The 57,671-nt window shown below is 54.2% G+C and carries 49 protein-coding genes, 1 other RNA gene and 2 pseudogenes (1 of these 52 running past the window's edge); 27 read left to right on the top strand and 25 right to left on the bottom strand.

Annotated features, from left to right (window positions below; translation table 11 throughout):
* The 3 genes from dnaJ to grpE form a co-directional block, all read right to left on the bottom strand.
* A protein-coding gene (dnaJ, locus tag AAEZ06_RS22300) for a molecular chaperone DnaJ (protein WP_350616287.1) crosses the window boundary here: on the bottom strand, positions 1–551 show its beginning. It extends 574 nt beyond the left edge of the window; only the first 551 of its 1,125 coding nucleotides appear in the window; it begins with the start codon at positions 549–551; the stop codon falls past the left edge of the window.
* 324 nt (positions 552–875) lie between these two features.
* On the bottom strand, positions 876–2,792 hold the full coding sequence (dnaK, locus tag AAEZ06_RS22295; protein WP_350616285.1) for a molecular chaperone DnaK: 1,917 nt from the start codon (positions 2,790–2,792) through the stop codon (positions 876–878).
* A gap of 103 nt (positions 2,793–2,895) precedes the next feature.
* Complete coding sequence (grpE, locus tag AAEZ06_RS22290; RefSeq protein WP_149413235.1) at positions 2,896–3,465, bottom strand: nucleotide exchange factor GrpE; 570 nt, start codon at positions 3,463–3,465, stop codon at positions 2,896–2,898.
* A 243-nt stretch (positions 3,466–3,708) separates the two neighbouring features.
* On the opposite strand from grpE, the gene recN reads away from it, so the two are divergent.
* Entirely contained in the window at positions 3,709–5,382 is a 1,674-nt protein-coding gene (gene recN / locus AAEZ06_RS22285; protein ID WP_350616283.1) for a DNA repair protein RecN, read from the top strand.
* A 97-nt stretch (positions 5,383–5,479) separates the two neighbouring features.
* Here the strand turns inward: recN and fur are convergent, their stop codons facing one another.
* Positions 5,480–5,884 carry a ferric iron uptake transcriptional regulator gene (gene fur, locus AAEZ06_RS22280; protein ID WP_133103545.1) on the bottom strand — a complete coding sequence of 135 codons (405 nt, stop codon included), beginning with the start codon at positions 5,882–5,884 and terminating at the stop codon, positions 5,480–5,482.
* Between the two features lie 98 nt (positions 5,885–5,982).
* Between fur and AAEZ06_RS22275 the strand changes: the two genes are divergently transcribed.
* Positions 5,983–6,510 carry an outer membrane protein assembly factor BamE gene (locus AAEZ06_RS22275; RefSeq protein WP_133103492.1) on the top strand — a complete coding sequence of 176 codons (528 nt, stop codon included), beginning with the start codon at positions 5,983–5,985 and terminating at the stop codon, positions 6,508–6,510.
* 61 nt (positions 6,511–6,571) lie between these two features.
* Here the strand turns inward: AAEZ06_RS22275 and AAEZ06_RS22270 are convergent, their stop codons facing one another.
* Both AAEZ06_RS22270 and AAEZ06_RS22265 read right to left on the bottom strand, forming a co-directional pair.
* Positions 6,572–6,886, bottom strand: coding sequence for an RnfH family protein (locus AAEZ06_RS22270; RefSeq protein WP_149413237.1), 315 nt, complete (start codon positions 6,884–6,886; stop codon positions 6,572–6,574).
* Complete coding sequence (locus tag AAEZ06_RS22265; RefSeq protein WP_149413238.1) at positions 6,879–7,313, bottom strand: type II toxin-antitoxin system RatA family toxin; 435 nt, start codon at positions 7,311–7,313, stop codon at positions 6,879–6,881. Before AAEZ06_RS22265 ends, AAEZ06_RS22270 begins: the two co-directional genes overlap by 8 nt.
* Positions 7,314–7,482: 169 nt before the next feature.
* On the opposite strand from AAEZ06_RS22265, the gene smpB reads away from it, so the two are divergent.
* Positions 7,483–7,965 (top strand): SsrA-binding protein SmpB, encoded by a 483-nt coding sequence (gene smpB, locus AAEZ06_RS22260; protein WP_133103657.1) that lies wholly within the window; start codon positions 7,483–7,485, stop codon positions 7,963–7,965.
* Positions 7,966–8,061: 96 nt separating this feature from the next.
* Here the strand turns inward: smpB and AAEZ06_RS22255 are convergent, their stop codons facing one another.
* The gene (locus tag AAEZ06_RS22255; RefSeq protein WP_149413239.1) at positions 8,062–8,829 is read right to left on the bottom strand and encodes an FCD domain-containing protein; all 768 of its coding nucleotides are present in this window, start codon (positions 8,827–8,829) and stop codon (positions 8,062–8,064) included.
* Between the two features lie 263 nt (positions 8,830–9,092).
* Between AAEZ06_RS22255 and AAEZ06_RS22250 the strand changes: the two genes are divergently transcribed.
* The 9 genes from AAEZ06_RS22250 (at position 9,093) to AAEZ06_RS22210 (ending at position 20,177) form a co-directional block, all read left to right on the top strand.
* Positions 9,093–10,787: a lactate permease LctP family transporter gene (locus tag AAEZ06_RS22250; protein ID WP_149413240.1), complete on the top strand. Its 1,695-nt coding sequence runs from the start codon at positions 9,093–9,095 to the stop codon at positions 10,785–10,787.
* Positions 10,788–10,925: 138 nt separating this feature from the next.
* Positions 10,926–11,750 (top strand): (Fe-S)-binding protein, encoded by an 825-nt coding sequence (locus AAEZ06_RS22245; protein ID WP_149413241.1) that lies wholly within the window; start codon positions 10,926–10,928, stop codon positions 11,748–11,750.
* A complete protein-coding gene (locus AAEZ06_RS22240; protein ID WP_149413242.1) occupies positions 11,747–13,201 on the top strand; it encodes a LutB/LldF family L-lactate oxidation iron-sulfur protein in 1,455 nt (484 codons plus the stop codon). The genes AAEZ06_RS22245 and AAEZ06_RS22240 overlap by 4 nt, the downstream gene beginning before the upstream one ends.
* A complete protein-coding gene (locus AAEZ06_RS22235) occupies positions 13,201–13,872 on the top strand; it encodes a LutC/YkgG family protein (protein ID WP_133103662.1) in 672 nt (223 codons plus the stop codon). Before AAEZ06_RS22240 ends, AAEZ06_RS22235 begins: the two co-directional genes overlap by 1 nt.
* Positions 13,869–16,679 carry an FAD-binding and (Fe-S)-binding domain-containing protein gene (locus tag AAEZ06_RS22230; RefSeq protein ID WP_350616278.1) on the top strand — a complete coding sequence of 937 codons (2,811 nt, stop codon included), beginning with the start codon at positions 13,869–13,871 and terminating at the stop codon, positions 16,677–16,679. The genes AAEZ06_RS22235 and AAEZ06_RS22230 overlap by 4 nt, the downstream gene beginning before the upstream one ends.
* A 135-nt stretch (positions 16,680–16,814) precedes the next feature.
* On the top strand, positions 16,815–17,096 hold the full coding sequence (locus AAEZ06_RS22225; protein ID WP_149413244.1) for a PA2433 domain-containing protein: 282 nt from the start codon (positions 16,815–16,817) through the stop codon (positions 17,094–17,096).
* Between the two features lie 103 nt (positions 17,097–17,199).
* Positions 17,200–17,593: a transfer-messenger RNA gene (ssrA, locus tag AAEZ06_RS22220) on the top strand.
* A 185-nt stretch (positions 17,594–17,778) separates the two neighbouring features.
* On the top strand, positions 17,779–19,035 hold the full coding sequence (locus AAEZ06_RS22215) for an integrase domain-containing protein (protein ID WP_350616275.1): 1,257 nt from the start codon (positions 17,779–17,781) through the stop codon (positions 19,033–19,035).
* Between the two features lie 197 nt (positions 19,036–19,232).
* A complete protein-coding gene (locus AAEZ06_RS22210; protein ID WP_350616273.1) occupies positions 19,233–20,177 on the top strand; it encodes a hypothetical protein in 945 nt (314 codons plus the stop codon).
* Between the two features lie 225 nt (positions 20,178–20,402).
* On the opposite strand, the gene AAEZ06_RS22205 is transcribed toward AAEZ06_RS22210, so the two are convergent.
* The 7 genes from AAEZ06_RS22205 to AAEZ06_RS22175 form a co-directional block, all read right to left on the bottom strand.
* Positions 20,403–22,124: an ABC-three component system protein gene (locus tag AAEZ06_RS22205; RefSeq protein WP_350616271.1), complete on the bottom strand. Its 1,722-nt coding sequence runs from the start codon at positions 22,122–22,124 to the stop codon at positions 20,403–20,405.
* Positions 22,121–22,372, bottom strand: coding sequence for an ABC-three component system middle component 6 (locus tag AAEZ06_RS22200; protein WP_350616269.1), 252 nt, complete (start codon positions 22,370–22,372; stop codon positions 22,121–22,123). Before AAEZ06_RS22200 ends, AAEZ06_RS22205 begins: the two co-directional genes overlap by 4 nt.
* On the bottom strand, positions 22,369–23,289 hold the full coding sequence (locus AAEZ06_RS22195) for an ABC-three component system protein (protein WP_350616267.1): 921 nt from the start codon (positions 23,287–23,289) through the stop codon (positions 22,369–22,371). The genes AAEZ06_RS22200 and AAEZ06_RS22195 overlap by 4 nt, the downstream gene beginning before the upstream one ends.
* Positions 23,290–23,336: 47 nt before the next feature.
* Positions 23,337–23,465 carry a type II toxin-antitoxin system RelB/DinJ family antitoxin gene (locus AAEZ06_RS22190; RefSeq protein WP_350616265.1) on the bottom strand — a complete coding sequence of 43 codons (129 nt, stop codon included), beginning with the start codon at positions 23,463–23,465 and terminating at the stop codon, positions 23,337–23,339.
* A 360-nt stretch (positions 23,466–23,825) separates the two neighbouring features.
* A complete protein-coding gene (locus AAEZ06_RS22185; protein WP_350616263.1) occupies positions 23,826–25,247 on the bottom strand; it encodes a UvrD-helicase domain-containing protein in 1,422 nt (473 codons plus the stop codon).
* Positions 25,240–26,970 (bottom strand): ATP-dependent nuclease, encoded by a 1,731-nt coding sequence (locus tag AAEZ06_RS22180; protein WP_350616261.1) that lies wholly within the window; start codon positions 26,968–26,970, stop codon positions 25,240–25,242. The genes AAEZ06_RS22185 and AAEZ06_RS22180 overlap by 8 nt, the downstream gene beginning before the upstream one ends.
* A 205-nt stretch (positions 26,971–27,175) precedes the next feature.
* A complete protein-coding gene (locus AAEZ06_RS22175; RefSeq protein ID WP_350616259.1) occupies positions 27,176–27,439 on the bottom strand; it encodes a hypothetical protein in 264 nt (87 codons plus the stop codon).
* 501 nt (positions 27,440–27,940) lie between these two features.
* On the opposite strand from AAEZ06_RS22175, the gene AAEZ06_RS22170 reads away from it, so the two are divergent.
* The 6 genes from AAEZ06_RS22170 (at position 27,941) to AAEZ06_RS22145 (ending at position 32,263) form a co-directional block, all read left to right on the top strand.
* The gene (locus tag AAEZ06_RS22170) at positions 27,941–28,213 is read left to right on the top strand and encodes a hypothetical protein (protein WP_350616321.1); all 273 of its coding nucleotides are present in this window, start codon (positions 27,941–27,943) and stop codon (positions 28,211–28,213) included.
* Between the two features lie 91 nt (positions 28,214–28,304).
* Positions 28,305–29,273 (top strand): DUF932 domain-containing protein, encoded by a 969-nt coding sequence (locus AAEZ06_RS22165; protein WP_350616257.1) that lies wholly within the window; start codon positions 28,305–28,307, stop codon positions 29,271–29,273.
* Between the two features lie 114 nt (positions 29,274–29,387).
* A complete protein-coding gene (locus AAEZ06_RS22160) occupies positions 29,388–30,392 on the top strand; it encodes a YqaJ viral recombinase family nuclease (RefSeq protein ID WP_350616255.1) in 1,005 nt (334 codons plus the stop codon).
* 108 nt (positions 30,393–30,500) lie between these two features.
* Complete coding sequence (locus AAEZ06_RS22155; RefSeq protein WP_350616253.1) at positions 30,501–31,424, top strand: recombination directionality factor; 924 nt, start codon at positions 30,501–30,503, stop codon at positions 31,422–31,424.
* Between the two features lie 50 nt (positions 31,425–31,474).
* A complete protein-coding gene (radC, locus tag AAEZ06_RS22150; protein WP_350616251.1) occupies positions 31,475–31,972 on the top strand; it encodes a RadC family protein in 498 nt (165 codons plus the stop codon).
* 84 nt (positions 31,973–32,056) lie between these two features.
* Complete coding sequence (locus tag AAEZ06_RS22145) at positions 32,057–32,263, top strand: hypothetical protein (RefSeq protein ID WP_350616249.1); 207 nt, start codon at positions 32,057–32,059, stop codon at positions 32,261–32,263.
* A 97-nt stretch (positions 32,264–32,360) separates the two neighbouring features.
* Here the strand turns inward: AAEZ06_RS22145 and AAEZ06_RS22140 are convergent, their stop codons facing one another.
* Positions 32,361–32,708 (bottom strand): helix-turn-helix domain-containing protein, encoded by a 348-nt coding sequence (locus tag AAEZ06_RS22140; RefSeq protein ID WP_350616247.1) that lies wholly within the window; start codon positions 32,706–32,708, stop codon positions 32,361–32,363.
* Between the two features lie 130 nt (positions 32,709–32,838).
* Here AAEZ06_RS22140 and AAEZ06_RS22135 point away from each other — a divergent pair, with 130 nt between their 5' ends.
* The 5 genes from AAEZ06_RS22135 to AAEZ06_RS22115 all read left to right on the top strand — a co-directional run bounded on the left by AAEZ06_RS22135 (position 32,839) and on the right by AAEZ06_RS22115 (position 38,466).
* Complete coding sequence (locus tag AAEZ06_RS22135) at positions 32,839–33,201, top strand: hypothetical protein (RefSeq protein ID WP_350616245.1); 363 nt, start codon at positions 32,839–32,841, stop codon at positions 33,199–33,201.
* Positions 33,202–33,289: 88 nt separating this feature from the next.
* Entirely contained in the window at positions 33,290–34,069 is a 780-nt protein-coding gene (locus AAEZ06_RS22130) for a hypothetical protein (RefSeq protein ID WP_350616243.1), read from the top strand.
* A gap of 438 nt (positions 34,070–34,507) precedes the next feature.
* Positions 34,508–35,917 carry a protein kinase domain-containing protein gene (locus AAEZ06_RS22125; RefSeq protein ID WP_350616241.1) on the top strand — a complete coding sequence of 470 codons (1,410 nt, stop codon included), beginning with the start codon at positions 34,508–34,510 and terminating at the stop codon, positions 35,915–35,917.
* A gap of 12 nt (positions 35,918–35,929) precedes the next feature.
* Complete coding sequence (locus tag AAEZ06_RS22120; RefSeq protein WP_350616239.1) at positions 35,930–37,081, top strand: ATP-binding domain-containing protein; 1,152 nt, start codon at positions 35,930–35,932, stop codon at positions 37,079–37,081.
* A 2-nt stretch (positions 37,082–37,083) separates the two neighbouring features.
* Positions 37,084–38,466, top strand: a complete 1,383-nt coding sequence (locus AAEZ06_RS22115) for a hypothetical protein (RefSeq protein ID WP_350616237.1) — start codon at positions 37,084–37,086, stop codon at positions 38,464–38,466.
* A 735-nt stretch (positions 38,467–39,201) separates the two neighbouring features.
* Here the strand turns inward: AAEZ06_RS22115 and AAEZ06_RS22110 are convergent.
* The 3 genes from AAEZ06_RS22110 to AAEZ06_RS22100 all read right to left on the bottom strand — a co-directional run bounded on the left by AAEZ06_RS22110 (position 39,202) and on the right by AAEZ06_RS22100 (position 44,558).
* Positions 39,202–41,820, bottom strand: coding sequence for a DEAD/DEAH box helicase (locus AAEZ06_RS22110; RefSeq protein WP_350616235.1), 2,619 nt, complete (start codon positions 41,818–41,820; stop codon positions 39,202–39,204).
* A gap of 9 nt (positions 41,821–41,829) precedes the next feature.
* Positions 41,830–43,416, bottom strand: a complete 1,587-nt coding sequence (locus AAEZ06_RS22105; protein ID WP_350616233.1) for a site-specific DNA-methyltransferase — start codon at positions 43,414–43,416, stop codon at positions 41,830–41,832.
* A 179-nt stretch (positions 43,417–43,595) separates the two neighbouring features.
* Positions 43,596–44,558 carry a YagK/YfjJ domain-containing protein gene (locus AAEZ06_RS22100; RefSeq protein WP_350616231.1) on the bottom strand — a complete coding sequence of 321 codons (963 nt, stop codon included), beginning with the start codon at positions 44,556–44,558 and terminating at the stop codon, positions 43,596–43,598.
* A gap of 123 nt (positions 44,559–44,681) precedes the next feature.
* Between AAEZ06_RS22100 and AAEZ06_RS22095 the strand changes: the two genes are divergently transcribed.
* Positions 44,682–45,695 carry an IS30 family transposase gene (locus AAEZ06_RS22095; RefSeq protein ID WP_350616229.1) on the top strand — a complete coding sequence of 338 codons (1,014 nt, stop codon included), beginning with the start codon at positions 44,682–44,684 and terminating at the stop codon, positions 45,693–45,695.
* A gap of 348 nt (positions 45,696–46,043) precedes the next feature.
* Here the strand turns inward: AAEZ06_RS22095 and AAEZ06_RS22090 are convergent, their stop codons facing one another.
* Positions 46,044–46,238: an AlpA family transcriptional regulator gene (locus AAEZ06_RS22090; RefSeq protein WP_350616227.1), complete on the bottom strand. Its 195-nt coding sequence runs from the start codon at positions 46,236–46,238 to the stop codon at positions 46,044–46,046.
* A gap of 484 nt (positions 46,239–46,722) precedes the next feature.
* On the opposite strand from AAEZ06_RS22090, the gene AAEZ06_RS22085 reads away from it, so the two are divergent.
* A complete protein-coding gene (locus tag AAEZ06_RS22085; RefSeq protein WP_350616225.1) occupies positions 46,723–47,583 on the top strand; it encodes a hypothetical protein in 861 nt (286 codons plus the stop codon).
* A gap of 387 nt (positions 47,584–47,970) precedes the next feature.
* Entirely contained in the window at positions 47,971–48,303 is a 333-nt protein-coding gene (locus AAEZ06_RS22080; protein WP_256666210.1) for a hypothetical protein, read from the top strand.
* Between the two features lie 156 nt (positions 48,304–48,459).
* Here the strand turns inward: AAEZ06_RS22080 and AAEZ06_RS22075 are convergent, their stop codons facing one another.
* The 5 genes and pseudogenes from AAEZ06_RS22075 to AAEZ06_RS22055 form a co-directional block, all read right to left on the bottom strand.
* The gene (locus tag AAEZ06_RS22075; protein WP_149413254.1) at positions 48,460–48,903 is read right to left on the bottom strand and encodes a hypothetical protein; all 444 of its coding nucleotides are present in this window, start codon (positions 48,901–48,903) and stop codon (positions 48,460–48,462) included.
* A 114-nt stretch (positions 48,904–49,017) separates the two neighbouring features.
* Positions 49,018–49,959, bottom strand: coding sequence for a hypothetical protein (locus AAEZ06_RS22070; protein WP_350616319.1), 942 nt, complete (start codon positions 49,957–49,959; stop codon positions 49,018–49,020).
* A complete protein-coding gene (locus tag AAEZ06_RS22065; RefSeq protein ID WP_350616222.1) occupies positions 49,956–52,649 on the bottom strand; it encodes a toxin VasX in 2,694 nt (897 codons plus the stop codon). Before AAEZ06_RS22065 ends, AAEZ06_RS22070 begins: the two co-directional genes overlap by 4 nt.
* Complete coding sequence (locus AAEZ06_RS22060; protein WP_350616220.1) at positions 52,646–53,203, bottom strand: DUF4123 domain-containing protein; 558 nt, start codon at positions 53,201–53,203, stop codon at positions 52,646–52,648. Before AAEZ06_RS22060 ends, AAEZ06_RS22065 begins: the two co-directional genes overlap by 4 nt.
* 5 nt (positions 53,204–53,208) lie before the next feature.
* Positions 53,209–55,301: pseudogene (locus tag AAEZ06_RS22055) on the bottom strand (type VI secretion system Vgr family protein).
* 175 nt (positions 55,302–55,476) lie between these two features.
* Between AAEZ06_RS22055 and AAEZ06_RS22050 the strand changes: the two are divergent.
* Positions 55,477–55,683 (top strand): annotated as a pseudogene (locus tag AAEZ06_RS22050) (ATP-binding protein); the annotation flags it as partial.
* 535 nt (positions 55,684–56,218) lie between these two features.
* Here AAEZ06_RS22050 and AAEZ06_RS22045 read toward each other — a convergent pair.
* Positions 56,219–57,490, bottom strand: a complete 1,272-nt coding sequence (locus AAEZ06_RS22045) for a Rid family detoxifying hydrolase (RefSeq protein ID WP_149413257.1) — start codon at positions 57,488–57,490, stop codon at positions 56,219–56,221.
* Between the last annotated feature and the right edge of the window lie 181 nt (positions 57,491–57,671).

The following is a 57,671-nucleotide window of genomic DNA, read 5'->3' as shown; positions in this document are numbered from 1 at the left end:
GTTTGCTGCACCGAGAAGAAGCCTTGCTGCATGCGAACCTGACCGATACCACCACAGGTCGGGCAAGTGATCGGCGAGGAGCCTTTCTTGGCGCCCGCACCGTCGCACGACTTGCAGTTGACCAGTGTCGGCACACGGATATTGACGCTGGTGCCACGCACTGCTTCTTCGAGGTTCAGCTCAAGGGTGTAGCGCAGGTCGCTACCACGCTGGGCACCGCCACGCTGACCGCCACGACCACCACCAAAGAAGTCACTGAACACGTCGCCGAAAATATCGGAGAAGTTCTGGCCGCCAAAACCGGCACCGCCGCCACCCATGCTTGGATCAACGCCAGCGTGGCCATACTGATCGTAGGCCGCCCGCTTGTTTGGATCACACAGGCACTCGTAGGCCTCGTTGGCCTCTTTGAACAAATCTTCGGATTCTTTGTTATCCGGATTACGGTCCGGGTGGTGCTTCATCGCCAGGCGACGGTAAGCCTTTTTCAGGTCCGCCTCGCTGGAACCGCGCTCCACACCCAACACTATGTAATAGTCACGCTTTGCCATAAGTCTTTGCACTCTTAAGGACGTTCGGCAAACCCCTCCTGAGCCTCGCCAAACTCGTTGAGCCCCAATACAGGCCCGGACCCAACTCACGTCAATTCAACGATCCTGGTCTTAAATGTTTTCAGCCAGGAACCCAGCCAAAAAAGCGGCGACTGTCGCTCGGAAAGCAGGAGCATCCCCGATCACACCGCCAGCATCCGAACGCTGTCGCATGCTGTAAAAATTCGCGTGCCCCAGACACGCCAACGCGGGAGCAAGCTCCCGCGCGGCGACATCCTACCAGTCACCGCCTGAAAGCGGTCAACCGGCCGACCAACTTACTGCTTACTTGTTTTCTTTGACTTCTTCGAACTCGGCATCGACAACATCGTCGTGCTTGGCTTCAGGCTCTGCTTGCTGCGCAGCGCCATCAGCCGGCTGGCCTTGCTCGGCATACATCTTCTGAGCCACTGGCGCGGAGACCTTTGACAGTTCCTCAACCTTGGCTTCGATAGCTGCCTTGTCGTCGCCTTTTACGGCGGCTTCCAGGGCAACTACAGCAGCTTCGATCGCAGTTTTCTCTTCGCCAGTCACTTTGTCGCCAGCATCAGCGACCATTTTGCGAGTCGAGTGAACCAGTGCATCACCCTGGTTACGGGCAGCTGCCAGCTCTTCGAACTTGCGATCTTCCTCGGCGTTGGTTTCAGCATCGCGAATCATCTGCTGAATTTCTTCCTCGGACAGACCGGAGTTGGCCTTGATCACGATCGACTGAGTCTTGCCGGTGGCCTTGTCTTTGGCGCCTACGTGCAGAATGCCGTTAGCGTCGATATCGAAGGTCACTTCAATTTGTGGCACGCCACGTGGTGCTGGTGGAATCTCGGCCAGGTCGAACTTGCCCAGGGATTTGTTCTGACCAGCTTGCTTACGCTCGCCTTGCAGCACGTGAATGGTCACAGCGCCCTGGTTGTCGTCGGCAGTCGAGAACACTTGCGATTTTTTGGTAGGAATCGTGGTGTTTTTCTCGATCAGCGCAGTCATCACGCCGCCCATGGTTTCGATACCCAGGGTCAACGGGCTTACGTCCAGCAGCAGAACGTCTTTCACGTCGCCGGCCAATACCGCGCCCTGGATGGCAGCACCCATGGCAACCGCTTCGTCCGGGTTGACGTCTTTACGCGCTTCTTTACCGAAGAACTCAGTCACCAGCTTCTGAACCAGTGGCATACGGGTCTGACCGCCGACCAGGATCACATCGTCGATCTTGCCAACTTCGATACCCGAGTCTTTCAGAGCAATGCGGCAAGGCTCGATGGTGCGTTGAACCAGGTCTTCAACCAGCGATTCCAGCTTGGCGCGGGAAATCTTCACGTTCAAGTGCTTAGGACCGGTGGCGTCTGCAGTGATGTACGGCAGGTTCACGTCAGTCTGCAGGCTCGAAGACAGTTCGATCTTGGCCTTCTCAGCAGCTTCCTTCAGGCGCTGCATCGCCAGCGGGTCACCCTTGAGGTTCATGCCGCTTTCTTTCTTGAATTCGTCAACGAGGTAGTCGATCAGACGAATGTCGAAGTCTTCACCACCCAGGAACGTGTCACCGTTGGTGGCCAACACTTCGAACTGGTGCTCGCCGTCGACTTCAGCGATTTCGATCACGGAAACGTCGAAAGTACCGCCACCCAGGTCATAAACGATCACAGTATGGTCGCCCCGAGCCTTGTCCATACCGTAAGCCAGAGCGGCCGCGGTTGGTTCGTTGATGATACGTTTTACGTCCAGACCAGCAATACGGCCGGCATCTTTGGTCGCCTGACGCTGACTGTCATTGAAGTAGGCCGGAACGGTAATGACCGCTTCAGTCACTGCTTCACCGAGGTAGTCTTCGGCGGTCTTTTTCATCTTTTTCAAGATTTCAGCCGAGATTTGTGGCGGCGACATTTTCTGGCCGTTTACTTCAACCCAGGCGTCACCGTTGTCAGCCTTGGCGATTTTGTAAGGGACCATCTTGATGTCTTTCTGTACGACTTCTTCGTCGAACTTACGACCGATCAGACGCTTCACCGCGTACAGGGTGTTATGCGGATTGGTCACAGCCTGACGCTTGGCAGACTGGCCCACCAGGATTTCGCCGTCGCTGGCATAGGCCACGATGGACGGAGTGGTGCGCGCGCCTTCGGCGTTTTCAATAACTTTGGATACGCCGTTTTCCAGCACGGAGACGCAGGAGTTGGTAGTCCCCAGGTCGATACCGATAATTTTGCCCATGATTTACTCTCCCGAAACTTTGGATTTGGTTGCCGCAGCAGTGGTGGCTAACTGCGGTAGCACTTAAACGCTTGACTTATAAATGGGGGCCTTGCGGCTAATTTCAAGCTTGCTCATCAATCGAAGGTGCAACCGGTGCAGGAGCCTTGCTCACCACCACCATCGCCGGACGCAACAAGCGACCGTTGAGCTGATAACCCTTCTGAAACACCTTCAATACGCTGCCAGGCTCAACATCTGCGCTTTCCTGCATCGCCATTGCCTGGTGATGCTCAGCGTTGAACGGCTCACCGCCTTGCGGATCGATGGCTTCCAACTGATAACGCTTCAGGGTGTCCTGGAACATTTTCAGGGTCAGTTCGATCCCTTCACGCATGGGGCGGATGTTTTCATCGTCCGGGCTGGACAACTCCAGGCCACGCTCCAGGCTGTCGATGATCGGCAACAGATCCCCGGCAAATTTTTCCAGAGCAAACTTGTGGGCTTTTTCTACATCCTGCTCAGCGCGACGGCGGACGTTCTGCAGATCGGCCGCAACACGCAAAGCCTGATCCTGAGCGCCTGCCAGTTGCTCTTCGAGCACTTGCACACGAGCCGCCAGGTCTTCACCCGATGCTTGCGAGGCCTGGTTGGCGTCTAGATTTTGCGTATCCAGCGTCTGTTCGTCAGCCATAGATTTCTCCTTTCAAAATCGTGCGCGAACTCGACTCGCGCTTCTGTTCCGGTATATGGGGCCACAATTTTCAGGTTCAAGGGCACGAATGTCTTTGGCATGTCTTGGATCAATTTCCCCGACTCATTCCTTGATGCAATAAAAAACACCTATCACCAAGTGAATCGAGCTAAGCGGCAGGATTGTCAGCCAAGAACAAAACACTGTATAAATAACCATACCTTAAGCTTGGGAGCGGCCGTCATGCTGGTGCACCTGTCTGTACACAACTACGCCATCGTTGAGCACCTGGATCTTGAACTGGATCGCGGGATGAGCGTAATCACAGGCGAAACCGGCGCCGGCAAGTCGATCATGCTTGATGCCCTGGGTCTCACCCTGGGCGATCGCGCCGACAGCGGCGTGGTTCGTCCAGGCGCCGACAAAACCGACATTCTCGCGACCTTTGACCTGGCGGATATCCCGGAAGCCGGCGCCTGGCTTGCCGAGCGCGATCTTGATAGCGATGGCCCATGCATCCTGCGCCGCGTGATCACCGCCGAAGGGCGCTCACGCGGCTATATCAACGGCACGCCCTGCCCTCTTGGCGACTTGAAAGCCCTGGGCGAGTTGCTGATTGACATCCACAGCCAGCATGAACACCAGTCCCTGCTGAAAACCGACACCCACCGCCGCCTTCTCGACGAATACGCTGGCGCAACCGACCTTGCGCGCCAAGTGCAATTGGCCGCACAGCGCTGGCGCCAGACCCGCCAGGAGCTGGAACGCCTCTCCAACTCCGGCGACGAGCAGCGCGCCCGCCACCAATTGCTCAGCTATCAGCTGGAAGAACTGGAAAGCCTGGGGCTGGGCGACACAGAGCTGGAGCAACTGGAGCAAGAGCACAAGAATCTGACCAATGCAGAAACCCTGCTGGGTATTTGCCGACAAGTGGTCGAGCAGTGCAGCGAGAGCGATTCCGGAAATGTGCTTAACGCACTGACCGCCAGCCTCAATCGCCTGTCGAGCGTGAACAATTCCTCCGGCTCGCTGAATGAAGCCACGACCCTGCTGACCAGCGCGCAGATTCAGGTGGAAGAGGCCGTGGGTGAGCTGAACCGGTTCCTTGACCATTTCGACGCCGACCCAGCGCGCCTGCAAGAGATAGAAGAGCGCCTGGACACTATCTACACACTGGCGCGCAAGCATCGAATCCAGCCAACCGAAGTGGCGACCATGCAGCAGAAGCTGCTGGATGAAATCGAAACACTAAATGCCAACGATGAATCCATCGAACGCCTGGCGGACGAACTGGCCTCCTTCGCACGTCATTATCAAGAGAAAGCCCGTGAACTGAGCGATCTGCGGCATCAGGCGGCCACCGGCCTGGCCTGCGCGGTGGAGCAGGAGATTCAACGCCTGGGCATGCCTGGCGGGCGCTTCACCATTGAACTGCACGCCAATACCAGTAATGAATTGCTGCCCAATGGCCTGGAGCAGGTGGAGCTACTGGTTAGCGCAAACCCTGGCCAACCGTTGAAAGCGCTGGCAAAGGTCGCATCCGGTGGCGAGCTATCGCGGATCAGCCTGGCGATCCAGGTCATTACCGCTCAGACCTCACGGGTTCCGACACTGGTATTCGACGAGGTGGACGTGGGGATCGGCGGGCCGACAGCCGAAATTGTCGGCCAACTTCTGCGCCGGCTGGGTGATCGCGGGCAAGTATTGACCGTTACCCACTTGCCACAGGTGGCTGCGCAAGGGCATCAGCACCTGTTTGTACATAAGGTGCGAGGCAGCGACGCAACCCATACTGCCGTGTCCAAGCTGAACAAGACCGAGCGGGTGGAAGAGGTGGCGCGCATGCTCGGCGGTATCGACCTGACCAAGGAATCCCTGGCCCACGCGAAAAAAATGGTCGTTACCGCGAAGGCCTGAGCCAAGCCTTACAGACCATTTCCCTCCCGACACAAAGCACGAAGGCGACCCTAAGGTCGCCTTCGATCGTTTCGCAAAGCGAATCTGCGTAGTTTTCTTACTTTTTCTTACGGATGTACAGAACCAAATTGTGATCCACCAATTCGACTCCGTGCGCCTCGGCGATAGCATTCTGGAGCTTCTCGATTTCCGGGCTGACGAATTCGACAACTTCGCCAGTTTCCACATCGACCATATGGTCGTGGTGGCCGCTGTCAGCCAATTCGAATACTGCATGACCGCCGTCGAAATTATGACGAACTACCAGCCCTGCGGCTTCAAACTGGGTCAGTACACGGTAAACCGTGGCCAGGCCGACATCCTCGTTAGACTCCATGAGCGCCTTGTAAACATCCTCAGCACTCATGTGGCGCTGCTCAGCAGAATCGAGCATTTGTAGAATTTTGACCCGTGGCAGGGTCACTTTAAGGCCGGCTTTACGAAGTTCGCTATTTTCAACCATGGTCAGCTTTCTCGCGGATGCTGCTTCGCAGCTTCTCTTAATACGGGTATGATCGGCGTTTACGTTGTCCCAGCCAAGATAGTGGAAGTCGCCCACCGATGCAAAACACCAAGCTCTTGCTAACCAGTTTCACCTTTGTGGGACTGCTCGCACTCGCCGGTTGTTCATTCCCCGGGGTTTACAAAATCGACATCCAGCAGGGCAATGTCGTCACGCAGGACATGATAGACCAGTTACGCCCGGGAATGACCCGACGGCAAGTACGGTTTATTATGGGCAATCCCCTGCTGACTGACACATTCCATGCCGATCGCTGGGATTATCTCTATAGCCTGCAGCCTGGAGGCGGGGAACGCCAACAGGAGCGCGTCAGTGTCATCTTCAACGGCAATGACCAGCTCAGCAGCCTGTCCGGTGACTTCATGCCTGGCGTAAGCCGCGATGAAGCCCTGCTGGGCAAGGACAGCGGCACCAACGTCACTGCGCCTGCGCAGAATGGCGAACAGCCAAAGTCCGAGGTGCCAGCCAAGCCAGGCTCCTTGCTGGATAAAATCCAGAAAGACGTCGACGGTGTGCAAACTGTTCCGGTGCCAACTCCAGAACCTTTGGATTCCAGCCCGCAGTAAGTTTAAACGCCCAACAAAAAGCCCGGCATGCCGGGCTTTTTGTTGCCTGTGGTTTCACAAATCACCGAGTCTGCTGCTTCGCGCTGGCGGCCTTGGCCGCACGCAACCGGCGAACTTCTTTCGGATCAGCCATCAAAGGCCGGTATATCTCAATGCGATCCCCGGCTTGCACAGTACGAACATCGGCGTCGGCTACGACTTTCCCAAAGATTCCCAATGGACAGCCCGTCAGATCCAGCTCAGGAAACTGCGCCGCAACCCCCGACGCCAGCACTGCCGCCCTCACACTCGTGCCCGATGCAACCGCCAGCATCAACAACACCTGACGATCCACGGCGGCGTATACCACCTCAATTTCGATCAATGACTCAACCATGCAATTGCTTGGCCCGTTGGCAGAACGCATCCACCAACGTGTTCGCCGCCTGATTGAACAGCGGCCCGAGCGTAGCTCGCACGATAGGACCGGCATAATCGAACGCCAGGTCCAGGCTGATCTTGCAGGCTTTCTCCCCCAAGGGCTTGAACACCCAGACGCCATGCAACTGGCTGAACGGCCCTTCCTCCAGATTCATCTCGATGGAGTGGCCCGGCACCAACGTATTACGTGTAACGAAATGCTGACTGAGCCCGCCCTTGGCCACTGCCAGACTGGCACGCATGTGTTCATCGCTGCTCTCCAGCACCTCGGCAGACGAACACCAGGGCAGGAATTCCGGGTAACGCTCCACATCGTTAACCAGGTCATAGAGCGCTTGCGCCGGATAGGGCAACAGGGCCGAGCGTTGAATATGCGTCGTCATGTGAGCGTTATTTCCACAGCTGAGCGGCAAACATCGCGAAAGAACTACATGATTCGCGAAAGAAAGAAATCTAAAGAAGAGCGCGTATTGTCCGGGATTCAGCCAACACGCTCAAGCACGCAGGTTGACCGTAGCCGATACGCTCGCAACTCCCTATAATGCCGCCCCTATGGCTAAACAAAAGAAACACCCTACAGGGACCATCGCGCAAAATAAAAAGGCGCGACACGATTACTTCATCGAGCATCGGTTCGAAGCTGGTCTGGTCCTGGCCGGCTGGGAAGTAAAGAGTCTGCGTGCCAGCAAGCTACAGCTGGTCGACAGTTATGTGCTGCTCAAGGATGGCGAAGCGTGGCTGCTCGGCAGCCATATCACGCCGCTGACCGCTGCCAGCACCCACGTCATCGCCGACCCGGTACGCACCCGCAAGCTGTTGCTCAATGCCCGCGAACTGGAGAAGCTGGCCGCCGCCGTGCAACAAAAGGGTTACGCGTGCATCTGCCTGTCGTGGTACTGGAGCAAGCACTTGGTCAAGTGCGAAATCGCTCTGGGCAAGGGCAAGAAGGAATACGACAAGCGTGACACCGAGCGCGAGCGCGATTCCGACCGAGAATTGCAGCGTGCCGTACGTAACAAGGGCAAGGAAGATTAATCTTTCGCTCTAAATATGTGGCGCGATTGAAAAGATCGCAGCCAGCGGCCGCTCCTGAAAGAGCTACCGCAGGCTGCGATTTTTTGCATTAAACAATCACACCCCTTTACGCCGCTCCGCCCGAGCCATGCGCTGAACCTCCTGACGCACTTCCTCCAACACTTCCTGCACATACAGCAGGTGACGCGTGGAGACTTCCCGCGCCTGCTCGGCTCTCCCCTCGATAATTGCCAGGTACAAATCCCGGTGCTGACTGATCAGCATGTCCCGGGTTTCTGTGCGCTGCTGGTACATGCCGCCAATGTTGGTGACCACGTTGCGCTTGAGCAGGTCGAACAGGCCGCGAATGGTGTGCAGCAGCACTGCGTTGTGGCTGGCCTCGGCGATGGCCAGGTGAAACCTGGCGTCCGCCGCCCCCTCTTCCGCCCGGCTCACTTCATCAACCCGCGTGTAGCAATCCTGCAATGTTTCAAAGGCGGCGGTCAGCCGCTCGCGGTCCACTTCGGTGGCGCGCTGTGCAGCGTAATAGGCGCAAGACGCTTCGAGGGTCTGGCGAAACTCCAGCAGATCACGCTGGGCTTCCGGGTTATTTTCCAGCAGGCACAGCAGCGGATCACTGAAGGTTGAGCCCAGGGTTTCAACCACATAGTTGCCACCGCCCTGGCGACTGACCAACAAACCTTTGGCGGACAGCTTCTGAATCGCCTCACGCAACGACGGGCGTGACACGCCGAACTGCTCGGCCAGTGCGCGCTCGGCCGGCAAGCGTTCGCCCGACTTCAACGTGCCCTCAAGGATCATCCCCTCAAGCTGCTCGACAATATCGTCAGACAAACGGCGCTGACGCACCTGATCAAACCCCATAACTCACTCTCCACCATCCCGACCAAGTCGCCGAGCTCTCTATTCTGGCCTATTGCCGCGCTGCCGGCACCTATCAGAGCCCCTTTGATTTAGCCGCCCAGATCATTTGCCCCCCCAGCATTCGACCAAAGTTTCACAAGCGACAAATTGACACATCGGCCCCAAGGCTTTTAACCTAGCCAACAGCGATTGTATATTGGTATTACCAATTAACCAAATCAGCTGCACAGTGCATGACCAACAACAATTAGGGGCCACCCCATATGCAAACCTGGCAACAGCTCTACAGTCCACTCGGCAGCCTCGGCTTGTCCGCATTGGCCGCCGTTATTCCCATCGTATTTTTCTTCCTGGCCCTGGCCGTGTTTCGCCTTAAAGGCCACGTCGCGGGCAGCATCACATTGGCACTGTCGATCCTGGTGGCGATCTTCGCCTTCCAGATGCCGGTAGACATGGCGCTCGCCGCTGCTGGCTATGGATTTGCCTACGGCCTATGGCCGATCGCCTGGATCATTGTCGCCGCCGTATTCCTCTACAAACTGACGGTCAAGAGCGGCCAGTTCGAAGTTATCCGCAGCTCCGTGCTGTCGATTACCGACGACCAGCGCCTGCAAGTGCTGCTGATTGGCTTCTGCTTCGGCGCATTCCTCGAAGGTGCAGCCGGTTTCGGTGCTCCGGTAGCGATTACCGCCGCACTGTTGGTAGGACTGGGCTTCAACCCCCTGTACGCCGCCGGCCTGTGCCTGATTGCCAACACCGCGCCCGTGGCCTTCGGCGCGCTGGGTATCCCGATCATCGTTGCCGGCCAGGTGACGGGCATCGACGCCTTCAAGATTGGCGCCATGACCGGTCGCCAATTGCCGCTGCTGTCGCTGTTCGTGCCGTTCTGGCTAGTATTCATGATGGACGGCCTACGCGGCGTCAAAGAAACCTGGCCGGCAGCACTGGTGGCGGGCCTGAGCTTCGCCATCACCCAGTACTTCACCTCTAACTTCATCGGCCCGGAACTGCCGGACATCACCTCGGCCCTGGCCAGCCTGATTTCCTTGACCCTGTTCCTGAAAGTCTGGCAACCCAAGCGCACCGCAGGCGCACAAATTGCCGGGGCAACCTCCAGCGCAGCCGTCACTGCCCGCGTCGGCGGTTTCGGCCAACCTCGTACTTCCGTGGCTTCGCCCTACAGCCTTGGGGAAATTTTCAAAGCCTGGTCACCGTTCCTGATTCTGACGGTACTGGTCACCATCTGGACCCTCAAACCATTCAAGGCGATGTTCGCTGCTGGCGGCTCGATGTACAGCTGGGTCTTCAATTTCGCGATCCCCCACCTGGACCAACTGGTGGTCAAGGTTGCCCCGATCGTCACCAACCCGACCGCCATTCCTGCGGTGTTCAAACTGGACCCTATTTCCGCCACCGGCACGGCCATTTTCTTCTCGGCACTGATCTCTATGGCAGTGCTGAAAATCGATTTCAAAACTGGTCTGACCACTTTGAAAGAGACCTTCTACGAGTTGCGTTGGCCAATCCTGTCCATCGGCATGGTGCTGGCGTTCGCGTTTGTTACCAACTACTCCGGCATGTCGTCGACCATGGCCCTGGTCCTGGCCGGTACCGGCGCAGCATTTCCCTTCTTCTCACCATTCCTCGGTTGGCTGGGGGTATTCCTGACCGGTTCCGACACGTCGTCCAACGCCCTGTTCAGCTCCCTGCAAGCCACCACCGCCCACCAGATTGGTGTCAGCGACACCCTGCTGGTCGCGGCAAATACCAGCGGCGGCGTGACCGGCAAGATGATTTCCCCACAATCGATCGCCGTGGCCTGCGCAGCAACAGGCTTGGTGGGCAAAGAGTCCGACCTGTTCCGCTTCACCCTCAAGCACAGCCTGTTCTTCGCCACGATTGTCGGGCTGATCACCCTGGCCCAGGCCTACTGGCTCACCGGCATGCTGGTGCACTAAGCCGTGCAGGGATTAGGGTAAGAACCGACGCCGGACAGCGATTCCGGCGTCAGCTATTCACAACCCGGTCTGTAAGGCCGCCGAGCAATCAGCGGCCAACACGGACGGATAACCGGGACCACCCGGAGAATGCGCCTGATGAGCGAGCTTTTTTACAATGCCGTGCCTAATGCCACCCGTGTCGCGCCGCCCTTGGCCGAACCGCGCCAGTACCCCGGAGTAAAACCTCAACAGGTCTACCTGTTCGGTACCTGCGTAGTGGACCTGTTTTATCCCGAAGCCGGGATGGACGCGATTCACCTGCTGGAGCGCGAAGGCATTCGCGTCAACTACCCCCAGGGACAAAGCTGCTGCGGGCAACCAGCCTACACCTCGGGTTACACAGAACAGGCCCGACAAGTGGCACGCTCACAACTGGCACTGTTTGCCGATGACTACCCGGTGGTGGTGCCTTCAGGCTCCTGCGCGGGCATGTTGCGCGAGCACTATGCCGACCTGTTCAAGGACGAGCCCGAAACGCTCAAACAGGTGCAGGCCCTCGCCGCTCGCACCTACGAGTTGGCGGAGTTCCTGCTGTTCGTGTGCAAGGTCCAGCTCAAGGACAGCGGTGCACCGGTTAAGGTGGCGCTGCATACCTCTTGCTCGGCACGCCGGGAAATGAACACCCACCTGCATGGCCGTGAACTGCTGGCGCAACTGAACAACGTCGAGCGGGTCGATCACAGCCACGAAAGCGAATGCTGCGGTTTCGGCGGGACGTTCAGCGTGCGCATGCCGGATATTTCCGGGGCGATGGTCGCCGACAAGACCCGAGCCCTGAAAGAGTCCGGCGCCCACCAAGTGTTAAGCGCCGATTGCGGCTGCCTGATGAACATCAATGGCTCCCTGGAGAAACAGCAGGCTGCATTGCGCGGTCAGCACCTGGCCAGCTTTCTCTGGCAGCGAACCGGGGGTGCACAATGAACACCGCCACGCTGATCCCCACCGTCGACGTGTCGGAAGATTTCCGCACCCGTGCCCATCAGGCATTGGGTGACGCACAACTGCGAAACAACTTTCGCAGCGCGATGGATTCGCTGATGACCAAACGGGCAGCGTCTTTTAGCGATGCCCACGAACGTGAACACCTGCGAGCCCTGGGCAATGCTGTGCGTGCCCGGGCGCTGTCCAAATTGCCTGACCTGCTGGAGCAGCTTGAACAGAACCTGACCCGCAACGGCGTCAAGGTGCACTGGGCGCAAACAGTCGAAGAGGCCAACGCCATCGTGCTGTCGATCATCCGCGAGCGCCAAGCCACACAGGTGATCAAGGGCAAATCCATGGTCAGTGAAGAGATGGACATGAACCACGTCCTCGCCGCCCAGGGCATTGAATGCCTGGAGTCGGACATGGGCGAGTTCATTGTTCAACTGGACCACGAGAAGCCTTCCCACATCATCATGCCGGCCATTCACAAGAACGCCGGCCAGGTCGCGTCGCTGTTCCACGAAAAATTGGGCGTGGAGTACACCAAGGACGTCGATCAACTGATCCAGATTGGCCGTAAAGTCTTGCGGCAAAAATTCTTCGAAGCCGACATTGGCGTCTCCGGTGTCAACTTCGCCGTGGCCGAAACCGGCACCCTGCTGCTGGTGGAAAACGAAGGCAACGGGCGCATGTCGACCACCGTGCCGCCAGTGCATATTGCCGTCACTGGCATAGAAAAGGTCGTCGAAAACCTGCGGGATGTGGTACCGCTGTTGTCGTTGCTGACCCGCTCGGCCCTTGGCCAGCCGATCACCACCTACGTCAACATGATCTCCGGCCCGCGCAAGGCCGATGAATTGGACGGCCCCGAGCACGTGCATCTGGTACTGCTGGACAACGGCCGCAGCCAGGCCTTTGCCGACAGCGAACTGCGTCAGACCCTCAACTGCATCCGCTGCGGCGCCTGTATGAATCACTGCCCGGTGTACACGCGAATCGGCGGCCATGCCTACGGCGAGGTGTACCCAGGCCCTATCGGAAAAATCATCACCCCACATATGGTCGGCCTGGCGAAAGTCCCCGATCATCCCAGTGCTTCGTCGTTGTGCGGCGCCTGCGGTGAAGTGTGCCCGGTAAAAATACCAATCCCTGCGCTGCTGCGTCGCCTGCGGGAAGAGAACGTCAAAGCCCCCGATAGCCCTCATCAGGTGATGCGCGGCCAAGGCAGCAAGTACTCGCGCAAGGAACGTTTTATCTGGAATGCGTGGGCCCGACTCAATAGTTCACCGACGCTGTACCGGCTGTTTGCCTTCTGCGCCACCCGTCTGCGCGCCCTGGCGCCAAACAACCTCGGGCCGTGGACGCAAAACCACAGTGCGCCGAAACCCGCCGCACGCTCACTGCATGACCTGGCCCGCGAGCATCTGGCCAAACAGGGAGATCGCTGATGAGCGCCAAGCACAACATCCTCGCCAAATTGCGCCATAGTCTGACGGGCACCACGCCGGTGCCTGACAACTTCGACGAAGCCCTGGTGACGGAGATCTACACCTACACTGCCGAGCAACGTATCCCGCAACTGCGCAAGCTGATGGAAGCGGTACACACTGAAATCCACCTGACGTCTGGTGCCGGCTGGCCAACGTTGCTGGCGCAACTGCTGCAAGACCGAACATTGCCCAGCCTGCTGATCGCCCCAACCACGCCCCACGGCCGGTGTGTTACCGAACACTGGGCGAACAATCCGCATCTGCCGGTGCTAAAAGCCTACAACCGTCCGGTAGAAGAGTGGAAAGCCGAGCTGTTCAATGACACCCCAGCCAGTCTTACAACAACCCTGGGCGCTATCGCCGCAACCGGTAGCTTGATTCTCTGGCCAACGCGGGAAGAGCCGCGCCTGATGAGCCTGGTGCCGCCGGTGCATTTCGCCCTGCTCAAGGCCAGTGAGATTTACGATAATTTCTATCAGGTCCAGCAGCAATTCGCCTGGGCCCAAGGCATGCCCACCAACGCCCTGCTGGTATCCGGTCCGTCGAAGACCGCCGACATCGAACAGGTACTGGCCTACGGTGCCCACGGCCCGAAAGACTTGGTGGTGTTGATCCTGGAGGACCAATGAGTCTGCCCGCAGCGTTCCTTGATGATGTCGCACGGCTGATCCCGAAAGATCGGCGCTTCGACGATGCGCTTTCCACTCTGGCATTCGGCACCGACGCCAGCTTTTACCGACTGATCCCACAGCTGGTCATCCGCGTAGAGTCGGAAGAGGAAGTAGTCGACCTGCTGCAACTGGCCCAGCGCGACCGCGTACCGGTGACCTTTCGCGCCGCTGGCACCAGCCTTTCCGGTCAGGCCATCAGCGATTCAGTATTGATCGTGCTCGGCGACAACTGGAACGGTCGCGAGATTCGCGGCCAAGGTATGCAAATCCGCCTGCAACCTGGGGTAATCGGCGCCCAGGCCAACGCCTGGCTGGCACCGTTCGGACGCAAGATAGGCCCTGACCCTGCGTCGATCAACGCCTGCAAGATCGGCGGCATCGTCGCCAACAACGCCAGCGGCATGTGCTGCGGTACGGCGCAGAACACCTACCACACACTGGCCGGAATCCGCCTGGTGCTGGCCGATGGCAGCCGCCTCGACACCGAAGATAGGGTCAGCGTCTCGGCATTCCGTGAGCAGCACGGTGACCTGCTTGAACGCCTGGCGACCCTGGGCCGCGAGACCCGGGCCAATGCTGAATTGGCCGCAAAAATTCGCCACAAATACCGTCTGAAAAATACCACCGGCCTGTCACTCAACGCGTTAGTGGACTTCGACGAACCACTGGATATCCTCAGCCATCTGCTGGTGGGCTCAGAGGGCACCCTGGGGTTTATCAGCGCAGTGACTTACGACACAGTCATCGACCACCCGAACAAAGCCTCGGCGCTGATCGTATTCCCAGACGTTGAAACTTGCTGCAACGCAGTAACGGTGCTGAAAACCCAGCCGGTTTCAGCGGTCGAACTACTGGATCGGCGCAGTATGCGTTCGGTGCAGGACAAACCCGGCATGCCGGCTTTCGTACAGCAACTGTCGGAAAACGCCTGCGCGCTATTGATCGAATCCCGCGCTGCATCGTCCTCGCTGCTCCATGAACAACTGGCGCTGATCATGGCATCCCTGGCCGGTTTCCCGGTGGAGAAGCAAGTCGACTTCACTGAAGATCCGCTGGAAAACGCCCGCCTCTGGGCCATCCGAAAAGATACCTTCCCTGCCGTCGGTGCCGTACGCAAAACCGGCACCACCGTAATCATCGAAGACGTCACCTTCCCCGTGGAACAACTGGCTATCGGCGTAAACCGCCTGATCAAGTTGTTCGACAAACATCACTACGACGAAGCCATCCTTTTCGGACACGCTTTGGAAGGCAATCTGCACTTTGTCTTCACCCAAGGCTTCAACAGTGCCGAAGAAGTCACACGCTACCAGGCGTTCATGGACGACGTGGCACAATTGGTGGCGGTGGAGTTCGGCGGCTCGCTGAAGGCCGAACACGGCACTGGCCGAAATATGGCGCCCTTCGTCGAGCTGGAATGGGGCAGCGATGCTTATCAACTGATGTGGCAACTCAAGCGCCTGCTCGACCCCAACGGCATTCTCAACCCGAACGTGGTGCTCAGCGAAGACCCGCAAATCCACCTGAAAAACCTCAAGCCTCTGCCGGCTGCCGACGAGTTGGTGGATAAGTGCATCGAGTGCGGTTTTTGCGAACCGGTATGCCCATCGAAAGGCCTGACCTTGAGCCCGCGCCAGCGCATTGTGATCTGGCGCGATATCCAGGCGAAAAAACGCGCCGGCATCGACACCACCGAACTTGAAGAGGCTTACCGCTATCAGGGCATCGACACCTGCGCCGCCACCGGGCTTTGCGCTCAACGCTGCCCCGTAGGCATCAATACCGGTGACCTGGTGAAAAAGCTGCGCAGCCGTGACGCCGACCACACGAAAACAGCGGAGTGGCTGGCGACGCATTTTGCAACAGTATTGCAAGGCGCACGCTTTACCCTGCACGTAGCCAACGGTGCGCGGATGTTGCTGGGCGCGCCACGCCTGGCAAAACTTTCCGCCACGGTGACCAAGCTGTCCAAGGGGCAAATCCCCCAATGGACCAACGCCATGCCGCAGCCGGAAAAGGCCATTCGTTTCAGTCCGACCGTCAACGATGAACGGCCACGAGTGGTTTACCTGGCGGCTTGCGTATCCCGAACCATGGGGCCGGCGGCGAGCGACAAGGAACAGATGTCGCTGTACGACAAAACCCGTGGCCTGCTGGAAAAGGCCGGTTATCAAGTAGTCTTCCCAGACAATCAGGACAGCCTCTGCTGCGGCCAGCCTTTCGCGTCCAAAGGCTACGCCGAGCAAGCCGAGCACAAGCGCCAGGAACTGATCGGCGCCCTGCTTCACGCCAGCCGTGGCGGCCTTGACCCGATTTATTGCGACACCAGCCCTTGCACCCTGCGCCTGGTTCAAGACTTGGGCGAAACGCGCCTGGACCTCTACGACCCGGTGCGCTTCATCCGCACACACTTGATGGACCGCCTCGACTTCACGCCTCAAGACGCGCCCATCGCCGTGCATGTCACCTGCAGCACCCAGCATCTGGGTGAAAGCCAGGCCTTGATCGACCTGGCCCGGCGATGCAGCAAAAACGTAGTGATCCCCGAAGGCATTCACTGCTGCGGTTTTGCCGGTGACAAGGGTTTCACCACACCCGAGCTGAACGCTCACTCACTGCGATCCCTGAAAGAGGCGGTGCAATATTGCAGCGAGGGCATCTCCACCAGCCGTACCTGCGAGATCGGCCTGAGCCAGCATGGCGGGATTGATTATCACGGTTTGGTGTACCTGGTGGATCGTGTCACTCAGGCGCGAAGTCACTAATCCGGCAATAAAACAGAACCCCTGCGCGCCAACGTAGTCATCTGCATAGGCCTCGGCGAACGAGGCTCATCAGTGACCTCGCTGGCTGCACGGAAATCCGGCGGCATCGAGCCCTCTTTGCACAAGGAGATACCCATGAAGCGTTCCGCTCTTGCTGGTTTGTTCGTTACCGCTGCAATGCTGGCTTCCCCGGTGTTTGCAGCCGGTACAACCGATGACCTGTGCCAGATCAATCTGGACAAAATCAACAACGGGAAAGCGTTGCTCGCCACTGACACCAGCGGCAAAAGCGGCGAAATTGATACGGCCGTCTCCCAAGCCAAAGCCGCCCATGCAGCGGGGGACGACAAGAGATGTATCGAGATCACCTCCAAGGCCCTGCAAGATCTGCAGGACAGCGACAAAGGCGGCAAGTAATTCGCCAACCGCTCAAGGCCAACCTTCGGGTTGGCCTTCTGTGACCGTTTGACGTACACTGCGCAGGCTTGTCGCTCATTAAGAAACACCGAGCAACAAGCACGGGGCCGTTTAGGATTCGACGCTGGTTGCGAACCTTTAGGTGCATGCCGAGTTGGTAACAGAACTCGTAAATCCACTGTTGCAACTTTCTATAGTTGCCAATGACGAAACCTACGGGGAATACGCTCTCGCTGCGTAAGCAGCCTTAGCCCTTCCCTCCTGGTACCTTCGGGTCCAGCAATCATCAGGGGATGTCTGTAAACCCAAAGTGATTGTCATATAGAACAGAATCGCCGTGCAGTACGTTGTGGACGAAGCGGCTAAAACTTACACAACTCGCCCAATGCACCCTGCCCGTCGGGCGGCTGAGGGTTAACTCAATAGACACGGCTACGCATGTAGTACCGACAGCAGAGTACTGGCGGACGGGGGTTCAAATCCCCCCGGCTCCACCAAATATACATCTAAAGACGTCCACGGACGTCTTTTTTTGTGTCTGAAACCCAGTGAAATCAAGGCTTTAGCGTCTATTAGCGTCCCTGGACGTCCGACAGAATCCACATCACCTGGTATTCCACATGGTATTCCAAGCCCTTCAGTGGTAATTTTTGGAATACCGAACGATGTCGTGGAATACCTCATGTGCGCCCAAGCCACCCGCCTCTCTGATCGTCAGCTCAAAGCTATCAAGCCGAAAGATAAGGATTACGTCCTCAGCGATGGCGATGGCCTTCAATTACGAGTGAGAATCAATGGCTCTACGCTATGGAACTTCAACTACCGCCATCCGGTAACGAAGAATCGTATCAACATGGGACTCGGCACCTACCCAGAGCTCTCTCTCGCGCAAGCCAGAAAGAAAACGGTCGAAGCCAGAGAACTGCTTGCACAGGCCATCGACCCGAAAGAGCAACGCAATGCGTTGGCGCAAACAAAAAAAGCAGCAACTGAGCACACGTTCGAGAACGTAGCTGCTACTTGGTTTGAGCTGAAGCAGGATGTCGTTACACCGGCCTATGCCGAAGACATATGGCGCTCTCTCACCCTGCACGTATTTCCAAAACTCGGAACTACACCCCTCTCGGAAATCACTGCGCCGATGGTCATCGAGTTGCTGCGCCCCCTGGAAACGAAAGGTAGCTTGGAGACAGTGAAACGACTGGCTCAACGGCTCAATGAGATCATGATCCATGGCGTGAACTCGGGAATGATCTTCGCCAATCCACTCAGCGGCATCCGGGGCGTTTTCAAGAAACCGAAAAAGCAGAACATGGCGGCTCTTCGACCAGAAGAACTGCCGGAGTTAATGATTGCAATCGCTAACGCCAGCATCAAAAGGACAACACGCTGTTTGATCGAATGGCAACTCCACACCATGACGCGCCCTGCGGAAGCCGCTACAACATCTTGGGCTGACATCGACCTCGATAAGAAAATCTGGACGATCCCAGCGGAGCGTATGAAAAAGCGACGCGCTCACGTCATACCGCTGACCGAACACGCACTTGCTCTGTTAGAGACGATCAAACCCTACAGCGGCCATAGGGAGTACGTGTTCCCTGCAGACAGAGACCCACGAACTCACTGCAATAGCCAGACAGCAAACATGGCCTTGAAACGAATGGGCTTTGAAGGTCGATTGGTGAGCCACGGCATGCGCTCCATGGCCAGTACCATCCTGAACGAACAAGGGTGGGATTCGGAGTTAATTGAGGTAGCTCTTGCACATGTCGACAAGGACGAGGTGCGCAGCGCATATAATCGTGCGGGTTACATTGAACGCAGACGCCCCATGATGATTTGGTGGAGTGAACACATCCAGCAAGCCGCTACTGGCAGCTTGTCGGTTTCAGCCATTCAGGGAACAAGGGGCCTGAAAATAGTATCGATGTGCTAAATGGGTAATCTCACCGACTTGCCCAATCAATCGCACAACATCTGACCAGGCATTTTCCTCATTTATGGACCACACCTCCAATGCCGCTTGATAAGGACAACTAACTGGTTGCGGCGGAGTGCGATTCCTTCGAGCCATCGTCTACATTAAGATCGCTCATACGCTGCCGCAGCGTTCGCGAACAACAAGGAGCTGCAATGATCCGCGAAAGGTTTCTTGAGCGACCAGACATCCAGGGCTTTGTCGAGTGGCTCACCACCGATCTTGAGTCCCGAATTTTTCATCTGAAGCTCCCAAGTACCCGATTCGTACGTGGAGGCCTGGACATAAGGCTACAAGGCATTGCTAAGGCTCAGGAGAACTACCAGTGGGAAGGTGACTGGACTTCTGTGTCGGCGAAACTTCTCACCCTTCGTACCGATTTGCGTCAGGCTGCGGGGAATGGTGGGACTCAGGCCGCGACCTACGACGCCTGCAGAGCAATCCTTAAGTGGGGTAATGTCGAAAACAAGTGGTCTGTAGATTTCCTAGAAGATCTCCGGGATAGAGAAGATCTGGTGGGCTATCTCAACCGGATGAAGCCGCTACTCGCTCTCAACGGTACTCAAAGCATTTGCGACCTGAATCCCAAGTCTGTATTGAAGTTCAACTCAGGTCTGACCAAAATTCACGCGCTGATGGATACCACTGGATCACCAATCTATGACGGCCGCGTGGGCGCAGCTGCCGCTATGCTCTACCACCTCTATCGCGCATCTCACCAGGCCAAGGGGGCGGCAAACCACGATCAATTTGGATGGGGCGAGGGACAGAGCTATACGCTGCGTGACCCAAAATACCTCAAGTACCTGGGCACCCCAGAACTAAAAACCAAGGATGGGGATATTTGGGCTCAGCGCCAGTTGAAGCTCGGCTGGATCATACAGGCGGTACTGACCATGAATAAGGGGCTTTTCCCAGGCCTTCCAATGGCTGACCGCTGCCACGCCCTCGAAGCCGGACTGTTCATGGTCGGCTATGACTTGCGGGCCGTAATCAACGGCTGGCACATTCCCGATCCACCGGACTTGGTGAAAAAACAGCTGCGAGCCAAGGCGCATGCCGCAGCCTGGCGAAAGCGAAAAGCTTCTGCACCAGCATAAAAACGCCCAATATTAGACCGCGCACTCGACTAGACCGGAGAGTAGCTGCACCGGATCTGGCACGACCATCATCAACTAAATGCGTGCCTCATCGCCAGCGGCATCTAGGCCTGATATTCATGCAACAGATCCCCAGCAACCTCACCAACACTTCAATAACGATATCACCCTAGCGCAGCCCTCACCTCCGACCAGAAGGTAATTACGCTTCTTACTTAGTAGCTTTTAGCCGAATCGAATACCGAACAGCCCACCGTCTTCTGTGGCATCGGTCAAACGTGTAGGAATCACATAATCGTTGAGATCGAAACCATCGATGGCTTCCTTAAACGCATCGTCTTCATTCATTGTCACGATGTACTGGAAGCCTAATTCACTCGAAATCTCGGCGCCAAGACGCAGCGCGCTGATGACTTGGCGACCATCAACACCATCGAACAAATGGCTATCATGGACCAGAAACCCTGGTCCTATCTGGCGCTTGGCGCACAAGCGCATGAGCATCATGTCGAAGCAAAAAATCTGCATGTTCTTGATGCCTTTGCTGCGCTGCCCCTGCATTGGGAACTTGAGCACCGGACCGTTGGAGGTTTCATCAATCGTCATACTGCCAGCCGACTCATACAGTCGTTGCGAGGTCTCCTCGAACGCAACAATGGCTTCGGCCACCCTATCCTTTTGCTCGGTAAAGTCACGTCGCAGACGGATCGTAAGGCGGTTGCGCTCAATTTCCAACTCGTTCTTCGTGCCTTCGAGCTGCTCCGCAGCTTCGAACCGTTGCCGCAGCGACTCTACGTCGGACTCCAGCCGCCCTAGTTCCCCCTGCAGCTTTAGGAATTGTTCCAGCGCACCATGACTTCTAAGAATGCCCAGTATCTCACCACGTCGCCGGTCGAGCTGAGCCTTCTTACCGTCGCGCAGCTCGATACGCAGTTTTGCCGCTTCGAGCTCGCTAGATAAGTAATCCTTACGATTTCGAACGACCGACTCATGGAAGCTCTTTACGTCCTCATAGCGTCGCTTTACCAAGCCTGGAAGCACGACACCTGCCTCTTCATATACGGCCTGAAGGTCTTCGAGATAAGGGGGAATCTCGGAGGCCAACGCGCCTTCCAGGTCGCGGATAGCCGTGAAGTCAATGGTGTTGGCATTGGCCAAATCATTGAGCTGACGCGTCAGCGAAGAGCTTTCAATTTCCAGCTCCCGGTATTCCGGTAACACCTGGAACATCCCTATTTCTGCATGGAGTTTCTTGAGACGCGCTTCCTGCAGGGTCAACTGCGTACGCAAGTCTGCAGCCTTACCAATGATCGAACCGAACGCGCCTGTTCCGGCCGCCTTCTTCAGTTCTTCAAGGGTCTTTTCACGGTCTCGAACAGCTTGCCAGTCGCGCGCAATCTGCCAGTCCAATCCGAGCAGGAACATTAGCGCAATCTGCATATCGCCTGTTCCTTGCATCGTGGCCTGCTTCTCCGGCGTCATAAAGGCGCCACTTGCCTGCCGGCGGACGAAGTAGGCAAACAACGAACGGAACGAAGGAGGCTTGCTACCTGCGGCTTCGAGGCTGCTCAGGCCGAACATTTGCTCACCGAGAAACGCGCACCACTCACTTGCCGAAAATTTGACCTTGGCTGCCGGCGGTGTCGTCACGAAGATCTTGGCTTTGGAGCCGCCACTGCGCTCAACAACAGTGCGTCCATCCTTCAAATCGAAGTCCATGCCGAAGAGATACTCGGCCAGTTCCTGCGTGCGAAAAATGGACTCCGGACCGGCTTCAGAACCTGTCAAGAAATGCACGAGCTCGACGAAGCTGGATTTACCCGCACGATTGCGCGTTTGCTTGCTACTCGCGCCCTCCGTCTTTTGAGCAAGCAGCACGTTCAGACCTGGCTTCAGATCACCGAGTTTTTTGAAAGTCGGCAGCGTGCTAAAAATATGGTGAATCATTCTATGCTCCGTGCCACCAGGCCGCTGTCAAGTTCGATGGTCCCAAGGGAGTATAAAAGATCAAGCGCGAGCAAAAACCAGTCGTACGTAATGCGACGTGGTGGTGTAGCAGTCAGACTTTCGTTGTGCCTATTCAGCTCCTCCCATAGCGCGGAGACGGTCTTCGGCCGCGCGAGATAAGTCAGAACGTGTGCACCGACGGTTAGCAAGGCGCGCTCCTGCGAAAGATGCTTGGACGGCAGGATCATGTTGACCTCACCGCTTGGGCATCTTCGAAGATCTCGCACTCGTCGAACAGGTATGCCATGACAGCCAGCACCGCCGCCTTGTGTGTGGGCGTGGAATTCGCCGTTCCCCCAGCCCAGGCTTCGAGTCGTCCAAATACTTCGTCGGGATGAAGCCGGGGCGTCGTATCCCTCAAAGCTACATATTCATTCTTGAATGCCAAGGCAATCTGCTCGCCGTAGGTGGGGTTCCTCCAGTTGTTGAAGAACTGCGCAACGAGCGGCGACTTTTGCATGCCAATCTTGAGAAAATCGGCGACAGGCTGAGATAGGAGGTTTGCCTCGATCTTCCCCCGCGATACATCCTTTACTTCACTTGTCGTAGGTATGGGAGTGATGCTGATGTGAGTGAGCACGGCTACCAAGTCGCCGAAGCCCAGATTGACGTTCGCCTCCATCGTCAACGAGGGACCGAACCAGGATTCAAGATCCAGCAGACTCAACTGACGGAACTTCGCAAGCATCTCCTCGTATCCACAGTGGCCGATTTTGATTCGCGGATTTTCTTGCCCGAGCCTGGTTAATGCTTCAATGATGTGAGGCCCCAAACGACCATCAGGCGCATTGTGGACGAAGGTCCACTCATCGAAATATTTCTCCCAGTGCTCTTTGGCCCCTTCGAAATCCTCATTGATCTTCTTGATTGCTTCGGCGGCGCTCAAGTCATTGGGGGCGTAGCTCTGGAACAGGATTCGTGCCGAGGGTAGGTATCCATCGTTCTTCCGATCACCAACATTGCCCCAAGGGCGACAAGCCATGAAATCGTTAGGGTGGACCTTCGACATCAGCCTCTCGAACAGGCGTTGAAATCCATCCCCCTTAGACTCCAAGAAGGCAATGCGGAAATCTTTTTCGTAGTTGAGTTGCTGTATGCGATCCATGCGCTCAAGGCCGTGGCTGGATGTTTTTATATTTTCCAGGCAACACCTTATGGCGCCTTGGAATCTGGTTGGGCATGTGCACGATTTATATCGAAGGGAAGAGTTTTATCAGCCGCGATACGGATGAGCAGAATCCGGATGACATCGGAAACCGACAGACCCATTTGGGCCAACACGTTGACGGCTTACTCTTTGACACGCCCATCAATCCGGGCGCGAACGACATCAGTACAGGCTATTACATGCACTCAACATTGTGGCCCAATCGAAGCAGCCCGTCATTTCCTTTATGCCAAAAGCGATCAAGCGTCGCGGCCTACCGTCATTGATCTAGCGAGCCTCCCACCTAGCTGTGCCCGGCAGCCTGCTTCGGCCGGGAAGCAGACGGTCAGTATTCGAGCTTTTTTTATGAGATTAACGGTTGGCGAAACGAACATAAATTGTTCGCCAGGTGTCCATCACGTAGGCCCTGAGTATAAGGCCACCTGATTCCCTGAGCCTGCCGCCGCCCGGGCGGTCGCACCATGTCCTGACGCTCAGCCCGCCGGGGCCAAAATTGGGCTCGGCGAGCAAACCACTACCCGCTTGGCGCCCCGGGTCAGGGCTACGTAGAGGTGTTTGGCGTTCATCGGCGCTGGATTGAGAACGACAACAACGTCAGCCTCCAGCCCCTTCAGCAAAAGGGTGCTACCGACGGCTCGCCGCGTCATTGGTCTGCCAAGGTGGCGGTTTCGCTCTCGCGCTCGGACGACGGCATCGTATAGCGAGCATTCGCCGCTGGCTGCAGCCTGCATTGCAGCTAAGCAAACATGCAGCACCTCTGGGCGGTAGATTCGTACATCCGGCGCATCCTGCAACCCTCTCATGACTTCCAGAGCGGAGCTAAATGACGGGGCCGCCAGAAATCCAAGGGCCACGGCCTCGACCACTGAGGCCTCTTTGCGGGCCGTACCTTTACTCAACGCCCCCAACCGACGGTGAAGTTCCGCCACGCCGAGGTTGGTCATCATCTCCGAGGCGAAATTCATCAGCACATTGAATGCATCCTTGCCACTTGGGTCGAAAGATCGGCCAAAAGCGGTCAGGTCCCTGAGGTCTACAGCCTCAACAGTGGTGGCCCCAGGGGTCTGGCTGGCAATCTGGCGCTGACCTTGGGGGCTTGTGCTGTCGCCAATGACTAGCACGGTGCCATTGGCCGTAGGTGCCTTGGTTCGCGCCGCTTCCATGCGCTGGGTATGTGCAATGTGCGGGTCAGCTGCAATCGGAATCCATGTGACCTCAGGTGGGGCGCCACGAAGATCCAGTGTCTGGCCAGTGAGAAGGCTCTTGCGAGCGTCAAGCAGCCACTGGCCCAGTGCTTCAGAACCGGCATTGAGCCATCGCCAGGGCGTATTAAGATCACCGATGGCCGGAAACAGTGCATGAACATCTTTCTGCCAATCTACGGTGGCTTCGCGAAACCCGAAGATGGCCTGGAGAGGGTCCCCCAGCACGCAAGTAGGTAGTACGCTGGCCGCCCAGCCAATGATGTTGTGTTGGGGAAGGGTGCAATCCTGGTACTCATCGACGATCAGGCGACTGTAAGTCGCACGCAGCACATCGGTAATGTCGTCCTGACTGAGCAGACGCCATGCTGCGTCACGAATAGCGACATAATCATTGCCGGGGTTCTCTAATTTTAGGATGTTAGGGTTATGGCCGCTGCGCACCGGGAATTTCGAGATCAGTCGGATGGCCCAGCTATCGATAGTTGCCACCCGATAGCTGCCTTTCGGCACCGCGGCCTTGGTCAGGCGAGCCTCCAGCGCTCCTTTCCCGGCATTGGTGTGCGTAAGCACCAAGGCCGGCTTGTCGCTTGCGTGCAGTTTCAGCGTGTCCGCGATGAGCTGAGTTTTGCCGCATCCAGCCGGAGCGGTCACCGTACCGCGCTGAACCAAGAGAAGATCGAGTTCAGGCATTGCTGTGCGCCCATTTGAAAAGATTCAAGATGAGGTCTCTGAAGCCCTGATCGGATGCCTCAAGGTTGGGTGCCAGTATGTCGTGTGCGACGCCTTCCATCTTAGTAATCGACTTGAACCATCCCGCCTTGCGGATACGAGAGGACTCCCCTAGTAGAGCGCGAGTAGTAGGGGAGAATGCGTTGTCAAAACCGTCTTGGAGCACAGCGGCCAAGTCTACCTTGCCAGACGACTTCGTCTTGATATGCTGCTCAACCAAGCCATCTTGGTTGAGTTCTTGTGCGCGTGAAATCAAGGCCGAAACCTCCCGCGGCGGGACGCTCGCAAAGAGTTCATCCTCCAATGCTCTGCCGTCGCGCCAGGCGAGCAAATAGCCTCCAGCAGCAGTGAACTCGGCCACGACTGAGGCCGTCGGCGTTTTGTCGTTATCCTGGACGGCCGCAACACGATAGCCGAGCTTTTGAAACGCTCGACCGCGGTAGAAACAGCGGTCGGGGTCACCTCCAGCCGTATCAACGTAGGAGACCCCGGCAGCTTGGAGAGAGGCGTAGCCTTGCGATGTCCAGTAGTCGTCCAACCCACGGATGAGGCCCACTTCGCTTGCCCCCTCGCACACGATGACTGTGCGGGCCAGGAACGCTTCGGGGAAACAGCGGATAGTGCTTTGGACGTCGTCATCGCTGCCGACTTGCAGCACCTGATGGCCCGTGTCATCGGGCCTGACCACGAAGAGCTGTGCTCCAGTGAGCTCTCGCAGCACGACGGGTGAATGCGATGTCATGAATACCTGCAAGGGTGCCATCTTTTCCTTCGCACCGAGCGAGCTCAGCAGCCTGGTCAAACGGTGGGGCTCCAGCCCGTATTCGATTTCGTCGACCAGGACGATACTGGCGGCCTCTGCAGCGGCCCGGTGCAAGCCGGCTATCAGTAGACGAGATGAGCCCGTTCCGAGGCTTCGAAGCGGAATACCACTTTCGCTATGTAGCGAGATGGCCCCGTCGCCAAATGACACGGAGTGAGCATCCAGCAGTGCAGTTGCGGAGGCGCCAACAGGAACGCCGAGGGACTTAGCTGTTAAGGTCACCGTGTTCAGCGTTGCAGCGAGTTGAGGCGCTGCCTTGTCGCCGAATCCGGCTCGTGCCTCCCGTGCCGCCCGGATAAGCTCTGTGCTGATGTCCGCGCGCTCTTCCGACAGGCGATTGAGTACCGACCCTCTGGTCCAGGAAAGATTGGAGTTCGGGTGGTTACCTAGTCGAGCGGGCGCCAAGGCAATCCGATCTTTCCACACCAAGTTGCGTGAGGACTCGCTTGCGGCCGTCCTGTCAGAATATAGGGACCACTCAGGCTCGAGATCAGCCCTAACGGTCAGCCTCAAGGTGAGGACGGTTTCCAACCCTTTTCGCGGTTCGTCCTCAATCGCCCCTGCCACAGCATTGAAACCCCGTAAATAGTCTCCGTAGGTATCAATGTTCTTCAGCGGGTCAGACAGCGCCCCAAGCGTCAACGTGATACTGAGATTCTGCGTGACATCGAGTCCGAAAAAGTCCGTATCGGCAATAGCAAGATTCCGGCGTGCACCAAGGCACAGGTCGATAGCATCCAAGATGGTTGATTTGCCGCTGTCGCCTGACCCAATCAGGCAGTTAATGCCTTCATTCGGACACCAGTCCAAGGCGCGCAGTGCACGGAAGTTCCGGATTTCAATCTTGCGAATTCGTGCCATTGAGCCTCCCTGAGTAACTGATTCCTGATTCCTGACTCGACGCATTTTGTGCTATCTGCTGAGGCTGATAGGCATCCTCGCCTGATGCGCTTAGATGTCATGGTGCGCAACATCCGGAGAAGCGCTGGGATCGCGTCAAGAGCGACATAGTCCAATAGAGACAATATCCATACAGCGCGGCTGGACGTCCAGCCCCATCGAAAGATCAATTCCCGTTAGATGTGCACAGTCTCGGTGCAAATGCGTGTCCGATCGAACCATCAAAAGGCCGTACAGGACCCGCTTTGCCCCAAAAGCCGCCAAGAAACAATTGGGCATCCTCGGACATTTGCTCTATCACCTTGCGCAGCTCCAGTTGCCATATCAAACACGCCGGAATAGCCGCACTACCATACTGAACACCCAGCGAGTACCCGGAGATCATTTCGGCGCTATCACTATCACCGCTGGGGTTTACGACTTTGATCACATCATCCTCCGATTAGCGAACGATCAACGCGCACCACAGCCTGATGGCTATCCGCGGCCAGAGCAAGAGAAGTGCGGAAGCGGCTTATCAGAATGTTGCTGGCGGGGCACCCAAACGGGAAATCGTCGTGAGCAACGACGACTCTCAACTCTTGCCTTATCTGGACCTGGCCAACTTTGTACCAGATCTAGTGGGCTTTAGCGTCCGATCAGGCCTTTAAAATCATCGGTACCACTAGGTTATGAGCCCAGGACATCCTGGCCGTGCATTAGCCCCGGAGCGCAAGAAATACCCTGGATTTGAAAATAAAAACCTCATCCTGCGTTTTTACAAACTCTGGGCCGATTGCAGCTGATTCATTGGCTAGTAAGGCGCTCAATTCAACTCGAAAAAAATTCAGCCCTACATCACTGCCATGACATCCCCACCATGGAGTTTCAAACCATGTCATTGCAGTGCCCTCGCTGTAACTCACCCAAAATCGCCTCTCTCCACCAAGCCATGAAAATTGCGGCTGCCATCGGTACGGTTGGCGGTGCAGCACGCGGAGTCAGCGCTGCACTGGCGGGCGGCCAGGCCGGCGCCACCGTTGGCGCCATAGCCGGCCCACTCGGCATCACTCTTGGGGCCGTTTCTGGCGCCATCCTCGGCGGGCTTGTCGGTGGAGTTGGTGGCTGCGCATTGGGCGCTCAACTCGGCGACAAACTTGACCGCCATGTCCTCGCCCACAATCTCTGCCTGATCTGTGGGCATCGGTTCAATCTGCCTGCTTAAACCGTCCTCCCCTTCTCTCTTTTAGTACGTCCGGACAGTGCCGCGCAATACATGGCATTTATACCGGCTTGCACCCTAAGGAATCGTAATCATGGCTCATCAAATCGAACAAATGGCTTACGTTGGTGCGACCCCGTGGCATGGCCTCGGCAGTCAACTGACGCAAAAACAGCCCATCGAAATCTGGCAGCGCGAGGCCGGTATGGACTGGAAGATCCAGGAAAGCCCCGTTCACTTCAAAGCCGACGCTATCGGACATCTGGGCAGCATTCACTCGTTCCCGGAACAAAAGGTGCTGTACCGCTCCGACACCAAAGCTCCGCTATCAGTGGTTTCCAACCGTTATCAAATAGTCCAGCCACGTGAGGTGATGGAGTTCTATCGAGATCTGACCGAGGTGTCCGGCTATGAGCTGGAAACCGCTGGTGTGCTCAAGGGCGGTCGTAAGTTCTGGGCGCTAGCGCGAACCGGTCAAAACACCGCGCTGAAGGGCAACGATCAGGTCAACGGCTATTTGTTGTTGGCGACCTCTTGCGACGGCACGCTCGCCACCACCGCCACGCCGACCACCGTTCGCGTGGTCTGCAACAACACCTTGACCATTGCATTGGACAACACCACTCGCGCCATCAAGGTGCCGCACAGCACCCGCTTCGACCCTCAGGTCGTCAAAAAGCAATTGGGTGTCGCCGTCTCGCAATGGGACGAGTTCATGTATCGCATGCGCATGCTGGCCGAGCGCAAAGTCCAGTGGCATGAGGCTATGGGGTTCTTCATGAACGTGTTGTGTGACGTAACGCCCAACAGCAAATTACCTGAAGTCTTACCCAACGAACGCGCCCTACGCAAGGTACAAAGCCTGTACGAGGGGCGAGGCCGTGGCGCAACACTTGAGTCGGCGCAAGGCACTGCCTGGGGTCTGCTCAACTCCGTGACCGAGTACGTCGACCACGAGCGCAGAGCGCGTAGTAACGAGTACCGCATGGACTCTGCCTGGTTCGGTCAAGGTGCACAGATCAAGCAACGGGCACTAGAGGTAGCGCTGCAACTGGCCGCTTAGCCCCTGTTTTCGCTTTCGTCATCAACCACACCTCCAATTCTCGTTCTTCCACGCCTTGAACGCCTGGTCAGCCTCGTGCTGGTCGGGCGTTTTTTTATGACTCAGGAAATGATCATGAGCACTCAATCACTGCAAAATTTCAGTACTAAACCCCGTCCTGCGTTGCGCCTGGTGGGCACCAAACAACTGCCGCGGGAGGACTGGCTGGCCGTGCGAAAGCTGGGTATTGGCAGTTCGGATGCGGCCGCTGCCGTCGGGCTTAACCCGTACAAATCCCAGCTGGAGCTGTGGATGGAGAAAACCGGGCGTGATGAATCACTGCCCAAGCTCGATCCGCAGGATGAGGAAAGTCCTGCCTACTGGGGCCATATACTGGAGCCCATTGTGGCCTGGCATTACAGCAAGCGCAGCGGCAATCGGGTTCGCCGGATCAATGCCGTACTGCAGCATCCGGATCCTAAACTGCCCTGGATGCTGGCCAATATCGACCGCGAGGTCATGGCCGCAGACGATGTACAAATCCTCGAATGCAAAACGGCCGGCATAAACGGCGCACGCCTCTGGAAGGAGGGCGTGCCCGAGTATGTGCAGTTGCAAGTCATGCATCAACTCGCCGTGACTGGCAAACAGGCGGCGGATGTGGCGGTCCTACTCGGTGGTCAAAACCTGGAAATCCATCGCATCGAACGCGACGAGTCGCTGATTGCTCAGCTGATCGATCTGGAGCGACTCTTCTGGGATTACGTTGTCAGCGATACCCCGCCACAGGCCGACGGTTCGGCCTCAGCTGAGCAAGCCTTGCGCTGTTTGTATCCAGAGGATAGCGGGCAAAACCTGGACTTCAGCCAGGACCTCCTGCTCTGTAAAACCTTTACCGAATTGCAGAGCGTACGCAAGTCGATTGCTCTGCAGGAGAAGCAGGAAGCTCAGCTCAAGCAAACGTTGCAACAGGCCATGGGCGATGCCAGTCGGGCGACCTTCGCAACCGGCAGCATCACGTGGAGGAAAGCCAAAGACAGCGTGGCCCTGGATATCCCCCGCCTGCTGAAAGAAAAGCCCTATCTGCAAGTGCGCTACCCGACCACCAAAACCGGCAGTCGGCGTTTTCTGCTGGCCTGAACGCTCGTTCGCTCTTCCCTTATTCCCACGCCCTTTCTCTCCAACGCCACCCTGGCCGTTTGCGCAGTCTCGGTGGCGTTTTTTTACTTCAGATACAGGAGAACTCCCATGCTCAAAGGTTTAGCCATAACTCCTCCGATTTTGGGTCGAATTTCCATCGGCAAGATCGTCGAAAAAAACGGCAAACGTCTGCCGGAGAAAGATGATCAGTTCACCATTACTTCGCAGGTTCAGAGCCGCGACGGTTGGCTGCTGCATCCCCTTAATGAGGAGCTACGCAATGGCCAGAACGGCAAGCTGCGCAGCATTCCGATCCATCTGCTGTTCAACGAGCCAGACCTTAATTTTCGGGCTGACTACAGCCTGTTCGACCGTAAAACTGGCCGGCCGCTGTGCGTCGGCAACGGTGAGACCTGCAAGCGTTTGACCAAGGACGGCATCCAGTCGTTGCCCTGCCCTTCACCGGATGGCTGTTCACTGGCCCAAGGCAATGCTTGTAAGCCTTACGGCCGGCTGAACGTGGTGATTGGCGATGACGATCCGCTGGGCAGCTTTGTCTTTCGTACCACGGGTTACAACAGCATTCGCACCCTGGTAGCACGCCTGCATTACCTGCAAGCCATCTCCGGCAATCGACTCGCTTGTCTACCGCTGGAGTTGCGTCTGCGCGGTAAATCCACCCGCCAGAGCCATGGCACGCCGATCTTCTACGTGGACATCACGGTAAGCAGCGGACTGAGCCTAGAAGACGCCTTACTGGAAGCCAAGCAACTGGAGGAAACTCGGCAAGCCGCGGGCTTTGACCAGAGCGCCTTGGATCACGCGGCCCGACAGGGTTTTAACAATGGGGCCTTTGAAGACAGCGAGGAGGACAGCGGGGCCATCGTAGAAGAGTTCTTCTTCCCCGCCACTCAAGATCAGCTCTGCCCTGTAGAGCCCCAAGGCCAACGGGCAGCGCCTGCCAAATCCTCTCTCGCGCAAAAGTTGGAGTTGCAAGTCACGCGGCTCAACAGCAAGCCCACCGTCCAGTAACCGCGTTTCTCAACCCCTCCGTTCTCACGCATTCGTATAGGAATACCCGCATGAAATATCACAAGCTCATAGCCGGTGAAACGACCGGTACCTATGTCATGGAATCACCGGTCACCGAAGCTGACATTCTGCAGATGGCGCAACAACTGGCGATGAGTCGTCTGTCTAAAGGCCGGGCATTGACTGAGCCCAAACACGTCTTCAGCCACCTGCAAACATTGCTGCAGTACCACGAGTACGAAGTCTTTGCTTTGCTGTTGCTCGATTCCAAGCACCGGGTGATTGGTTTCAGGGAGCTGTTTAGAGGCACGCTGGATGGTGCCCAAGTGTACCCACGAGAAGTAGTCAAGATAGCTTTGGAGCACAACGCTGCAGCAGTGATCCTGGTGCATAACCACCCATCTGGCGACCCAGAGCCCAGCCAAGCCGATCGCACTATAACTACTGCTCTCAAAAACGCCCTTGACCTGGTTGGTACTCGGATATTGGATCACGTGATCGTGGGCTATGAAGGCTGCGTATCGCTGGCAGAGCGGGGGTATTTGTAGACGTACTTTGTCCTTGGCGTTGCTTGTAAATGGCAGGCGCTTCGCTAACCGAACCCACATCGCCCCAACTCAAGGAGATCCCCCGTGGCGCTGATACGCTTCCTAATTGCACTTCTCACGTTCATCGGCGTGCTGGCGAGTGCTTCGGCATTAGTTCTGGCAGTAGTTATGATGCTGCGCTGTCCACCTTTGCTGGTCGCTGTACTACTGGCCTGTTGGGTGCTAAGCCGGGTGCTCAAGAAAATCAACAAACCGATTCACAGTTGTTCGCAAAGCAAGGGAAGGAGTTAAGAAAATCTGTATCGATAGGCTACTAAGACCTCCGCAGCAGTACTTTTTTAAATGCTTGTGAAAGAGCGGCCAGACCAAAGTTCCCCTTCAGGAACCGTCAGCTTCGACCAAGTCGTTCCGCCAGACGTTCCACCAACCCAACAATAAGCCGTCTATCTTCACTACCTAAGGGAGACAATAAATCGTAGACACGTCGTGACTGGTCCTCAGGGCGCGCGCTAGCCTCGGACAGAAAATCAGCCGTCTCACAGCCAAAAATCGATGCCAACACAAACAGCCGCTCAATGTTGGGAATCACAATACCCCGCTCGATGCGTGACACCGCTTCATTGCCTACGCCCAGCCGCTCGGCAACCTCTTCCTGAGTAAGCCCACATCGACTCCGCTGGCGTGCTATCGCTTGTCCAACCAGTCCAGCCAGATCCTTCACATTAGTTTTTGACATACAACCTCCTAGTCGACCTAGATGGTTGGGCATCACCTCATTGACATGAAGGGCTTTATAAGTAGACACTCAACTTAAAAGGTTGATTTACGGATATTTACCACTCAACAACTGGCAGGAGAGTCAGGCAGTGACGCAATCAATTGTAATCGGCATCAATGAAGCACAAATCAATAACTTGCTGAAGAGCAGGTCCTCCTTCGAAGTTGTGGGACTAAGAGGGAACTTCAATGCAAGTATAAAATATATTGAAACGCGCATTGAAGCTCTCGGACTAAAGTGCCGAGCAAAAGTTGATATCAAAGGTGCTGTCGCACAAGGAGGCGTGCTGGGTACTCTTATCGGAGCCGTTTCGCTACCTGCTGCTGCCGTTTTAGCCGCAGCAGCCACGGTGGTAAGTGCAGGCCATACTATAGCCACTTACAATCCCGACTACGAAATCACGAAAGATTACGTCAACAAAAAACTAAAAATAACCTACAAGAAACGTTAATGCAGCAATAGCCAGCTTCTTCCTCAAGATCAACATAGAGTCCAATAAATTGACAATAAAATCCGTCATCTTTAAGGCATCAGGATGCTTGGCACTTTTACTCTCACTCAATGCTCAAGCAGAGGTTGACTATGGTCATATGTATCCGCCCATGCTTCCCGACGAACAAACCATTGGTGATTTGCCCGAAGTCATTCCGTGTGCAGAGGCTAAAAATCAGCATGGGGCAAATTTCTACCGCTGTACTTGGTTTGTTCTCCCAAGAAATATCACCCAATGGAATGCTCAACAGCAGCGTAACGTCACCTTCAGCAATCAAGTCAGCGGCAAGTGCGTCCGAGGCACCTGCCGTGCTTCCAATGGATCAGGTGTCTATGGCATGTACGGTCAAGACCTCAGTTTTAGTCTGTCAATTTACTACTACATCTATGAAAGTGAGGATGGCTATCCGATCGCTTATCGCATGGATGGGGGGCCAAACAAAAAGGGCAAAGGGGTTACGTACGCTCAAGCACGCACAACACTTCAAGAGTTTTTACTTGATCATGGCATCAGCGATGCAAACACAAAAGACTCCATTTCCTTGTACAACTTAGATGCGAATACCGAGCGCGACCAGTCAATCGATGACTCCCCACAGATCGTAAACACGCCCATGACAAAACCCACAAAAAATATCGAAATAAAAGAAGCCTGGTGTAATCCCCGCGCAGACGATGAGTGCACAATCAATGGTAAGAAAGTAGCAAAAGCAGAGCTTAACCAATACCTTCCCGCGATCTACGAGCTGGAAGTATTAAATGCAGGTGGATACTGCGAACATCCGATTTGCTATGACAAGGATGACAAGCCGGTTGGCATTCACTAAAAATAAAGGCACGGCAGGTCATACCGTGCCTTTATTTTTCTATAATTGGCGGATTCAAGGTAATCTAATCCACACATCGGTACATGCCCCATCGAGGTATCAAGCAGCCAAACTCAATGACGAGTTAAGAAAGCTAAATGGACGCTGCACAAAAAAATCAAATTACGAAACACCCACTGAAATATTTAGCCAATCTTTTGCGTCACCTGGTTGAATGGATTTCATGGGGAGGCCACGCCTCATAAGTCGGGTATATCAGGTGCTCTTCAACTAGCTCTGACGCACCCCAACCGCCTAAGCCGGGCGGACTATGATACTGGCGGCCATACGGCTCACATTGTCCTTGACTGGAGCACCTAATTCGCTCAGTTTCACCTCGAAATGCGCTGCGGAAATGGCTATTCAAGCAGACGAAATCGCGCCTAAAAGGAATTTAGATTGGACACGATACAGGCTCAGATTCTTCGAGATCAGCTTCAAGGATTAGAGGTAGGTGGTTGGCTAATTGACGGTTTCCATGGCAATGGCAAATCGGCAGTTGTCCTCCCCGCACACAAGGACGGCGTTCGGGGGGCGATCAAAATCTTCCATCCTGAGCTTATAGAGCGTTATGGAAAGGAAGTACAACTTGAGCGGATCATGCGGGAGAAGAGTCTGGTAGGGGCTCAGCATCACAATCTCGTCCAGATATTTGATGGGGGCGAATGCGAAGCTACGGGCTACCTCTATGTCGTAATGGAGAGCCTACCCTACAACAACCTCCACGACAGGTTGGCAGAAATTCCGCTCGCTGCAGTCACGAAAATTATTTCACAAATTGCATCAGCTGCTCGATTTTTGGAAGACCGAGGGTTAGCTCACCGTGATATCAAGCCGGAAAATATCGCCATCTCGGATGACTTTTCTCGCGCCGTACTCTTGGATCTAGGTGTATTGCTTCCCATCGGGGTTTCTAACCTTACCGACGTGGATCAGCGGCTGTTTATTGGCACGCTCAGGTACAGCTCGCCAGAGTTTTTGCGCAGAGAAGAAGAGGATTCCATTGAGGGATGGCGAGCAGTCACCTTTTATCAAATTGGTGCTGTCCTGCATGATCTGCTGATGAAACAGGTGCTTTTTTCCGAGTTAAGCGATCCATTTTCATTACTCGTGGAAGCGGTTAAGAGCGAAACGCCCAGGATCGTTTCCGAGGATAATCGCAGTGTCCATCTAGCCACGCGCTGCCTTGTCAAATCACCTACTACTCGGCTAGAGCTAGTGAACTGGTCAGACTTCAACATGGCGGAAAACGCTACTAGTGACTCCCTCGCGAGGTTAGAACGGATCAGTCAAAGGCAACGGTGCATTCGGGAAGCTCCAGCTTCTGGTAATAAACCGGACTGGGAGACAGATCGCCGCTTAAAGCATTATCTAGATGACTTGAGCAAGAGATTTGAGACACGGGTGGCGGCGTTGCTGAACGGCGCTGCATGCTTTCCACTTCGAACAACTAGGTCAGAAAAGTCAGTCGAGCAAAAAAGATGCACCGTTTGTCTCGGATTCCAACGAGATGAGGATCTAGGGTTGCCGTACCGTCTGACGATTCTGTTTGAGATCACTTTCGTAGACGAGAACGCTGGCGCGCCTATCTTCCGGGCAGCGTCAACAGCTGCCCTTTCAAACGAAGAGCTTATGGGCTCGTCATTTCTCCAGACGACGAATTTCTACACCGGGGATATCACCGCATTGCTTGATAGCTCACCTTTAGAGCAAGTGCTGCTAGGTTACCTTGAGGCTGCCTACCAGGCAGGTGAGCAAGACGTTAAACCTGAAAACGAAGCACCAGTCCATTTGACTTCAGAACAATAGGAAATCCTAGGCATGTCGAATACGTGGTGGAGGGACGAGGATGAGTTGGCCAAGGAGCAGTCAGATCTGCTTGAGGTGCCTGCTGAACATAGCCTTTTGATTAAAGGGCCACCTGGTAGCGGTAAGACCAACCTGCTTCTATTGAGAGCGAATCAGCTATACCTTGGCGATTATCCGAATCTGTACGTCGTGGTGTTCGGGGCGTTGCTTAAGAATTTCATTCAGATCGGTGGTGCTCAGTACAAGTTTCCACCAGAAAAAGTCGTCACTCACACCAGCCTTTTCAAGATGATTTTGAGGTTGGAAGGGGCTGATTTCGACGATCGAGATATGACGCTTGAGGTCGCACGGAAGCAAAGGGCCGATATCCTAGAAGATTTGATCAAAAAAGGTCAGGTCGGTGCTCAGTTCGATGCTCTGCTATTAGATGAGGCTCAGGATTACACGCCTCAAGAAATACGCCTCCTGTCCCAATTAGCCACAATCCTAGTGGCTACAGCTGATAGTCGGCAAAGGATCTATGACATTGAGGATTGTTCAGCCGTGTTGAGCAGTTGCGTTAGGACTGAGCACCAGTTGACATACCACTTTCGCAATGGTCGGGACATATGCCGCGTGGCCGATGGGATCTATAAGGGGTCGCCTCAATATGCGCCCATGCTCCCGCACTCTAACTATCCCGAAGCGGACTACCCATCAAAAGCGGTACCCAAAGACGGGCTGTCTTTACAAGATCAGATCATCGCCATGATCACTCAAATCAGGGATCAAAGATTCGCTTATCCGGATGATCTCATTGGTGTGCTCGCGCCGAGGAATCAGGAACTTGATGTCATCGAGGCCGGGCTAATTCAAGCTGGGCTTGGTAACTATATAACAAGGGCGAACGCGGTGAACCGCTTCGATCCTTCTCGACCAATTTGGTTGTCCACGTTGACTGCCGCCAAGGGACTGGAGTTCCGTGCAGCCCACATTGCGGGCCTTGAGCACCTCTCAAAGATGGGAAGCGTTCAGAAGCGTCTAATTTTCACTGGAGTTACACGGGCAAAGACTGCACTGACGTGCTATTGGCATAACAGCGTGCCCGGTTACTTCGAGTCTGCCTGCAGACCTGTTGTCGAAACTCCAAAAGTGGTCACCAAGAAAAATATATTTGGGAACTGAATATGTGGCATCTTAAATTTTCCAAGCGTGATTTTGTTGAGTTTTGGCTAGGAAGTAACAAAAAGATCATTAAAAAAGCACAGCGAATATCTTACGCCGAGCCTGCGATGGAGGAAGATGTTATACATGCCTATTGGCGAGAAGAACCGTCCATTGACTATTTTTTCCCAAGTACAATTGTAGCCACGGACAGTGTCCTGAATTTTATTTTCACTGCTGTGAACTCAAGTCCATCAGCGTCTGCACCTGTCTCGGCATTCAGTCGCATTGTATTATCAAGTGATGCTGAAAGTTACTTTTCATCTTCGCCTATGAAGTTGTCGGATAGCTCAATAGCCGCAATAGTGTCTGTCTCGATGGCAGAAGCCACAATGCACTCCGAAGGTAGGCTGGGCTTGCGTCAGCTAAGCTCTGCAGCTTGTAAGAGAACACTTGCGTACGCCTGGGGGAAGGCCTTGACTGCCAGAACGGCAGCGCAGAATTTCGATAGAGTTGCGGATCGGTGGTTCGATACTTACGGCCTCATTAACTCTCAGGTGCCATCGGATAATCTCCGCCACATAGTTTCCGCAGAAATTGGTGCGCTTAACGCTTACGCGCAGATATCTATCGGCCTGCCTCCTACCGGTGAGGCTGCAAATTTAGCGTATACAATAAACCGGAAGGATAGGGACTTGCTAAGTTCCTACTGGAGCCGGTTGTCAGGCGCCTTCGGGTTTGAAATCAGTCTAGATGCCCTTTCTCAATCTACACGGGAGGAGCGCGGCACTTATCTGCAAGAAGCGTTACTTTTAGCGACCTCGTCACATGGCGATGAACCCCTGGCGGCTATCTGCGCATTTATCGCGACACAAGTTGCACCGGGGTCATTGGAGCACCTAGAACTCCTCAAGCAGTCAGGAAATCCTGAAATCGTTTTTTGGTATGCGCTTTACGCTGCGCTTCAGTCGCCGAACGAAATCATGGCGGCGCTTGGAGGGCTCGGTTACAAGATCTATCGAGATATTGCTTGTGTTGAAGATCAGCTTTCTTCACCGACCTCTGATATCTCATATGAAGAACTTAAAGCCCTGGAACGGAGCGGCATAGAGAGTCTCGCTAAAAAATTCGGGCATGTGGGAGTGGTTGAGGTAGAGCTGCTCCCATTGGTCACTTCAAGCTTTAGCTATGGGTTAAAGCAAGCCAAAGTTAGCCGAAATGAGGCTGCTTCTCAAGCGTCTGAGGAAAATGATCGATACGGATCATCCAGAATAAGTTATGCCCATAAGCTTAAGCTGGAGCAAGCGATTGTCATGCTGTCTCAGCTAGCAAACGAGTTACCTAGTGGAGGAGATGATATGTACGGCAGCTCGTCGTCGCGAAGATCGACAAAGAGGAAACTATAAAGTCCGGCAGTAGACCTTAGCGCATTCTGGAGCTTCGTTTATGTAGCTGAGCGGCCCGGTAACGGGTCGCAAGGGTATCACCGATGCGCTCGAGTTTCGAAGATTGACGAGACCGATCATGAGGGCCCTTCCGTAACAATGTGTCTGGTCCAATTCTTGGATGTGTAATCCACATCACGAAATCGATAACTGAGTGAGGAACCTCCCATCAAAAAGCGCACGTCGTCGCTCCGCGACTCGACCGGCGACGTGCGCTTTTTTAACAAAGGCAGCTGTCCGCGTGTAATGTAACTGTCCGGCCAGCCCCCAACGCTCAGGGAGATGGTGGACACTTATTTAGACACCATCTATTTGGGCGGGTGAGTTCGACGGACGCTTACATTGAATCCACAGTCGATATCCATCTGTGCACGACATTGGCATTTGATCCCGTGACTCAACGCGACACCAGCAACGGATACGCCAAGTTGCTGGCATTCTTGAACGACTTGGGCTTTGAAGGATTTTGAGTAAGTGTGTCATTGGCACATGGCGATCCCAACATTAAGGGTAATTGTGTCCGCTTAAAATACGCGGACACAATTACCCTTAATGTTAGGAGCTGTAGGTATGTTTGGCAGACGCTTACGGCTTACCTTTTTTGAGGATCGTTGATCCCGTTTTCGAGACCTTAAGCCTTCTGCACATTCATCAAAAAGGGGGGATCACTTCATTTTCAAAATGAGCCCCACCGTTTCAAAGGTTTCTTAGGAGTTCGCAGGCGGAAGCCCAAGAATAGGCACCCGATGGTGGGCTGTTTTCGAAGACCATCAAATAACGATAGCCACGACCCGCGCATTTTTCCCAAATCTGCCCCAACTCGATTTTGGCATCTGAGTCAGAGTTATCGCGATCTCCACCCTTGGTTTCGAGCAGAATTATCAAGCCAGAATGAAGACGTAGCACAAAGTCAGGGAAATGGTTTATCGGTCCATTTAGGTAGAACCCGCGTCCACTTTGGTTACGGTGCCACCACCGAACGTTTTCACAATCTGAAAGAAATTCAGACATACGTTCTTCTAAACCGTTGCCCTTCTCTTCTCGGACGTACAGGGAGTTTTCAGCCCCAACTGGCGCTTTTTGACGCAGTGAAATCTCGACTGGAAACGCGAAGGACGCACGCGTATCGATCTTCTGAAGGTCAATCCACTGCTTGAAACGGCGACGCGAGAACACTAGCATCTCGTTGCGGACGCGTTGTCGAAGGCTTTCCACGTATGCGTGTTGTTGCTCTACAACCTCATCCAACTGACCAGCACTGAGTCGACTGAGGATTTTGCGGATGTAAGCCTGCAGATCGCTTTCAGCTAGAGGGGGCATTTTTCCAAGCCAATTACCAACCAAGCCGGTCAGTTGACGCCTTTTCGCTTCCGGATCAAGTCTTGAAAGGTAGTCCTTCCATTTCCGAATTTCAGTATCCTTCAGACGTACACGCGTAGGCTCGTAATCCCCCTGAGAGCTACCTACCTTCAAAAGATCGAGCTTTACCAAGTCTCCGGCAGTAGGAGCCACGACGAAATCATTCACGTCACAGTCCACCAGATGAAACTCATGATCGAGCAACTGTGATTTATCAAGAAGAACGCCACCATCTGCATCAGCAAAAATGAGACCTGCCGGCGCTTCCCGGTAGAATTGAGGCAATCTCAACTCTCGGATCTCTTCGATGAACTCTGGACGAACCGGGTACAAATCCATTGCGCCTCTCACTTCAACAGGAACGTGCGAACTGGACGGATCAGCCTTCGACGCCACCAATTCAGCATGTGCCTGATGAACGGCTTTAAGCGTTACTTCCAGAAAACTCTCTTCCTGCACTGGCTTCTCTTCTGAAACCACAGCAGTGCTTTCAGAGTAATTATCGGAGCTACTAACTGCGTCAAAAAGGGATAGTGGAGCAGTCTGTTCCTGTTTCTGACCAGACGCTACAGTAGGCTGTGAAGCGGGCTTCACTTCAGCCTCTATCAAGTCAGGGGTTCTGAAATCGTTACGACTAAATCCGGCTCGATTGAGACCGGCAACAATTTTTTCCAACGTGCTACTGAACACAGTGGAAGCAGTCAGTACGTAGCTCATGTTCAACGGTTCGTGACCATGAGCGCGAACGTAAGGCTGTCTCAGAATTCGACCTAGAATTTGCTCTACATCTACCGGCGAAGACCGATCAGCTAGCGTGGCAAGCACGTAGGCAAATGGGCAATCCCACCCTTCTTTCAAAGCGTTGACGGTGATTACAAACCTTACCGGGCATTGAGCAGACATAAGATCTAATCCACTCAATTCGTCCTTTTCTGCGGTTTTGATCTTAATCCAGTCTTCTGGCACCCCATGCTCGAGCAATTCTGCCTTTGCATGCTCGAACGTCTTCGCGTCAGCTTTTACCTTGGTCTCCGCTTGGATCAATACGATAGGTCTGATGTAAGAACCACCACGGGCTTGCTCAGCCTGAGCTTCTGCTTCGAGTCGCGCACGCAGGTCAATAGCATGAGCGATAACTGAGCTTCTGCTTGGAAGGTTTCGAACGATGACGGGAAGCTTGACCATGTGCTGATCCCGCATAACCATCGCATCGACGAAGCTAATGATGTTTGCGCCGGCTCTTGGGGTGGCAGTCAACTCAAAAACGAAGCTTGGGTTGAGATTGCGGAGCATGTCCTGAGACAGACTACTGGTGACGTTGTGGCTTTCATCAACGATGACGACGGGTGCAAGTCCAGCCATTGAGGCGACAAGGGAATACGGATCAACACCCTCACCTACCGCGACAGCCGTGGAAGACAAGTCGTCCAACGAGCTGTTTTCTTGGTACAGCTTTCGGTCATCTTTATTGCGTGCTTTCAGGCTGTCATAGGTAAGAACGGCTAATACAAGACCGTCCTCAACCTCATCCCTTGAAAGATGCCCTGAAAGGAGGTCACGCTTATCCATGATGCTGACCCGACCTTCAAACAGCCTGTTGAGACTCTGCCTGTAGGGGTGATCAGAATTGCGCAAAGCCCGAAGGACTTGATCAAGGATCGAAAGTGAAGGCACCAGCCACAAGCACAGGCGCGCGTCACCTTGACGACGCTGAAGAGCTTTGAAAACGCTGGATACAGCATGTAGACCTATATAAGTCTTTCCACCTGCCGTAGGGACTTTGGCACACACCTGTGGGGCACCATGCGGGGCATCTTGGTATCCCGGCATTTTGGTAGCGCCTTGAGCGTCCCAATGGGCACGGTACGCTAACTTAGCGTCATCACAGGCAGTCCACCGACGGAGGTAAAGCTCCAGATCCTCGATGACCTGACTCTGGTAGGGGTTCAACTGCATTTCAAATCCTCAGAGTCTGGCGATATCACGGGGTATCTTCTTGAAACCAATGCTATGCCGTCTCATAAAATCTTCGCCTAGCGCCAATTGGTCTGCATAAACAAGCACTGGACCAACGGTTTGCACGAGTTCTGCCAGCAGATCTAGGTCAAAGGTGGTGATGGCATCGGCTTCATACGCAAAAAAGACACGTAGCCCGTTTGCCTCCCCGAGCCAATAACGGTGCTTAGCCTCTTCATAATCCGCACGAAACTGCTGATAAATCCCCTCCTGCCATGCCACATAATCTCGAATCGCAGCCAGACCAGCTTCGGGGTTTAAGTTTCCGTACTCAACGAAAAGAGGTTCGGCAAGAGTCTGATAGGTGAACCCGCCTCCTAGACCAGCCACCTGCTTTGTCCCGTCTCCGTAACCGGAAATAACACGCCTCACCCGTTCCGCTGTGAGCGACTCGGCGTAATCCATCAACTCAATCAGAACAAATCGACGAGACCCTTCGTCTTGAGCGTTCGCTTTCAGCACTGCATGCGCTGTAGTGCCAGATCCTGCAAAGGAGTCGAGGATGATGGAATCATCGTCAGCCGCGATGTCCAAAATTCGTCCAATAAGCGTGCTGGGTTTAGGCGTATCAAAGGAGGATGTATCCGAGAAAATCGCCCGCATCTCATTTTTGGAGGTACGGTTACTGCCGACATCTTTCTTCCACAGCGTGCGAGGCACAAGGTCGCCAACTTCATTCAAATAGCGCTTGATGCTCGGTCGGGCCTCACCTTTTGGACCCCACCAGACACGACCCTCCGCGTCCAGCGCCCTTAAGCGCTCTTCGGAAACCCGCCAATATCTGCCTGGAGGAGGACTGAACTGACGTCCAGTGGGACCAGTAATCGTAAACAAACCTTTCGAATATGGTTTGTTCGCAAAAGGGTCGCCGGGAATCCAAGGACCGTTTGGATCGTCATCATCATTCGTATAAATTGAATCGGACTCAGCGGTTCGAGCTAGGCGTGCAGGAACCCAATTCGGGCGTTTAGAATAAACAAGAATGTAGTCATGGTCTGTTGAGAATTGGTTGGCCGAATTTCGTGGTGAATCAGCTTTTTCCCAAATTACACAGGTAACAAAATTTCCAACGCCGAAAATTTCATCGAGTATTGGGCGGAGAATTCCAACGGCATTGTCATCAATCGAAACCCAAATTGAGCCGTCCTCCGAAAGCAATCGATGCAACAATTTGAGTCTCGGGTACATCATGCAGAGCCATTTATCTTGACGGCTCATATCCTCATTTTCTTTTCCGACTACCTTACCCAACCACCGCTTTATGCGGGGATCGTTAACATTGTCGTTATAAACCCAGCTTTCATTCCCTGTGTTGTAGGGTGGATCGATATAGACACATTTCACCCTACCCTCAAATTCGGGCAATAGGCTTTTCAGCGCCTCAAGATTGTCGCCTTGGATAATGCGATTTTCGAGGCTGTTTTTCGGAGCAGGTTGAGGTGCTTCGAATTTGTAATTGTCGCGCAGCACGCGGTAGGGTACGTCCCGATGATGGTTTCGGACTTGATCCTTTCCCACCCAATGCAGTGTTGGCATGGTGCTCGCCTTGTCCTGAAGTTCACAATCCGCCCTTCGAAGGCAGCCGGTGATTTGACACCATGAGTTACGGCAAGGCAAGCAGAGGTTGGACCTATCGGAGCGCCGTCCCTACTGGGCTGCCCTAGCCATGCAAGGGTAGGCATGCGCGAGACACTCCCTGCGAATTACTGAACCCACTAGCCCTTCACTAATCGGCTCAATTGCCCAATGCGCACGCCCTTAGCCCTGGGAGGTCTCAAGCGCAAGTGCTGATCATCCTTGACCAAATAGCACATCGCGTAATGGATATGGACGCGGATATCTTGGTCGCTCCGCAGGATTAGCCCAACAGCACACATATCTCCGTACCTCTCCTTGTCGTGGTTACAGCTATCGTAGTAGCCCTGTCCTCGCGTAATGCTCTCCCACAGCTTACCAATTTGCTGCGCCTTATAGATGTCTCCGCGCACTTCGTTACCGTTGAAGAAGAAAGCCGCATGAATGTGGTAGCCACGATCCTCCCCCTGCTCAACCGCACAGATATAGCCAATGAGGTGGTCGAAAATCGGGTTACGTTCACGCACAACAACCAACCGGTCTAGATCGTCGAATACTTGCTCGATACGCTGCCTAGCTTGAACCCTCTGGTGGTAATACAGATTGACCCTGATGATCAGGGTACGCGAGTAGCGATCAACCATAGCGTCCGAGTAGTCACACACACGGTCCGCCTGCTGATTGGCCTCATAGCGACGGTCCCCCTTCTGACGGCGATACCATTGCTCACGAGTCAACTGACGGATCCGGGCGACCAGTACGTTCATACTGCTGTGATGACTCAGATATGCCGTAGCGCTCTCGTTCAGGCAGATAGGGCCGGTAGGGCTCCGCTCCAGACCGATATCCTGACAGGCGTCCCAGAATGCTTGCAGGTGTTCGCTGTAACGGTATTCGTAACTGTCACCGAATAGGTCAATCATTTGCTGGATATTAATGAAGTGCCTAGAGAGCCTAGTCGGCTCAATTTGCTCATGACCTAAGCGTGCACCTGTCAACCGGAATGCTGGAGTATCGTATTGCTCGATGGACTTGACGAGTCTCTCGATCTGGATGGCGATATCTGATTGGGAAAGACTGGTGTAGGGGTTGCAATTGGTCATGGTTCGGTACCTGGTTGGTTGTTCACATACCAGATACCGACTGTGCAATTTATAACCGGTGACCTATTCCCTGGCAGCCGCGAAAACTGAGTGCAACACCTCACCCTCCGGTAAGGTGCCGCCATGTCCTATACAGAACTCAGCATCGAAGAGCGCGCCACGATCCAGGTCGGGCAATATCAGGATCTTAGTCAGCGCGAGATAGCTCGACTGCTTGGCCGAAGCCCTTCGACTATCAGCCGCGAGCTTCGTCGTAATCGGTCTCTCAATGGGGGTTACGTTGCCCACGTTGCACAGGCTCACACTCGCGAGCGCCGTAAAGTTTGCCGCCCGGCCAGAAAATTGGTCATGGGCAATGAACGTTTCGAGCTGGTGCTTCATTTGCTTCGAGAACGCTTTTCTCCAGAACAAATCGCGGGCAAGCTGCGCGTCATGAAGATCAATTTTGAAGAAGCCTACGTTTGCCGGGAAACCATTTATAAAGCGATCTATGCGATGCCCGTGGGGGAGTTGCGCAAGGAGCTGGTGCAGTGTCTGCGACAAGGCAAGAGCACGCGCAGACCGCGCGTTGGTGGCGTTGACCGTCGCGGCCAGATTCCCGATATGGTCAGTATTCACCTGCGCCCGCCAGAGGTTGAAGACCGTTTGATGCCGGGGCATTGGGAGGGCGACTTGATCAAGGGGAAGAACAACGCCTCGGCGGTCGGGACACTCGTTGAGCGCTCCAGCGGCTATTTGATGCTGGTGAAAATGAATGACGCTACGGCGACATCGGCGGTCGAAGGGTTCAGCGCGGCGCTCAATGGTATGCCGCTGGCAGCGCGTAAAAGCATGACGTATGACCAGGGTAAGGAAATGGCCAAGCACGCCGAGCTGACTCAGAAGACGGGCATCGCTGTTTACTTTGCTGACCCGCACAGCCCATGGCAACGTGGGACCAATGAGAACACCAACGGCCTTGTCCGCCAGTTTTTGCCGAAGGGAACCGATCTGTCCAAGCACAGCCAAGAGGAACTGGATAAGTTTGCGTATTTGCTGAACATCCGACCACGCAAGCGATTTAACTGGCTGTGTCCGATCGAGGTATTCACTCAGCTCATGGGCTTGCAACATGAGGCTCCTGCTTCAATTCAATAACCGTGTTGCACTCAGCTCCTGCAACCGCCCCTTTATAACCAGCGATGACTGGACCATAGGGTGATTATCCATTGGTAGTTGATGAGTGTCTCATGGCTAGTAGATTGGTAGTGAATGTCTACCTAGGAGCTATATAACTAGATACAGCTCAGCCTCAAGTGATCACCCTCGTCCAAACCAGGCTAGGTGGATCAACATTGCCAAGCCAGCCGGGGAATTTGCCAATTAGTCTTCTGTGGGAGTTAGCTGAGAGCTGATGACCAGTCGGCATAAACACCATGACCAACAGCAAGCTGGTCATGGCGCATCATGCTTGATGGTAAGACTTACTCGCCATGGTTTGTTGGGTCACGCGCGCGCAGCCAAATCACGCTCCTCGATCCTGGCGAGGATCCAGTCGGTTACTTCACCCTCTACCCAACCAACGCAGCGATCGCCTAACGAGACCGGCTTCGGAAAGTTGCCATCCCCGATGAACTTGTAAATCGTCGACCTTGCCAGGCCGGTTGAATCGATGACTTCTTTCAAGCGGATGATCCTCATGAGCACGCTCCTCTGTTAGCTCAGAGGATCCGCAACCTTCTTTTTTATTTACCGAGGCATGGCTCCGAGCTACGAGCTGAATCTCGTTCTCGACGCTGCCCTTGGGGCTATTTCCACTGAGCTCAGTACCAGCGAGGCACCGCACATTTGGAGTCATCACGACGTGGTTCCGAGCGGCATATCGACCCTGTCGCCAAAGGCCAAAACTGATTGAAAACCTACCACTAGATAAGCCAAACAATGGTCAAGTCGCTAGGCCCAGAACCTAGATCAACGCTGGCCAACCCCAAGTAAACTTTAAACGCGGCTTCCAGTTATAAATGAATACGGGATTTGGCCCGCATTCATGGGGGTAGAAGGATAATTGCTATGCCATAGACAATGACTAGAATCGGCCTAGATTTACGATGGTTTTTTGCTATTTTTTTTATAGATGTTGTATAGAATTGTCATATTACGGAGAGCGTCACAGGAATAATTGAGAATGAATCCCAAAAACACAACTGCCCTCAACCTGGTGCATGGAAATACACTTCATGATTTGCGCCGCAGCATTTGGCTCTGGCTGCATCTGCAATCTTACGAGGCGGCGAGCTTTGATCCGGCGACTTGCAATAGTGACGATATGCGCGAAATCACTACGGAATACCTGAATGGGCGGGAAGACATCCTCGTAGGAAACATTCAGGAAGAGATGACCCGCACCTTGCTACCAAACGAGCATTTCGACTGGATCGGTGAAGATGCTCGACTTATAGCTTGGCTCTTACCAAGACTGGAGGATCTCAGCGATCTCAGGGATTTCCAATCACTCCCAAGGTTGAAGGGACGAAACCTCGTGGTAGGGATCGCTGACCTTTGGGATGAAAGCCTTTCAAATAAGGCCGCTGCATTGGACAGGCTTCACGCGCAATGGCGACGGCACAAGGCCTTGGACACTCAGCTCAAGTGGTTCTCAGATAAAAAGGAGGGAAACAGCAGGTGCGAGTACGCGTGGCGTTGGATCGAGAAGAACGAGCGACGGGCACTCTTCAGGCGCCCCCTTCCATTTGAGAATTATCGAGAGCTGCTAGTGTTTTTCGATACGACGGATCTGCGAGAGCGTGAAAGGAAGGATATCGTCCAAAGCATCCGCCAAAGCTGGAATCGTCAGAAATACTTAGAAAGGCTCGAAGGAAAGAAAAAGAAACAGTACAACTTCACGCTTTCTGATAAGGCAATTGAGCTGCTTGACCGAATGGCCGAAGACCAGGACATGAAACGCCCTCAAATGCTGGAGCTACTGATAACACAGGAGTCCGAGCGCGGGACCCACCTTTCCAAAAACCGCAGGAGTGATGATTAATACGCTGAGCAGTTCCTCGATGATTGGTATTCCAAATGGTATTCCAAAGAAAAATTTAATATGCTTTTTTGCAGGTAAATCATATAGATACAATGCCTGTTCAGATTACCCCGGCCCACCAAATAAGCTATACAAATCAGGCACTTAGCGTTTATCGCAAGTGCCTTTTTTGTGTCTGATTGGGTGGTTTTGGCTCGGTTATGCCAGTTTTATGACAGCCTCTATACTTACCCTGCGAACCACTCTCCGCCTCACGTCCTCGCGAATGTTTTCAGTCGCTTTTGTGTTGTGAAATAGCACCCCAGCTACCGGAAGGGCGTATCTAATAGGTGTCGGCTTACTCAAGAGGTTACCTACGCTCAATCCCGAAAAATACTTCAGGACTTTTTGCTAGATCACGGCATCAGCAAAACGAGCGCAAAAGACGCTATTGCTGCCTACTCGTTGGATGCGAATGTAACGAGTGGTGAGTCAGTCGATGACGAGCCACAGATCGAAAAAACGCCCATGACAAAACCCACACAAACAATCGACGTAAAAGAAGCCTGGTGCAACCCGCGCGCAGATGATGAATGCACGATCAACGGTAAGAAAGTGCTAAAGGAGGAGCTTAAGCAATACCTGCCAGCAGTCTACGAACTAGAAGTACTCAATGCAGGCGGGCACTGCGAGTATCCAATTTGCTATGACAAAAATGATAAGCCAATCGGAATCAATTAAAACAAAGGCATGGAGTTTTCCATGCCTTTATTTTTTGATTTAATATTTTACTTTCAACTTCAACAAGTTTTGGTTAGCGTGTACCAGACAAGCACCAAAACAGGCATTCCCACTTAATAACCGCAACATCACCTTCTATCCCAAAATAGCACGGCGTCAAACGTGAGAGATTGTACCGCCAATTCGCGCCTGCACCTGCGAAATAAAATCTTTGGGGAGCAATACATTACTCAGCGTAAATTGTTGGTTCTGTTCTTTCAAGTCAATAATAAGTGATTGAAAAAATGGATTCCGGCGAGCGTGGATCGAACGTATTTTTTCAAATTGGATCAGATCTTGGCGATTATAACCATCGGCCTCATCGCGAAACATCAACCCTTCCGGAACGATTGAAATGCTCACTTTATGATCACGCCTTGCGAAGGAGCAAGTGACGAAAAGTATTACAGCTACCAAGATCGACGCGCCTACCAACCACAACCCAAAATAATTCTGGAACTGAAGAATCGGAAAAAAAAGAAGAATCGAAGTCACGACTAAGCTTCCACACGCCCAACTCATGATTTCAAGGGAAACTTTCAAATTAAAAATAGCTTGCATGTTTTTCCTTTATTTTAATATTAGGCAGGACAAGGTCCATTACCTGTTGCATTTTTTAGGTAAATAGAACGACGCATAGCAAAACTTCGAAAACGAAAGCAGCACACCGATACATTATTGGTTCGCCGCGATCTCGCATTCCAAATCGACAAGACGCGTGGTAGGTCCATTGGCTTTCAAACGCTCAGCAACAACGTTTGGCCAGCGGTTGCGAGAGCTGCGTTTTGCAATGCTGTAGGTGAATTCCTGGATTCGATCCTGAGGGTAGAGCATTGGCTCTAATATCAGCTTTGCAACATCACTGGCGCCTAAGTAATTCTTGCCGTCCGCCTCGTTTTTCGCCTGTTTTAACTGCGCCAGGGTTTGCTTGAAGCTATCGCTCATTTTAAATCGCACGTCCAGCTGGCTTTTTACGAACGCATCCGATTCACTGTGATTACCGTGTTCGTCGAAGTAAGGGCCGTTGTTCATGTAGGCACGGATGTACTCCCAAAAACCTTTTTGCATCGCCAGTGATTTACCGAACGGCGCACCAAGGCTGATCATCAGTGCGTTTTCCGGTTCTTCAAATTTCCACACTCGAATTTCAAGCGAAGCGCTTTGCATTCCACCGATTTGGGTGCCCACTAGCTGAAACTCATTGGCAACAGCGCTAATGCCATCCCATGGGGTGTGGAACAGTTCGCCTTCATGATCGAAGTACACCTCGCGGGTGCGGCGGTTAAATAGGATGGGCAGAGGTAATGGGCGTAGTGTTTCCCATAGGAACGGCACCAGAAATAAAGGTATGCCTATAGAAAACGTCATATAGGTGATATCGAACTTACCTTGCATTGCTCCTATAAGGCCAAGTCCCACCAATGCGCAGCCACCTATTCCACCTAATACACCGGTGAGCAACCCTCGATCCGAATCTCCCCCAGCTTTTAGCGCGAGGTAATACTCGGTATGTTCGTCAGTAATAAACAGCTCCATTGGCTGTTCGCCAGTGGGCTTGTCCGGTTCGAGTTTTATTGCTGATGCCGCGTTACTAAGGGGTTGCTCTGGCGTATTCATATCCAAGCTCGCTCCATGATCTTCACTGAAGGCAGCGTCAGTCCTTCACGAGGGGAATAGATCAAATCGCCCTCGATGCGCCGCAAGTCTCTAACACCGTCCTCATGGTACACACGACGATAAGGGGTGATGCCGGCTGGCACAGGAACGCGGGTACCGCTATGCCGAGCAAAGTCTTTACCTGTCCACTCGACCTTTTGGATTTTATCGGAGTGATATCCGAGTGTGTCGCCCCAAACTTCCTGGCCGGTGAAATGAATCATACCGTCGGTCAGCTCCACGTTTTCACCGGGCAGGTTTAGCAACAGGTAAGTGGAGACAACTTGCCCTTGGTAAGGGTTGAGTTCAGCCAACCGATAAGCCTCGACGCTAATTGGGAAAAGAAGGGGGTAGAGCCTATCCATGGATTGGGCATAGCTGTGGGCCCATTCTTCATCCTTCCTAATGCCGAAATAGCTATTTTTGACCCACTGTTCCAACGGCGTGTCTTTTGTATAGATCCGGGTAATCACTCCACCCACAATCACCACCGCGAGACCCAGTAGCTTGGCTCCCAGGTGTGGCACTACGTTGAGCCCCCTGGCAATAGTCGCCGCATCCCCGGCTATCACCGCGGCCCGTGCGACCCGTAGCGCCCGGAACGCCTGGACCTGAATTTTGATACTGGCCAGCGAAGCGCCAACGACTGCCAAGTTCACGGCCATGGTGTCAAAGTCGCCCGCTTTGTAGGCCTCAAAGGCGTCTACCCCATAAAGCACGACGTCGAACGCCAGAAAGACGCCTTGCGCCAAAGCAGTAGTGGCGGCGCGCCCCAAAGCCTTGGCCAAAAGTAGCCGTGATGAAATCGACGTGCCTCCGCTTTGGCGGACAGCCGAAGCCCAGTCAACCTCGGCCACTCGCTGAACAACCGCTGCGCCCGCAGCACCAATGCCAAATGCTGCCCCAGCGGTACTAAATGCGCTTTGGTAAGTCCGCTTTTCAAAAAGCTGATCCGTCGCCCAAACAAAATTCACCCCCGCCATCAGTGTTACCAAACACTTGATCGGCGCTTTACCCAATGCGCTCTTCAAATCAAACACACTGCCCAACTCAGCACTCGCCGCCAGATTCGCCGGCAACGGCGGCAGCTTGGTGCTGGCCGGTACCAGGTGCATAAACGGAATGCTTTCGCTCACGGCACCGGCCAGAGGCGTCACGTTGAGTCTGGCAGGCAGTGTGTTGCGGGTGCCTATCAGGTCGCTGTACCACTCGCCCAGTTGGCGCGGTGTGATACCCAAGGTCTGAATACGCTGGCCACTGCGAGCTAACGCGGCGGCCATGTAAATGCGCCCAGCGGTGCTGGCGGCATTTTCCGCTTGGTGCAAGTGCAGCCCAGCAGCCGGCGCAAGGGACAGAAATAAAGCTTCCATACTGGACGCCGGAGCCCGTTGACTCAGCTTTTCAGCCGCCTTGTTCATCGCTTCGGCATAACCAAAGGCTTTAGCCAACTGAGTGGCGCCTTCTTTCAGCGATGCGCCATTGTCGTGGGCAGCATCGCTCAAATCGATCAGGTATTTTATTTCTCCAATGCCAAGCCTTTTGGGTAACCCAAGCAATGCCCAGAGCAACCAGGGTTTGCCTTGCGCATCACCTTCAAGGCTTAGCGTTATGGCCTTGGCTCCGGCGCTGGTATTCGCCGGGCCTAGGCAGGCGGCAGCAAAATGCAACTCCAAGGTCTCACGACTGGCTGGCTGAGTGATATCGAAGTGGCCACAGGCGGTGTCCATGCTGGAGGGGCCATTCACTTGCAAGGTTTTGAACCAATCGACCCAGAGCTGCGCCAGCCGGCGCATGTCGGCGGTATAGCGGTCTTCCTGCGTGTTCTGGTCTTCCCAGGCGAGACTCAACTCGTCATAGCGAGTGATTGAGGGCAACTGCGTTTTTAGTTGCGCGTCATTATCGCTCAAGGACTTTAAAACACCCGCAATGGCCCACTCTTCCGCGTGATGTTCCTGATAACTGTCAAACCCCGCTTTACGGGCGCGCATCAGCGCAGCGAGATCGAGCAGCACGCCCCAAGCATCATCAATGACAGCATAAGTGTGCTGTTCGCAACGTGCCATCTGCTTGAGCACTTTCAGCCAGTTGGGCGCGTGCTCCGTTTCGGGCTCACTGCTCCAGCCATAGCGAGTTGCATCGCTGTATTCGCCAATCTGCTTGTTGATAGAGTCCACTTGGCCACTGAACGGTGCAGTACCCGGCACAAAACTGCGCATGGCGCGCTGGCGCACGGCGGGGTCTTTTTTGGCTGCCTGATACTGCGGCTCACTCCATCGAACTGGCGACCACACCAAACCGGCAGAATCGCCAGCTCTGAGCAGTAGGTGTGGCTGGGTTCGGGTGTCAATCACCCGTCCTGCCCGTGAGGTTTGCGTGAGTTGCGCTGATTCGACCTGATACTCCACCAGCTTGGCTGGAGCGCTTTCCCAGACGTAGAGCCAACCATCGCGCAGCAAGCGCGAGGTGTAATTAAGGTCTTGCTCGGCCAGGTCAGGATGGCGCGGCCCAAGATCTGGAAACTGTCCGCTCAGCGGGGGCAGACCATGGGCACTGATATCGACAGCTGCCGTGGGACCCAAGGCATAGCGCAGAGGCAAAACAGCGGCGAAAAGCGGGCACGTCCCGTAGGGCGCTTGATTGGGTGGGTTCATGAATGCTGTTCCGTGTTGGCGGGTAAGCTGAGCGCGTGCAAGAGCGCATTGGGCAAGATGATTTGTGCCGCTAAACCTTTATCCGCGATAGCAGAATCACGCTCAGGTGTTTCGTTCGTCCATGCACGCACTGAGTCGCCGCCATGTCGCAACCAGACACTATCCACGCCACACCAAAAACCAGCAGGCCATTGGGCGCCGGCCAACCGTGCGCGATTCAGCGCGGGGCCATCGGCCAGGCGTAACCAAAATTCGCGGCGCTGTTCATCAAAAATGCGTAAGCGTCGTTGCAGGATTAGAAGTAATTGATTGGCGCTTTTAAGAGAGCCCAGCCATACGCCGCGTTGCAAGTCACCGCCGCCCCACCACTCGGTATAGGCGGCACTGCCGTATGAAGCATTGAGTAAAAATGGTCCGGCCCCGGCAATAGGCTCGTACGGTGTTCCCTTGAAGAGTGGCAGGGGGTTGTCGAGACCGTAGTGCTCGTTCAACCAATCAAAAGCGTCGTCATACTGAGCGCCGTCAAGCAGAAGCAGCCCCTTTTTCGGGGTCATGGATATCATGCTTGAGCCCCCTCGGCGTCCAACTGCTCTTGGGCGGCATCACACACCGGACAAATGCCGGAGGTCGCCTCACGGAAAACAGCGTTTTGTTTGAGTAGCGCTTCCATGGGGAGGGTGTTGACGATCATTGTCAGCGCGGCCACAGGAATCACCGACAGGGCGGGCGTAGCCGCTGCACCCGCAACCGGTGCGCCGCCTACAACTATCGGTACGCTGCTAAAGATCCCGCCTGCGCTGATGACAATGTGCTGACCACCAGCCTTGAGTGTCAGGCTCATGCCCGCATTAATTACCACGTTGGCGGCGCTGACATGAGCGTGTGGCCCAGCCTGTATCACCAGCGTTCCATCCGCCACGGTGCTGCTATTGCCGGCGATGGAGATCAGTTCATTGCCACCGATCACCGTGTTACGCAGGCCTTGGGTAGTGTGTAGCTCGTCGCCATTGATCAGACTGGAGCTGTTGTTATCTACTTGCTCAAAGCGATCATTACTGATCAGGCTGTGACTGTTGCGAGTAATTTGCTCGCTGCGGTCGTTACCGATCTTGGTGTCGCTGTCGTTGAGGATCACCTGTTCAATATCGCGCTGAGCACGCAGGTAGATCAGTTCCTGTCCCGCACGGTCTTCAATCGACAGCTCGTTGTAACCACCACTGTGCGGGGAGCTATGGCTGCGCAGCACGGCTTTGGTTTTGTTCGTTGGCAAGAGGTACGGCACAGGTGTGACCTTGTTAGGCACGCAACCCGTAATCAACGGATTGTCGGGATTACCTTCCAGGTAGGTCACCACAACTTCCATGCCGATGCGCGGTATGGTCACCGAACCGAAACCTTCCCCCCCCAGCTGGATGACACCCGCAGCCAGCAACTGCTCTTGTCGCTGCCCAGTTCGGCGCGGTCCCAATGGAACTCAACCTTAACTCGCCCGTACTCATCGCAAAAGATTTCTTCCCCAGCAGGCCCGGTGACTCGGGCAGTCTGACTGACCAATACCGATTTACGCGTGACCAGCGGTGGACGGTAAAACACGTCCCAGGGGATGGCGCTGAAGCTATTGCGGTAACCTTGAGTGAAGCCGTCTTCGGACTTGACGTCGCTGGTGATTGCTTCCTCCAGTGACTGAGGTTGCTTGCCTGAGTGCGTCACACTCAGCAGCAGCCACAACGCGTTGCACTGCTGACGCGGGTGTTCGGTCAGGTCGAAGAAGTGGCCACTGCGCAGGATCGGCTGGTCGCTTTTACCCTCGGCCAACTGGTAGTCGGTACGGTGCCGCTCCAGGGCCTGCCGGGCAATCTGTTTGCCGAGCTTTTCATTTTCGATCAGCACCGGGTAGCGGTAGTCTTCGAGAGCAGGACTGAACTCGGCGGTAAATTGGCTTTCCAGCAACTGGCTTGGGCGTTTTAAATCATAGCCCCGGCGGGTGGTTGTGCTGGTTCGGGTGCTAAAACGCATCCAGAACTGGCTGACGACCGGGTGATCCGCGGCCAGGCCGGAGCCTTGCTGATACGGTGTGCCCCCCAGCTTGGGGAAATAGGTCTGATCGTCAGTGAACACCAACTGATGGCCATCCTGGCTGTGCTGGTGGTGCCACGAAATTCCATCTTCACTGCACAGCCTCTGGATGAACTCGAAGTCGCTTTCCCCGTACTCGGTACAGTATTCGCGCTCTGGGCTAGTGCTGACATGAAAGGTATACGCATCCGCCTGGATGCCGTGTCCGTTGAGCACTTGGGCCACGATCTGCGGCACCGTCAGGTGCTGGAATATCCGTTGGTTGTGGCTGAACTGCAAATAGTGCAGAGCCGGCACCAAGGTCAGATGATAACGGGTCAGGCGCTTACCCGCTTCACCTACAAACACATCTTCGATACGCCCATGAATACCTTCGCCATTCAGGCCGAACTGGAGAAACGCTGGCTGACTGAGCAGACTTTCCAAATCGAAATCAGGGGACTCGCTGACGAGTTCAACCTGGATCGCGTACAAGCTGCTGATAGCTTCAGAGCCGTGAAAGGCCAGTACCTTGAAGTCGTTGCGAACAGAGGGGATCAGTAACGTGAAGTGCGCAGCATTGGCCGGTGCGAACATACGCTTATCCTTAAGCTGAGAGAGGAGGCAAAAACGCGATGTCAGGTCATACCTAGCCTGAACAAGCTTAAATTTCCGAGCACGCTAACAAAGCGACAAACGAATAGATGTAGGAAACATCCTAAACTGCATAAGAACTTTCGTTTGTTCAGAATGTTTCTTCGGCGAACGCCCGCTCGGCCACTTCCTTCGAGATGTCATCGATCAGCAGTCATGCAATGGCTCCTAGCTGATCACCAGCCAGTACCCCAATGAAAAATGGTACGACCTTTTCACGGATCCGACGATTGCCGATGCGGTGTTGGACCGAATCGTTCACAAGGCGCATGTGATTCCGCTAAAGGGCGAATCAATGCGCAAACTCAAGAGTAGGAAAAGCTAAAGACCGCCGACCACTCCGCCAACCGGCGGGGTGGTCAAGTCGAATGCAAATGACCGGTCAGCGCGAATGCAAACGACTGGTCCGTGGCAATGCAATTGAGTGCTCAAGTGAGATGCAATTTCGCAGGTAGCGACCTAGAACACGTCAACGCTGTTTTACAGCCTCTCGGATGGGCAAAATTCAGCCTTTTCTACGCCGACAGTGCCTTCATCAAACGGTTAGCCACGCAGACTGCAAAACGGAGCATGCGTTTTCACACAATCTGGACCCATAGCAACCCATCGCATGAGGCAGAAAACGGCCAGAAGCGGACGCTCGCAGAGGACTGCTTCCGACCTGCAATGGACAGTTCCCGCTTCTAGAAAAACGGGGGATTTAGTTTTAGATGTACCATTTAGTACCATCCTCGCACTATTAAAAAAGGAAACCGAACACTACTTCCAGTTTCCTTTTATAATCTTACATGCGATCTCGCATTAACCGCCGACACTAATAAGCAATCATGACGGTTTCTGCGCTGACAAATAAATGTCTGTTATGCGTTTGGAGGCGTGCCTTCAGCGTGTGACAAAACCGCTTCGATTTGGACCAAAGCATCTTGAAGTAAAGCAGATACACCCACTGTTCTTCGTGCAGGAATACCGCCTGGGAAGAATGTCGTGTAAACCTCATCTACAGCGTCAATATCTTCGATATTTTTGAGGAAGATATTTATCTTAACCACATCACCCATAACGTGGCTGATACTTTCCACAATTGCCTTGATATTTTTCAAGCACTGCCCAGCCTGCTCTTTTACACCACCGCCAACCACTTCACCCGTTTTTGGGTCTACAGGCAATTGAGCTGAAAGATGGTTGTAATGAGAAAAAGCTACTGTTTGTGTAGATAGAGCGCTTTTTGGTGCGTCTTCTGTATTGTTTGCCCTGATGACGAGGCCATGTCTATCTTCAACAATTTGCGGTGGTGTGCCATCTCCGTGTGACACTACTACTTCGATTTGCACCAAAGCATCCATAGGCAAAGCTGAAACTGCAACTGCCGTCCGTGCAGGAACATAGGCTACGGTCCTAGCGATAGCTGAGTCTGGGAAAAATGTTGTATAAACTTCGTTTACAGCTTCAATATCCGAGAGATCTTTAAGGTAAATACTTACTTTAACAATATCATCAAAAGGAACGTCGATACTTTCTAAAATTGCCTTGACATTCTTCAGGCACTGACCTGCCTGTTCTTTCACACCACCCGCTACCAATTTCCCAGATTTTGGGTCGATAGGTAATTGGGCTGACAGGTTATTATAATGAGAGAAAGCTACAGCTTGCGTAGACAGAGAGCTTACTGGTGCGTTTTCCGTATTCTTTGTAGTCTTTATTAGATCGCCTGCCTGTGGCGCGTTTGGAATGGTACCCTCGCCGTTCGACACAAGCACTTCAACTTGCACCAAGGCATCCATAGGTAAAGCTGAAACTGCGACGGTCGTCAGTACAGGAACATAGCCAGAAAAAAATGCTGCATAAACTTTATTTACAGTGTCAGCATCTGAAATATTTTTAAGAAATATGCTGACTTTAACAATATCATCCATAACATGGTCGATACTTTCTAGAATTGCCTTGATATTTTCAAAGCATTGCAGCGCCTGCTCTTTTACACCGCCAGCTACCAATTTTCCAGATTTTGGGTCGATCGGCAATTGAGCTGACAGATTGTTATAATGAGAGAACGCTACAGTTTGTGAATATGGACCTATACTTCTTGCAGCATTTTTCGTATTTCTTGCCAATACTGCGTTATAGCCACTCATAATAATACTCCGCTTTTTCTGGGACTTCGTGGATTGCGTGGCAAATTGGGTTGCTTGGCAAACACGGATAATATAAACCTGAATACGCTCACAAATATGACAAGCCTGAATTCATAGAATAAGCGCAACGCTTGAAACGAGAGGCAGAGAGCCAGCCACCGGTAGAATCCAGGCTCTCACA

Origin of the sequence: Pseudomonas sp. HY7a-MNA-CIBAN-0227 (genome assembly GCF_040310325.1) — a bacterium.
Lineage (GTDB): Bacteria > Pseudomonadota > Gammaproteobacteria > Pseudomonadales > Pseudomonadaceae > Aquipseudomonas.
This window is presented reverse-complemented; position numbering and strand designations above follow the sequence as displayed.

Coding starts and splice junctions, on each gene's coding strand:
- dnaK (WP_350616285.1), bottom strand. CDS start 2,792: ATGGGCAAAATTATCGGTATCGACCTGGGGACTACCAACTCCTGCGTC.
- grpE (WP_149413235.1), bottom strand. CDS start 3,465: ATGGCTGACGAACAGACGCTGGATACGCAAAATCTAGACGCCAACCAG.
- recN (WP_350616283.1), top strand. CDS start 3,709: ATGCTGGTGCACCTGTCTGTACACAACTACGCCATCGTTGAGCACCTG.
- fur (WP_133103545.1), bottom strand. CDS start 5,884: ATGGTTGAAAATAGCGAACTTCGTAAAGCCGGCCTTAAAGTGACCCTG.
- AAEZ06_RS22275 (WP_133103492.1), top strand. CDS start 5,983: ATGCAAAACACCAAGCTCTTGCTAACCAGTTTCACCTTTGTGGGACTG.
- AAEZ06_RS22270 (WP_149413237.1), bottom strand. CDS start 6,886: ATGGTTGAGTCATTGATCGAAATTGAGGTGGTATACGCCGCCGTGGAT.
- AAEZ06_RS22265 (WP_149413238.1), bottom strand. CDS start 7,313: ATGACGACGCATATTCAACGCTCGGCCCTGTTGCCCTATCCGGCGCAA.
- smpB (WP_133103657.1), top strand. CDS start 7,483: ATGGCTAAACAAAAGAAACACCCTACAGGGACCATCGCGCAAAATAAA.
- AAEZ06_RS22255 (WP_149413239.1), bottom strand. CDS start 8,829: ATGGGGTTTGATCAGGTGCGTCAGCGCCGTTTGTCTGACGATATTGTC.
- AAEZ06_RS22250 (WP_149413240.1), top strand. CDS start 9,093: ATGCAAACCTGGCAACAGCTCTACAGTCCACTCGGCAGCCTCGGCTTG.
- AAEZ06_RS22245 (WP_149413241.1), top strand. CDS start 10,926: ATGAGCGAGCTTTTTTACAATGCCGTGCCTAATGCCACCCGTGTCGCG.
- AAEZ06_RS22240 (WP_149413242.1), top strand. CDS start 11,747: ATGAACACCGCCACGCTGATCCCCACCGTCGACGTGTCGGAAGATTTC.
- AAEZ06_RS22235 (WP_133103662.1), top strand. CDS start 13,201: ATGAGCGCCAAGCACAACATCCTCGCCAAATTGCGCCATAGTCTGACG.
- AAEZ06_RS22230 (WP_350616278.1), top strand. CDS start 13,869: ATGAGTCTGCCCGCAGCGTTCCTTGATGATGTCGCACGGCTGATCCCG.
- AAEZ06_RS22225 (WP_149413244.1), top strand. CDS start 16,815: ATGAAGCGTTCCGCTCTTGCTGGTTTGTTCGTTACCGCTGCAATGCTG.
- AAEZ06_RS22215 (WP_350616275.1), top strand. CDS start 17,779: ATGTGCGCCCAAGCCACCCGCCTCTCTGATCGTCAGCTCAAAGCTATC.
- AAEZ06_RS22210 (WP_350616273.1), top strand. CDS start 19,233: ATGATCCGCGAAAGGTTTCTTGAGCGACCAGACATCCAGGGCTTTGTC.
- AAEZ06_RS22205 (WP_350616271.1), bottom strand. CDS start 22,124: ATGATTCACCATATTTTTAGCACGCTGCCGACTTTCAAAAAACTCGGT.
- AAEZ06_RS22200 (WP_350616269.1), bottom strand. CDS start 22,372: ATGATCCTGCCGTCCAAGCATCTTTCGCAGGAGCGCGCCTTGCTAACC.
- AAEZ06_RS22195 (WP_350616267.1), bottom strand. CDS start 23,289: ATGGATCGCATACAGCAACTCAACTACGAAAAAGATTTCCGCATTGCC.
- AAEZ06_RS22185 (WP_350616263.1), bottom strand. CDS start 25,247: ATGCCTGAACTCGATCTTCTCTTGGTTCAGCGCGGTACGGTGACCGCT.
- AAEZ06_RS22180 (WP_350616261.1), bottom strand. CDS start 26,970: ATGGCACGAATTCGCAAGATTGAAATCCGGAACTTCCGTGCACTGCGC.
- AAEZ06_RS22170 (WP_350616321.1), top strand. CDS start 27,941: ATGAAAATTGCGGCTGCCATCGGTACGGTTGGCGGTGCAGCACGCGGA.
- AAEZ06_RS22165 (WP_350616257.1), top strand. CDS start 28,305: ATGGCTCATCAAATCGAACAAATGGCTTACGTTGGTGCGACCCCGTGG.
- AAEZ06_RS22160 (WP_350616255.1), top strand. CDS start 29,388: ATGAGCACTCAATCACTGCAAAATTTCAGTACTAAACCCCGTCCTGCG.
- AAEZ06_RS22155 (WP_350616253.1), top strand. CDS start 30,501: ATGCTCAAAGGTTTAGCCATAACTCCTCCGATTTTGGGTCGAATTTCC.
- radC (WP_350616251.1), top strand. CDS start 31,475: ATGAAATATCACAAGCTCATAGCCGGTGAAACGACCGGTACCTATGTC.
- AAEZ06_RS22140 (WP_350616247.1), bottom strand. CDS start 32,708: ATGTCAAAAACTAATGTGAAGGATCTGGCTGGACTGGTTGGACAAGCG.
- AAEZ06_RS22120 (WP_350616239.1), top strand. CDS start 35,930: ATGTCGAATACGTGGTGGAGGGACGAGGATGAGTTGGCCAAGGAGCAG.
- AAEZ06_RS22115 (WP_350616237.1), top strand. CDS start 37,084: ATGTGGCATCTTAAATTTTCCAAGCGTGATTTTGTTGAGTTTTGGCTA.
- AAEZ06_RS22110 (WP_350616235.1), bottom strand. CDS start 41,820: ATGCAGTTGAACCCCTACCAGAGTCAGGTCATCGAGGATCTGGAGCTT.
- AAEZ06_RS22105 (WP_350616233.1), bottom strand. CDS start 43,416: ATGCCAACACTGCATTGGGTGGGAAAGGATCAAGTCCGAAACCATCAT.
- AAEZ06_RS22100 (WP_350616231.1), bottom strand. CDS start 44,558: ATGACCAATTGCAACCCCTACACCAGTCTTTCCCAATCAGATATCGCC.
- AAEZ06_RS22095 (WP_350616229.1), top strand. CDS start 44,682: ATGTCCTATACAGAACTCAGCATCGAAGAGCGCGCCACGATCCAGGTC.
- AAEZ06_RS22090 (WP_350616227.1), bottom strand. CDS start 46,238: ATGAGGATCATCCGCTTGAAAGAAGTCATCGATTCAACCGGCCTGGCA.
- AAEZ06_RS22085 (WP_350616225.1), top strand. CDS start 46,723: ATGAATCCCAAAAACACAACTGCCCTCAACCTGGTGCATGGAAATACA.
- AAEZ06_RS22075 (WP_149413254.1), bottom strand. CDS start 48,903: ATGCAAGCTATTTTTAATTTGAAAGTTTCCCTTGAAATCATGAGTTGG.
- AAEZ06_RS22070 (WP_350616319.1), bottom strand. CDS start 49,959: ATGAATACGCCAGAGCAACCCCTTAGTAACGCGGCATCAGCAATAAAA.
- AAEZ06_RS22065 (WP_350616222.1), bottom strand. CDS start 52,649: ATGAACCCACCCAATCAAGCGCCCTACGGGACGTGCCCGCTTTTCGCC.
- AAEZ06_RS22060 (WP_350616220.1), bottom strand. CDS start 53,203: ATGACCCCGAAAAAGGGGCTGCTTCTGCTTGACGGCGCTCAGTATGAC.
- AAEZ06_RS22045 (WP_149413257.1), bottom strand. CDS start 57,490: ATGAGTGGCTATAACGCAGTATTGGCAAGAAATACGAAAAATGCTGCA.